The following is a 57,671-nucleotide window of genomic DNA, read 5'->3' on the forward strand; positions in this document are numbered from 1 at the left end:
CGGGGCATGACCGTGGCCCGCGACGTGATCCTCTGCACCACCATCCTGTGCGTGGGGGCGCTGCTGGTTGTTGCCTGGGCCGCCGGGTAGGGAGCGGGCATTCTTATTGCCCCCACCTAACGTCACACAACGCTGCGGCATCCGGATCCGGATAAGCAACGACCTACCCTTGACTGGTGACTTTGACTAAGATCCGCACCGCCGCCGCGAGCTCCCTCGCCGCCGCAGGCCTCCTGTTTGCCCTCGCCGCCTGTTCCACACCGGCCGCCACCCAGCCATCCACCTCTGCGCCGGCTTCCCCGGCAACGGCTTCATCCAGCGCCGCCTCCGAGCCCTGCGCCGGTGTGAAGGTCGTCGTCGATTCGGGCGCCCTGAAGCAGGCCGCCGCAGATGGTTCCGTTTGCGTCCCTGTGGATGCGCCGACTCTCGCTTCCAAGGTGCTCGACGAGGCAAAGGTGAAAACCGAGGGCACTGACGCCTATCCCAAGGAACTGGTGTGCCGTGTGAACGGCGTGCCCGCCGCAGACTTCGACATCGCGCACAAGGGCGGCACGTACCGGGAAGAATGCAAGAAGATGCCCGCCGCCTTTGCCTACTGGTCGCTCTGGGTTAAGCCGGCCTCCGGCCCCTGGGCATACGCGCAGGAAGGCCTCGCCACCCTGAAGGTGAGCCCGGGACAGAGCCTGGAACTGCTCTACACGGTCGACGGCGCACCGGCCACACCCGCGGCGTGACCTTCCGACCCGCGCCGTTACGCGCAGCGGCGGCTCTCGCCGTCGTATTCATCGCGGCGCGGGTCATCTACCGCATCCTTTTCAACGGGGCGGGCACCGGTGGCCCGGTTCTGCTCAACATGCCGCCGGTGCTGTTGCCTGCCCCGTACGCCCATGTGGTACTCCTCGGTCCCGTAACGGCACCTGGCCTGTGGGAGGCGGTCCTGTCTGCTCTGCCGATTGCCGGGATGATCCTCGGTTTCGGCATGCTCAACGCCTGCGTGGATGTGGGCCGCGGCTTCGTGCGCCTGGCCCGCGGCGGCCCCATGCAGGGCATAGCCCGGATGCTTGTGGTGGCTTGGGCGGCGCTCCCGGCGCTCTCGGACGCCGTGAACTCCGTGCGCCTGGCTTTTCGATTGCGGGGCGAACGCTTCGGACCCCGCGCCCTTGTTCCCGTGCTCGAGCGCACTCTCGAGCACGCCGGCCGGGTTGCCGCGGCCCTGGAGCTTCGCGGCTTCGGGAGCCGGGCAGCACACCAACCCGGCCGTGGTATCGAAGCACCGGTTCTGGTCCGGGACGCACAATTCCGCATTGGTGACGCCCAGGTGCGCGTCGCCGGGTTCGCGCCGTCGAGCGGGTCAATCACGGTCATTACCGGGCCCACGGGCTCCGGCAAGTCCACGATCCTGCGAGGTATCGCGGGCCTCCTCTCACACGTTGACGGTGGAGAAGTTTCCGGCACGCTGCGCGTCGCCGGAACGGACCGTGCCACCACGCCGCCGCGCGATACCGCCCGCCTCATCGGCGTCGTATTGCAGAATCCCCGCGCCGCATTCGCCACCACCCGGGTCCGGGACGAAATCTCCCTCGCACTTGAGCTGCGCGGCATGACGGCCGGTACCGCCAAGGCCTGGGTGCTGGAGGTCGCCGAGCGTATCGGGGTGTCGGCGCTGCTGGACCGGAATCCCAGCACCCTCTCGGCGGGTGAGGCAACGCTCGTAGCCATCGCCGCCGCGGTGGTGGAGCATCCGGCCCTGCTCCTGGTTGACGAGCCGCTGGCCGACCTCGACACCGCAGCACGCGGACGCGTCATCGCCGCGCTCAACGCCCTCGCCCGCGAAGCGGGTGTCTGCGTCATCGTGGCAGAGCACCGGGCGGAATCGCTTGTACCGGTTGCCGACTCGTGGTGGACCATCGACGACGGCACCCTGGTGCCCGATGTTGCGCCATCCGCGCCTTCGCGCCCGGTCGTTGCCCGCCCGACGCCGCCACAGCCAACGGAGCACGTGCCCGTGCTGACTGCCACAAAGCTCGCGGTGCGCCGAGAGGGCAAGCCGCTCGTGCGCAGCGCATCCCTGACCCTGCACCGCGGTGAAGTGGTCGCCCTGGTGGGCCCGAACGGTGCCGGGAAGTCCTCCCTCCTTGTGGCACTCGCCCTCGGTGAAGGCATACTCGGTGAAAGTACTGTCGACGGCGGCCGAGTCGCCCTTGTGCCGGACGCCTCGGACGACCTCTTCACCAGGGATACCGTCGCAGCAGAGCTCCGCGCGGCGGATCGTCGGCAGGCGCGTGCTTGGCGGCGCGCAGAAAAGAACAACGCAGGCCGGCACAGCCCGGGCAGTGACCGGAACCCCCCAGCGCCCGCGGTTTCACGCCTTGCCCGTTTGCGGGGCGGCGTCCGGATGCCCAGTGGACACGAACATCCCCGGGACCTCTCTGCAGGGGAGCGCAGGATCCTTGCCATCGCGCTGCAGACCATGGACCACCCTCAGGTACTCCTTATCGATGAGCCCACCCGCGGACTCGATCCGGCGGCGCGCACGGCAGTCGCAGCGGCGCTGCAGGCAGCGGCGGACGACGGCGCCGCTGTCCTGTTTGCCACCCACGACCTCGACTTTGCGCACGGCCTCGGCGCCAGGATCCTCCCAATGCGCGACGGTGTCGCGCCCTATATGGGGACAGAAGCCGCCGCCCCTGCCACTGCCCCCGCAGCGCAGCCCATCGAAACAGCGCTACCTGTTAAAGCCCCACCGTTCATGGACCGGCGGCCGGACATGCCAGCTGCCGAGAAGGCCCGGCGCGTCCGGATGCCACGGGCTGCGGAGCTCACAGTTCTCGGAGCTGCAAACCTTCTCGCCCTCGCCGCATTCTGCTGGCCCTTGCTTGCGGCAGCTCTCCCGGAGGATGCCGCCGCCGCACTCCCGTACGCGGCGCTGGCCATTGCACCCCTAGCCGTCGTTGCCATCATCGTGTCCCTGGACGGCTCGGTCCGCTCCGCACACACGGTGGCGTTGCTCGGCGTCCTGGCAGCCGTCGGCTCGGCGGTGCGGGTGGCCAGCACCGGCGTCGGGGGTGTGGAGGCAGTCTTTATCCTGCTGATCCTGGCCGGCCGGGCCTTTGGTGCGCGTTTCGGCATGCTCCTCGGCGCAGCCACCATCGCCGTCTCAAGCGCCCTGTGGAGTGGCATCGGCCCGTGGTCACCGTTCCAAATTTTCGCCTGTGCGTGGGTGGGTGCCGGGGCAGGCCTGCTCCCCCGCCGGGTGCGCGGGCGGGCTGAATTATGGATGCTGTGCGGCTACGGCGTCGTGGCGTCCTACGTGTTCGGCCTGCTGACCAATCTGTGGTTCTGGCCCTTTGCGGTAGGGGCCGGCACCGGCATCTCCTATGTGCCCGGAGCACCGCTGGCCACCAATCTCTCCAGCTTCCTGCTCTACTCGCTTTTGACGTCGACGGCGGGCTGGGACACCCTGCGTGCCGTCACCACGATCGTCGGAATCACTGTGGTGGGGCGGGCCATCCTCGCCGCGCTCCGGCGGGTGAAGCCGGTCTCCAGCCCGGGCGGAAGCGCCGGCGGTCAAGCCGCGCGCACTCAATCCTCCCGGGCCAGGGACCGGCGCCAACTCACACCTTGAAGTACTTCGCCTCCGGGTGGTGGAACACGAACGCGTCGGTGGACTGTTCGGGGTGCAACATCAGCTCATCGCTCAGGATCACGCCCATCCGCTCGGGGTGCAGCAGTTCCACCACCTTGCGGCGGTCCTCCATGTCGGGGCACGCGGGATACCCGAGCGAGAACCGCGCACCGCGGTAATCGAGCTTGAAGTAGCCTGCCTTGTCCTTCGGCTCCTCGGCTGCGAAGCCCAGCTCTGAGCGGATGCGCGCGTGCCAGAACTCCGCAAGAGCCTCGGTGAGCTGCATGACCAGGCCGTTGAGCTCGTAATAGTCGCGGTAGTGGTTCCCCTTGAACAGCTCGGAAGTCACCTCTTCGATCTTCGAGCCGGCGGTGACCAGCTGGACCGGCAGCACGTCGATCTGCCCCGACTCGCGCGAGCGCACGAAGTCGGCGAGGCACAGGTGCCGGTCCCGGCGCTGGCGCGGGAAGTCGAAACGCAGCCGCTCGGTGCCGATCGGACCGCCTGAGCCGCCATCGGGGGCGAGCAGTCCCGCGGTGCCGAGAACGCCGTCGTGATCCTCCCCGTGGTGCAGCACCACCACCTGTTCCCCCTCGGAGACCACCGGGAAATAGCCGTACGCGACGGACGCATCAAGCATTCCCTCGGCGAGGATGCGGTCCAGCCAGTACCGCAGGCGCGGCCGGCCCTCGACTTCCACCAGTTCCTCGTAGGAAGCGCCGTCATCACCGCGGCCGGGCTTAAGCCCCCACTGCCCCATGAACGTGGCGCGCTCGTCGAGCAACGCCGCGTAGTCGTGGAGTGCCACGCCGCGCACAATGCGCGTGCCCCAGAACGGCGGCGAAGGCACGGGGTTATCGGCGGCCACGTCGGAACGGCCGGGCATGGCTTCCGGCTCGGTCACCGTGAACTTCGGGCCTCCCTTATGGAGGCGCTTCTTCAGCGCGGGCAGGCCAACCTCTGCGGGGTCGGCGCCGCGGGCCACCTGCACCAGCGGTTCCATGAGCGACAGGCCCTCAAAGGCGTCCTTGGCATACCTGACGGTTCCCTCAAACTGCCCCGCCAGGTCCTGCTCCACATAGGCGCGGGTCAGGGCTGCGCCGCCGAGGATGATGGGCCACTTCTTCGCGAGCCCCCGGGACTGCAGTTCCGCGAGGTTCTCCTTCATCACCACGGTGGATTTCACCAACAGCCCGGACATGCCGATCACGTCGGCGTCGTGCTCCTCGGCCGCGGCGATGATGTCCGCGATCGGCTGCTTGATGCCGATGTTGATCACCTTGTAGCCGTTGTTGGTGAGGATGATGTCCACCAGGTTCTTGCCGATGTCGTGCACGTCGCCGCGCACGGTGGCGATCACCATGGTGCCCTTGCCCGACGCGTCCGACTTCTCCATGTGCGGCTCGAGCAGCGCGACCGCGTTCTTCATGACCTCGGCGGACTGCAGCACGAACGGCAGCTGCATCTCGCCGGCGCCGAAGCGCTCACCCACAACCTTCATGCCCTCGAGCAGCTGGTCGTTGATGATGGCCAGCGGGGTCATTCCCTCGCTGCGTGCGAGGTCGAGGTCCTCTTCGAGGCCCTTGCCCTCGCCGTCGATGATGCGCCGCTGCAGGCGTTCCCCGGTGGGCAGCGCGGCGAGTTCCGCGGCGCGCTGATCCTTGAGCGCCGCGGTGTCGACGCCGGCGAACATGTCCAGCATGCTCGCCAGCGGGTCGTACGTGACATTGCCGTCGTCGTCGTACTCGCGGCGGTCCCAGACGAGGTCCAGCGCCACCTGGCGCTGCTCCTCCGGCAGTGACGCGAGCGGCACGATCTTGGCGGCGTCGATGATGCCGCTGGACAGGCCTGCCTGCACGGCCTCGTGCAGGAACACCGAGTTCAGGGCGATGCGCGCTGCCGGGTTCAGGCCAAAGGACACGTTGGAGACGCCGAGCGTGGTGTGGATCCCGGGGTACTTAGTGGTGATCTGGCGGATGGCCTCGATAGTTTCGATGCCGTCCCGGCGGGTCTCTTCCTGGCCGGTGGCGATGGGGAAGGTCAGGCAGTCCACGATGATGTCTTCTACCCGCATCCCCCATTCACCCACCAGGGCCTCGACGAGGCGCGAGGCAATCGCCACCTTGCCATCGGTGGTGCGTGCCTGGCCGTGCTCGTCGATGGTCAGGGCGATCACGGCGGTGCCGTGTTCCTTCACGAGCGGCATGATGCGCGCGAAACGGCTGTCCGGGCCGTCGCCGTCCTCGTAATTGACGGAGTTGATGACGGGGCGCCCGCCGATGTGTTCGAGCCCGGCTTGCAGCACGGGCGGTTCGGTGGAGTCGATGACCAGCGGGAGCGTGGAGGCCGAAGCGAAACGCGAGACGACTTCCTTGATGTCGGCCACGCCGTCGCGCCCCACGTAGTCAATGCACACATCGAGCAGGTGCGCGCCGACGCGGATTTGCTCGCGGGCGATATCGACGCAGTCATCCCAGCGCTCTTCGAGCATCGCCTGGCGGAACGCCTTGGAACCGTTGGCGTTGGTGCGCTCACCGATGGCGAGGTACGAGGATTCCTGGTCGAAATTCACGTGCTGGTAGAGGGAGGCGATGCCGGCTTCCCGTTCGGTGGGAACGCGGCCGCCGTCTGCTCCACGCCCGCCGCTGGTGACGGCGGCGCTGCTGCGGAAGGGCGCAAGGCGTTCGACGACGGCGGCCATGTGTTCCGGCGTCGTACCGCAACATCCGCCCACGAGGCCCAGGCCGAATTCCCGCACAAACTGCTCGTGCGAGGTGGCGAGTTCGGAAGGCGACAGCGGGTAGTGCGCACCGTCGGCGGTGAGGACCGGCAGGCCTGCATTGGGCATGCAGGCGATCGCCACGGAGGACTGCTTGGACAGGTGCCGCAGGTGCTCGCTCATCTCATCCGGCCCGGTGGCACAGTTCAGGCCGATGGCGTCGACGCCGAGTGGCTCAAGCGCGGTGAGCGCCGCGCCGATCTCGGATCCCATCAGCATGGTTCCGGTGGTCTCGACAGTCACCTCGACGAAGATCGGGAGCCGGACGCCGCGGGCCACGATCGCCTGCTTGCAGCCGTTGACCGCGGCTTTGGTCTGCAGGAGGTCCTGGCTCGTCTCGATGAGGAAGGCATCCGCTCCGCCGGCGATGAGGCCCTCGGCCTGCAGGGCGAAGGTCTGCTTGAGGTAGTCGTAGCTGGTGTGCCCGAGGCTGGGGAGCTTGGTGCCAGGCCCCATCGAGCCCAGGACCCACCGCATCCGTCCGTCTGCGGCTTCCGCGGCCTCCGCACGCTCGCGGGCGATCTCTGCGCCCTTCCGGGCGAGCTCTTCAATGCGGTCGTCGATGCCGTAGTCGGAGAGATTTGACCAGTTCGCACCGAAGGTGTTGGTTTCGACGGCATCGATTCCCACCGCATAGTACGCGTCGTGGATGTCCCCGATGACATCCGGACGCGTGTCATTGAGGATCTCGTTGCAGCCTTCCAGCCCCTGGAAATCGCTCTCGAGCGACAGTTCCCGGTCCTGCAGCATGGTGCCCATCGCCCCATCGGCAATGACGACCCGGTGGTTCACTGCATCCAGAAGCGACTGGGAGCGAACGGGACGGGGGACGGAGTCTATATCAAGCGCAAAACGAGGCATGTAAACAGACTACGGCCGGGGCCCGTAACAGTGCGCCGTATTTCCATGTGCTACGACGGCGGGTGGACCCACTACTTGTAATACAAGTAGGCTACTTGTATCCTGAGTGTGCGGGCGATGTTGCCCCCATTTCCCAAGGAGAACCCATGAGTACCGTCGATCTCATCCGGCACATCAAATTGTCCACTGCACGCCTTCCGCTGGCCGTCCCGATCAGCGATGCCAAGGTGTTCACGGGCCGTCAGAAGCCCATGACTGAGGTCGTTTTCCTCTTCGCTGAGATCACCACGGAACAGGGCCACACCGGCCTCGGCTTCAGCTATTCCAAGCGAGCCGGCGGCCCCGCCCAGTACGCCCACGCGAAGGAAGTTGCCGAAGGGATCATCGGCGAGGACCCCAACGACATCGGCAAGCTCTACACCAAGCTGCTCTGGGCCGGCGCCTCCGTGGGCCGCTCGGGTGTCGCCACCCAGGCCCTCGCCGCCATCGACATTGCGCTGTACGACCTCAAGGCCAAGCGCGCCGGCCTGCCCCTGGCCAAGCTGCTGGGCTCCTACCGCGACTCCGTCCAGACCTACAACACCTCCGGCGGCTTCCTAAACGCCACCCTCGACGAGGTGAAGGCCCGCGCCACGCAGTCCGTCGAAGAGGGCATCGGCGGCATCAAGATCAAGGTCGGACTCCCGGACAGCAAGGAAGACCTGCGCCGCGTGGCGGGCATCCGCGAACACATCGGCTGGGACGTGCCCCTCATGGTTGACGCCAACCAGCAGTGGGACCGCGCCACCGCACTCCGTATGGGCCGCCAGCTCGAAGAATTCAACCTCATCTGGATCGAAGAGCCGCTGGACGCTTACGACTTCGAGGGCCACGCCCACCTCGCCCAGGTCCTGGACACCCCCATCGCCACCGGCGAAATGCTCGCCTCCGTGGCCGAGCACAAGGGCCTCATCGCCGCCAACGGCTGCGACATCATCCAGCCCGACGCCCCGCGCGTCGGCGGCATCACCCAGTTCCTCCGCCTGGCTGCCCTCGCGGACGAACGCGGCCTGGGCCTGGCACCGCACTTCGCGATGGAAATCCACCTGCACCTGGCCGCCGCCTACCCGCGCGAACCATGGGTGGAGCACTTCGACTGGCTGGACCCGCTGTTCAACGAGCGCCTCGAAACGAAGGACGGCCGCATGATCGTTCCGGACCGCCCGGGCCTCGGCGTCAGCCTCAGCGATCAGGCCCGCGCGTGGACCACCGAGACCGTGGAATTCGGCGCGTAACCTAGAATCCATGAGCCGGAACCTGACCGCGGACCTCGCCGCCGATCTTCGCACCCGCATCGTCGACGGCGTCATTCAGCCCGGTGAGAAGCTTCCGAGCGAGAACACCCTCATCGGCGAGTTCGGCGTCAGCCGGACCGTCGTCCGGTCCGCGCTCACGCGGCTCCAGGCAGAGGGTCTCGTGGAAACCGAACGTGGGCGGGGCAGCTTTGCGCTGACCCCGCCCCCGGCGGGTCCGACGTCGGGCCAGCCCACCAGGGCTGTGGTCACCGCCGAGGACCGGCTGCACCTGCTGGAATTCCGAATCGGAGTCGAAACCGAAGCGGCCGCGCTAGCGGCCGGAAACCGCACAGAGCGGCAGCTGAACGCCATGCGGCAGGCGCTGTCCGAGTTCACGGACAGCGGCGAGCACCCTGCCCACGCGATGAAGGCTGACTTTGAGTTTCACAAGGCCGTTGCGGCAGCGTCGGGAAACCCCTTCTATACGGACTGTCTTGCCTCCCTCGGCCAGACCATGATCGCCATGCCGCGCACCCGGCTGATGACCGGCGTTGAGCATTACATACGGGACCACTTCGAACAGGTTGTGCACGAACACGGGTCCATCTTTGCCGCCATAGCGGAAAGCGACGGAGCAGGGGCCTCCGCAGCGATGCGCAATCACCTGGCCAACTCGCGGCGCAGGCTCCGGGCCGGACGCGAATAGGCGCCCCGGATCACGGCCCGCTGGGCGCGAGCTAAGCAGGTCTAAGCAGGCGCCTCAATGAGATCTAGAAGCCTCAGAACCGCGGGGTTGGCCGTCTCCTCGTTCCATGCGAGCTCCAGTTCCACGCGGTTCAGCTCCTGCACGCCGTTCCGCCCGTCGATCTCGTGGAATTCCACGCCCGCCGGGGCAAAAGCCATGGCCGAGGCGGGAACAAGCGTCATTCCCAGGCCGGCCTGAACGAAGGCCAGGAGCGCCGGGACCTGGCTGGCGTACTGGGTGATGTTGGCGTGCGCGCCCGCGCTGGCGAACAGCCGGAGCACCAGGTCGTGGAAGTAGCGGGCCTCCTTGGTGGAGTACATGAGCAGCGGCAGCCTGTCCAGGTATCCGAGCGGCAGCGGCTCACCCTTGCGCCCCGCCATGTTGCCCAGCAGAGAACTGCCTTCGGGCAGCGCCACCACCAGACGGTCCTGCATCAGTGGCCGCGACACCACCCCGGGCCGGGCGACGATGGGGCGCAGCAGGCCGATATCCACGTTCCCCTTCACGAGCCCGTCCATCTGGTCCGTTGAAACCAGCTCCCGGAGCACAAAGGACACCCTCGGCATGTTCTCCGCTGCACGGCGCAGCATCAGCGGCAGCGCACTGTGCCCGGCTATCGCCGTGTAACCCACCGTGATGGTCCCGGCCTGGCCGGACGAGACGCGACGGACGTCCAGGTCCGTCTTGATACACAGGGCCGACATGGCCGGGACTGACCCTCGCCAACCTGCGTTCCTATGTCACCACAGGTTCTGTCCTGACGGCGGTGCAGGCATGAGCGTGGCCGTGGGATACGTTGCCACCCAGGAAGGCCGGGCGCAGCGGACCTGATGATGGACGCCTCGTACGAGGAGGACATCGAGCTGATTGTGATCGGGGTCCGGCGCCGCTACCAGGTGGGAAAGCTCGGGCAGTAGTTCCCTGCGGGTATCACGCCATGCAATATGCGTGTTGGACGGGCATGAAACCTACTGCTTACAGTTAATACGGTGCTGTGGCGAGGACCACAACGGCCTGCCCCGTAGTCCCCACAGCGTGATCTTGCTGCTCTATCAAAGAGGATTCCCCCATGCAGTCTGTAGACACCGCTGTCACGGATCTGGCTTCGGCCATGAAGAAGTTTTTCCGGCGCGTGCTGCCCATCATGCTGGTCATGCTCGTGTGCAACCAGCTGAACAGGTCCAACATCGGCTACGCCCAGGACCATCTGCAGGCTGACGTCGGTATCGGTGCAGCGGCCTACGGCTTCGGCGCCGGGCTGTTCTTCATCGCGTATGCCATATTCGAGCTTCCGAGCAACGTGATGATGGAGAAGTACGGCGCCAAGATCTGGCTGACCCGGATCATGATCAGCTGGGGCATTGTGTCCTTCCTGATGGCGTTCGTTCAGAACGAGACAATGTTCTACGTTCTGCGGTTCCTGCTGGGTGCCGCGGAAGCCGGCTTCTTCCCGGCCGTCATCTTCTACTTCGCACGCTGGGTGCCCGCCGGCCAGCGCGGCAAGGCGACCGCCGTTTTCATCGCCGGATCCTCGGTGGCAGCCGCCCTGTCCGGCCCCATCGCCGGCCTGCTCCTGAGCCTGCACGACGTCCTGGGCCTGCGCGGCTGGCAGTGGCTATTCGGGTTCGAGGGAGTGCTCTCGGTCGTCGTCGGCATCACCGTGTTCTTCTTCCTCGATGCAAAGATCCAGGACGCCAAGTGGCTCACCGCCGTCGAGAAGTCGGCTCTGACCGCAACGATCGCCCAGGAGGACGCCCAGCATGCCAAGGCCGACGGCGGCAAGGTCAACCGCTGGAAGATGCTCCTGAACCCGCAGATTCTCCTGCTGTGCGGCATCTACTTCTCGGTGCAGCTTTCCATCTACGCGAACACGTTCTGGCTGCCCACCATCGTCAAGCAGATCCCCGGCACCACGGACCTAAGCGTCGGCTTCCTCTCCTCCATCCCCTGGTTGTGCGCCGTTTTCGCCATGTACTTCGCGGCCAAGTGGCAGGACAAGGCAAAATCCAAGCGCCCGCTGCTGGTCGCCGCACTCCTCGTGGCCGCCGTCGGCACGCTCGCAGCAGCCCTCGCCTCCCCGGTCCTCGCCCTGGTGTTCCTCGCCGTCGCAGCCATGGGCTTCAAGAGCGCATCACCGCTGTTCTGGACCATCCCGCAGTCGACCCTGCACCCGCTGGTCCTGGCCCCCGCCATCGCCATCATCAACTCCCTGGGCAACCTCGGCGGTTTCGTGGCACCGTTCGGGTTCGGCATCATCAAGGAGCAGACCGGAAGCGTGGTCCCTGGCCTTTTCGCCCTGGCGGCGGCATCGACGGTGGCAGCAATTCTGGTGTACTTCCTCAAGGAGCGGAAACCAGCCTCAGACGTTGCTGAGAAGGCATCGGCGCCGGGCGCAGCAGGGCTGGAGCCGTCAACAGCGAGGTAGGCCGTCCAGCGTTACCAGTCAGTGTCCTGAGCCCTCGGGGCGGGTGTCGGAATTCCGGCACCCGCCCCGAGGCGTTTTAAGAGAGAGTAAGCTGCACTCGAAGACGGGGACCGCAAGCGCGGCATCGGAACTCGCCAAGCTCGTCAACGCCGCGCTGGCTGCCCGTTAACAGCCGCTGAAACAAGAAAGAACCCCGGGAAATCATTGATTTCCCGGGGTTCTGATGCGTGCGCGAGGGGGGATTTGAACCCCCACGCCCTTTCGGACACTGGCACCTGAAGCCAGCGCGTCTGCCGTTCCGCCACTCGCGCGCAACTTCTTCCACTCAGCCCAACCGGAATCCGGTTGTGCACCTCGTGAAAGCAGCGAGATCAAGCATAACGGACATTCCCCGCAAATTCCTAATCGGGGCTTCGCAGCCGCCTTGCAGCATGATTCTCCCGGCAGTGCCACGGTTGCGAAGGCCCCCAATGCCACCACGGAGGCAAGGTTCCAACCTGTGATCGCTCCCACATCCGCTGGGGAAACGTGAACGAATCGGGCTCCCGGCGCGTTGTGGATTAAGGTCTTTCGCAGACGTGGCAAGTAGTATCGGATACATAGGGGCCCGCTTCCGGCGGGCACGGTGTTTTGTTGTGACCGCATCGCCAGAATGAGTTCCACGGGACGTGCTGTCCCTCAGCAGCAAGGAAAGGAGAGGACCATGGGTTTGCTGGACAAGGTCGAACGCGGCATTGAAAAGGCCGTCCGCGGCGTCTTCTCCACCGGCTCCAAAGCCCAGGTTGAGCCCGTGGAAATCGCGAGCCGCCTCCGCCGCGAAGTGGACCACAAGGCCATCACCATCGCCGCCGGACGCACCTTGGTGCCCAACATCTTCGACGTGCTCCTGAGTGACGAGGATTTTCAGCGCGCCCAGGAATGGGGAACTCCCCTGGCCGAGGAACTCTGCGACGTCGTGATCAACCATGTCCGCAGCCAGGGCTACATCCTCCAGGGGCCCGTCCGCATTTCTTTCCGCCGGGACGAATCCCACCGGGCCGGCGACTTCGAGATAACCTCCAAAACCGAGAAGTCCTCCGGTTCAGCGCCGGCCGCGCCGGCTGCTCCGCGGGCTAACGTGCCGGCAGCGCCAAGCCGCCAGCCAGTCCGCCTGCAGCCTGTCCTGGATATCGACGGACAGCGCTATTCACTCAATGCGCCCTCAGTCGTCCTGGGCCGTTCATCAGAGGCTGACATCCTGGTGGACGACACCGGAGTCTCCCGCCGGCATCTGGAAATCCAGACCCACGGCGGCACCACCACCGCCGTCGACCTGGGCTCCACCAACGGCAGTTACGTCAATGGACACAAAGTGGCCGGCAGCATGGAGCTCACCGACGGCTCCACCATCACGATGGGACGGACCAAAATCATCTTCCGCCTCCTGCCCGCCAACAGTGGCGGCCGCCAATGAGCGAACTGACTATCACAGCCCTGCGCTTTGGGTTCCTGCTTCTTCTCTGGGTTCTCATCTTCAGCATCGTCTCCGCCATGCGGCGCGATCTCATGATTGGACGCAAGGCGGCCACCGGCGCCCCCACGGCACGACAGGTGCGGAAGAACCCGGAACTCGCCGAACCGGCCCCCGCGCCGGCAAAGCAGCAGGCCCGCCAGTTGCTCGTCACCGAAGGCCCGCTCAAGGGCCGCACGGTCCCACTGGCTGCCAGCCCCATCCTGCTGGGACGCGCGCAGGAGGCCACACTGGTACTCGAGGATGACTACGCTTCCGGCAGGCACGCCCGGCTCTTTCCGCAGGGAAGCCGCTGGTTCATCGAAGACCTCGGCTCCACCAACGGCACCTATCTGGCCGACCAGCAGCTCACCAGGGCCCTGCCCGTGGACCTTGGTGTACCCGTGAGAATCGGCAAGACGGTCATTGAATTGAGGCCGTAGACATGGCCGCTCCGGACATGCCCGCGGGCGAGGTGCCAGCCTCGCCTCGGCCCCTTATCCTGCGCTATGCGGCGCGTTCCGACGTCGGCCGCATCCGCGCGAAGAACGACGACTCCGCCTACGTGGGGCGGCACCTGGCCGTCGTGGCGGACGGCATGGGCGGCCACGCCGGCGGCGATGTTGCTTCCGCCGCCACTGTCCTGGACATGATCCACCTGGACACCGACGACTACGATGACGACGCCGGCACCGTGCTGGCCGACGAGATCCAGACCGCCAACTCGCTGCTCTCGGAACTCGTTCACATCAATCCCAAGCTGGCGGGCATGGGCACCACCGTGACCGCCCTGCTGCTGGCCGAGGGCAAGCTCCATTTCGCCCACATCGGCGACTCCCGCGCCTACCGCCTGCGCGACGGCGAGTTCGAACAGATCAGCATCGACCACACGTTCGTCCAGCGCCTCATCGACGAGGGCCGGCTGCGCCCCGAAGAAGCGGAAACCCATCCGCACAAGAACGTCCTGATGCGCGTCCTCGGTGACGTCGATGCGAGCCCCGAACTGGACCTCGCCACCATCGATGTGCAGCCCGGAGAGCGCTGGCTGCTCTGCTCCGACGGTTTGAATTACGTTGCGGGCCATGTCGTGGAGCGCACCGTGCGGGAAACGCCGGATCTGAGCGAATGCGTCGAGACGCTCGTTGACCTCACCCTGGAGGCGGGCGCGCCGGACAACGTCACCGTTGTCATGGTGGAAATCGTGGAGGAAACGCCCGACGACGTCAGCACGGCCGCCGTCGAAATCGTCCCTGACGCCGGACAACCGGAAGCGATTACCGGGACGAAGGCTGCGGCCCCGGCAGAGCCATCCGCTGCCCCGGGTTCCGTAGCCGCCGATTCGGGGCCAAGTGATTCGAAGCCTGGATCCACATTTCCTCCCGCCCCGCCGGCCGCGGTTCCCGCAGCAGATCCCGCGTCCGGCAGCTCCGGGCCTGATCGGACATCCGAGCCCGACGCCACGGGTGACGGCGCCGGCAACCCGCCGTCGAACGAGCCGTCCACCAGCACCGATCCCCACCTGGGTGAACACCTGTCCGCGGAGGTACTGCGCGAGGAGCTGTCCTCCCGGCCCCACATCCTCGTCGGCGCCGCCGTCGCTGCTGCCGAGACCGGTTCCATCCCCACCATTGCTGGCCGCACCGTCGCGCGCCGCGCGGCAACCGTCCTGACGCACAAGTCAGACCACGCCCGCGAGGTGGCCGAGGAATTCATGCCCGTGAGGCGTCCACGCCGCTGGCTCACCCTGGGAATTGCGGGCGCCGCACTCCTGGTCCTCGCCGTCGGGCTTTGGCTCGGTTACGCCTGGACCCAGACGCGCTACTACATCGGTGAATTCGATCAGCGGGTGGCCATCTTCAACGGCGTCTCCCAGCGCCTCGGCCCCGTCCAGCTCTCTACCCTGGAAGCGGTCACGGACATCCGGATGGATTCGCTGCCCCAGTTCTCGCAGCAGCGGGTCCGCCAGACCGTCCCCGCGCGGGATCTGTACGATGCCCAGCGGATCGTCAAGAACCTTGAGCGCACGGGAAGCACCGCACCCTCGGATGAGTGCCTGACTCCATCTCCGACTGCCACCGCCTCGGCCTCGGCCTCGGCCTCGCGGAAGGCTACGGCATCAGCCACGGCCAAGGCCTCCGCCACCCCGAAGCCATCAGCCACGCCCCCGAAGGCGAGCACAACCGCCAAGTCGACGGCAACGCCAACTGCAACAGCCGGAGCCTCGGCCGTACCCACCCCAACCGCAACCTGTGAGGGGGGCCAATGAGCCACGCCGACACCATGCCCAAACCCCGGCGCAACGTGGAACTGCTGTTGCTCGTACTCGCCCTGTCGGTCAGCATCGGCGCCAATGCACTGATCAGCATCGACGAACAGACCTCACTGGACACGGACTTCTGGTTCCAGTCCAGCCTGCTCGCTGTCGCGTCCCTGGTGTTCCATGTGGTCCTCCGGCTCCGGGCTAAGTATGCCGATCCGGTAATACTTCCGCTGGTCGTTACCCTGAACGGCCTCGGCTTGGCGATGATCCACCGGCTCGACGCTCCGGGGGAAGACACCGGCAACAATCAGCTGCGCTGGACCGTCATCGCCATGGCCGTTGCCATCGCCGTGATCTGGTTCCTCAAGGACCACCGTGTCCTGCGCCGCTTCACCTACATTTCCCTGGCCGTCAGCGCCCTGCTCCTGATACTTCCGCTGGTCCCCGGCATCTCCGCAGGCGAAATCCTCGGCGCCCGGGTCTGGATTCGCCTCGGTCCGATGACGTTTCAGCCTGGTGAGGTCGCCAAGATCACCCTCGCCATATTCTTTGCCGGGTATCTTTCCTCGAACCGCGACCTCATCATGCTGGCCGGCCGCAAGATCGGCCCCATGCAGTTCCCCCGGTTCAAGGACATGGGTCCCATGATCACGGCCTGGCTCGTGAGCATCGGCGTGCTGATCTTCCAGCGCGACCTCGGGTCGTCCGTGCTGTTCTTCGGCCTGTTCATCGTGATGATCTACGTGGCCACCAGCCGCATCAGCTGGGTGGTCATCGGCCTCACCCTGATCCTCGGCGGCGGCTTCGTGGCGTCCAAGGTCTTCTCGCACGTTGGCCTGCGCATCGACAGCTGGCTCAATGCCTTCACGGAGGAAGTTTTCGGCCGTTCCCCCGGCGGCAGCGGCCAGATCGTCGAAGGCCTGTTCGGCATGGCCAGCGGCGGACTCGTGGGCACCGGCCTCGGACAGGGCCGGCCCAATCTGGTGCCGTTCGCCAACAGCGACATGATCATCGCCTCCTTCGGCGAGGAGCTGGGCCTGATCGGCCTCTTCGCCATCGTGATGATGTACCTGCTGCTCTTCACCCGCGGTTTCCGTGCGGCCCTCGGCACCCGCGACGCCTTCGGCAAGCTCCTCGCCTGCGGCCTGTCCTTCGCGGTGGCCCTGCAGTGCTTCGTGGTGATCGGCGGCGTCACGCGGCTGATTCCGCTGACCGGCCTCACCACGCCGTTCCTGGCCGCTGGTGGCTCCTCGCTGCTGGCCAACTGGATCATCGTTGGCCTGCTGCTGATGATCTCGCACACGGCCCGCGGCCCGGTGGACACCTCACCAATGCAGCCCGGCCGCACACCTGAGGCGCAGAAGCCGGTGCCGGTGACAGCCGCAGGAAGCCGGCAGGACCGGAACACCACACAGACTCTCCCAGACGCTCCCACCGAGGCGGTGAAACACCTGTGAACCAGGCCATTCGACATTCATGGATCGCCGCGATCGCCATGTTCGCCCTGATTTTCGGTGCGATCAGCTACGTCCAGGTGGTGGGTGCGGACGAGCTCAAGGCCAATCCGTGGAACAGGCGAGCCATACTGCAGAACTACTGCAATGACCGGGGGGCGATCCTCGTGGGTGGCTCCGCCATCGCCGAATCCGTCCCGGGCAATGAATCCTGCAAGTTCCAGCGCCGGTACAACCAGCCTGACCTGTACGCGGGGCTGACGGGATACTTCTCCCGGAGCTACGGGGTCACCGGCCTCGAAAGCGCCATGGATGCCCAGCTGGCCGGAAGTTCGGACCAGCTGTTCTTCGACCGGATCGGGCAGCTCTTCCTGGGCAACCAGCCCAAGGGCGCGTCCGTCGAGCTGACCATTGACCCCAAGATCCAGAAGCTGGCGTACGACCTCATCCCGGACGGCCAGCGGGGGTCGATCGTCGTGACCGATCCCAAGACGGGCAACATCCTCGCCATGGTCAGCAAACCGTCCTATGATCCCAACCTCATCGCCACCCAGGACGTCGCCAAGGAGCAGGCCGCTTACAACGAGGCCATCAAGGTCCCGGGCGTCAATCTGAACCCCTCGGTCAGCGGCCCCACGGGCGCCCTGCTGGCACCGGGCTCGGTTTTCAAGCTGGTGGACACGGCAGCAGCCCTGAAGTCGGGCAAGTACAACGCCGACAGCGTGCTGCCCAACCCGGCCCAGATGAGCTTCCCGGGCATCCAGTACCAGCTGCCCAACTACGCCGGCGGCAACTGCTACACCCGGAACACAGCGAGCTTCGCGTTCGCGCTGCAGCAGTCATGCAACACGCCCTTCGCCAGTATTGCCCGCGATCTCGGGGAAAACGCGATAGCCCAGCAGGCCAGCAAGTTCGGCTTCAATTCAGACCTCGGCGACCAGCTCAAGCTGGATTACGCCCCCAGCGTCTTCCCCTCGGACCTCGACGACGCCGGATTGGCGCAGTCCGCCATCGGCCAGCGCGACGTCCGTGCGACGCCGCTCCAGATCGCGCTGATGACCTCGGCCATTGCCAACAGCGGAGTGCAGATGGCGCCGAACCTGATCAAGGCCGTACGTTCCCCGGACCTCCGTGTGATCGACGAACCGAAGCCGGCGGCTTTGCGAACCTCGACGACGCCGGAGATCGCCGGACAGATCACCGACTGGATGACCAGCGTGGTCAGCGAGGGCATCGGCTCCGGCGCCGCCGTCCCCGGCGTCGAGGTCGCCGGCAAGACCGGCACCGCCGAGCTCGGGAACGGCCTGAACAACTCTTGGTTTACGGGGTTCGCCCCGGCTAACGATCCGCAAGTGTCCGTCACCGTCGTCATGCAGGGTGTGGACATCAGCACCGGAGCACAGCTAACCAGTCCGAACGCAAAGAAGATTTTTGAGGCGGTGTTGAATAAGTGAGGCCTACATCGGGAATCACCCTCGGCGGCAGATTCCAGTTGACCACGCGTATCGCGATCGGCGGCATGGGTGAAGTCTGGAAGGCCAAGGACCAGATCCTGGGCCGGATCGTGGCCATCAAGGTGCTCAAAGAGGAGTACACGGGCGACCCCGGCTTCCTCCAGCGGTTCCGCGCCGAAGCCCGCCACACCGCGCTCCTCAACCACGTGGGCATCGCCAACGTCTTCGACTACGGCGAGGAGGAAGGCTCCGCCTACCTGGTGATGGAGCTGGTCCCCGGGCAGCCGCTGAGCAGCATCATCGAGCACGAGCAGGTGCTCTCACCGGACCGGACGCTGTCCATCATGGCGCAGACGGCGCGGGCACTGTCCGTGGCCCACGCCCAGGGCCTGGTGCACCGTGACATCAAGCCCGGAAACCTGCTCATCACCCCGGACGGGCGGGTCAAGGTCACCGACTTCGGCATCGCGCGCCTGGCGGACCAGGTGCCGCTGACCCAGACCGGCCAGGTCATGGGCACCGCCCAGTACCTCGCCCCCGAACAGGCCACCGGCCAGACCGCAACCGGCGCCTCGGACATCTACTCGCTCGGCGTCATCGGCTACGAGTGCCTCAGCGGGCACCGGCCGTTCTCCGGCGAATCCCAGATTGCCATCGCCCTGGCCCAGGTCAACGATGCGCCGCCGCCCCTGCCTGAGTCGCTGTCCAAGCCGGTCCGGGCGCTACTAATGTCCATGCTGGCCAAGGATCCGAAGAACCGCCCGGCCAACGCCATCAAACTGGCCGAGGCAGCCGAGGCCATCCGCAACGGTGACATCCCGGCAGCCCACGCCGCCGTCCCCGGCATGCTCCTGTACGAAGGGGGCACCGGCGCCATGACGGCCCCGGTGAATATCGCCACGGCACCAACCGGCGTGATCGGCTCGGAGAAGAGCCCGGCGGCGGCCACCTCCGCGCTGCCCGTGCTCGGCGCGGCAGCCGCGGGAGCTGCCGCTGGCGGAGCCGCGGCTGCGGCCGCCGGGAACCCCACCGATGCGGCCCCCACGCGGGCGGGGAGCACGCTGTCGCGTGCCGATGCCCTGGCCGCCGAGCGCAGTTGGGACCAAGAAGAGGACCAGTACGCAGCACCGTACGACGGCGAACCCGCCGATGAGCCCGAGCGGCGGAAGCGCAGCCCGTGGACCTGGCCGCTGATCGCCCTGATCCTGCTGGTGCTGTTCGTCGTCGCCGGCATCCTTCTGAGCCAGGGCGGCTTCCTGTTCCCGGGCCAGAGCCCTGCCGCCACCACGTCGAGCACACCCAGCCGCAGTGTGAGCACCAGTTCCACCCCCACGCCCACCCAGACGTCGGAGACGCCGACGCCCACACCGACACCGACGCCGAAGCCGACGCAGTCCACTCCCGCGGCCATCAACGTCATTCCGGACGCGTACCTCGGCAAGCAGTACAGCGAGGTCCGCGCCGAACTGATCGCGCTCGGGCTCAAGGTCAACGGCGATGAAGTCTTCAACGCCGCCACACCAGGCACTGTCACGGACCTCAACCCGTCCGGCCCGCTGCAGGCCGGCGACACCGTAAAGGTCACGTATTCCAAGGGACCGAAGCAGATCGCCGTCCCGGACATCAGCACGGGCAGCAGCGAGTCCGAAGTCCAGTCAGCCATCGAAAAAGCCGGTCTGCGCTGGCAAAAGGGTGCCGACGAGCCCGGCGATCCCGGCCAGGACGCCGGAACCTTCGTCCGTTCCGAGCCCCAAAGCGGCCGGGAGGTCGACGCCGGCACTGTCGTGACTTACCACCTGTCCGAGGCGCTGATCCCCACCCCCTCGTCCACGCCCACGCCAAGCGGCTCGCCGACCGGACCATAAGCCGTGACCACGCCGCGAACTCCGTCACACCGGGAAGACAACATCCCGGTGACCAGTCAGCGCGTCCTGAACGGACGCTATGAACTCGGGGAACTCATCGGCCGCGGGGGCATGGCCGATGTGCACCGTGGCCTGGACACCCGGCTGGGCCGGACGGTCGCCATCAAGCTGCTCCGCCCGGACCTGGCCCGGGACCCCCAGTTCCAGGCCAGGTTCAAGCGCGAGGCCCAGGCCGTCGCAGCCCTGAACCATCCGTCGATCGTGGCCATCTACGACACGGGCGAACACACCGTGCCGGGCGACGCGCATGACCAGGTCCGCGTTCCCTACATCGTCATGGAGTTCGTGGCGGGCAAGACTCTCCGGGACCTGATCAGGGCCGGTGACATCACCATTGACCAGGCCGTGGAGTACACCCTGGGTGTCCTGTCTGCACTGGAATACAGCCACAAGGCCGGCATCGTGCACCGGGACATTAAACCTGCGAATGTGATGTACTGCGCGAACTCGGACATGGTCAAGGTCATGGACTTCGGCATTGCCCGCGCGGTGGCCGATTCCTCCGCGACCATGACCCAGACCCAGGCGGTGGTGGGCACCGCCCAGTACCTGTCGCCGGAGCAGGCGCGCGGCGAAGCAGTGGACGCCCGCAGCGACCTGTATTCGGCAGGCTGCCTGCTGTACGAAACTATGACCGGCCGCCCGCCCTTCGTGGGTGAAAGCCCCGTATCTGTGGCGTACCAGCATGTCCGCGAGAAGCCGGAACCACCCAGCAACTTCAACCATCAGATCTCCGGAGCGCTGGACAGCGTGCTGGAAAAGGCGCTGCAGAAGAACCGTGCGGACCGTTTCCAGGACGCCGCGGCCTTCCGCCGTGCGCTGCGGGCCGCTAACAACGGGATCGCCGTTCCGGCATTGTCGCCAAGCGAAGCGCCGACGGACCCCAATGACATTCCTGAGCCGCACCGCACGCCGCCCACCGAAGCGTTTTCCATGACCGGAGCCAGCTTCCTCGACGACGCTCCCGTGGGCCGCCTGCGCCGTACCCGGGACATGGACGATGATGCGTCCGTGCTGCCGGCCGATGCCGCGGCGGTCTACGAGACGGCCGAGCACGATGAACTTCCGCTGGGCCTGCCCCGCGAACGGCAGCGATCGGGCTTACAGAAGTCCCGCCGTCGGGCCTGGATTACGACATTCGTGCTCTTCACGCTCCTGGTGCTGGCCGGCGGCGGCCTGTGGTTCTACAACTTCCTCAACCAGCCGCCTGCCGAACCGGCACGCGTCGCGATTCCCTCGGTCGAGAAGCTTTCCGAATCAGAGGCGCTGCAGACGCTCTACGACGCGAAGCTGCGGCCACAGATCAAGCGGGTGCAGCACGACGCGATCGCCAAGGGCACCGCCATTGGCACCGCGCCGCCGGCGGGATCGTCGCTGGAACCGGACTCGGAAATAGTCCTGAACATCTCTTCAGGCCCCAGTGCCGTCAAGATCCCGGAGACGCTGCCGGGACGGACGGAAGCGGCAGCCCGGGACATCCTGCGTCAGGCGGGACTGGTGGGCGCGCCGTCCACCACCATGGCCAACAGCGCCACTGTTCCGGCGGGCCTGGTGATCACCACCAAGCCGGCGCCGGGTCAGCAGGTGGCGGTGGGGAGCACCGTTGAGATCCTGGTGTCCACAGGCAAGGTGGTCATGCCGGAGCTTCGCGGCATGACCCGTGCCGAGGCCGAGGCAGCGCTCAAGGAGCTCGGCCTGGTTGCCGTCATCAGTGAGGCGGAGAACTCCCAGGTCCAGCCGGGCAAGGTGACCGGCCAGAGCGATCCGATCAACTCGCTCGTGGAGCAGGGCAAGGCCATCACCGTGACGGTGGCCAGGGCCCCGGCTCCGGCGCCCGCACCCACCCCGACGCCGACCCCGACGCCGAGCCCCACCAAGGGCAAGTAGAGCCCTCCGCGTGAATCAGTAAAGGACCAGACAGCCGCAAGCTGTCTGGTCCTTTACTTCGCTCTGGTGCCGGCCCCGGCTAGTGCTGGATAAGGGGGCTGAGCTTGGCTGCCCGTTCGGCCGCACCCTTCACGCCAAGCGACTCGAGCCAGTTGCCAAGCATCTGGTAGCCGCCCTCGGTCAGCACGGACTCGGGGTGGAACTGGACACCGCACAGCGGCGCGGTGCGGTGCTGCAGCCCCATGATGACGCCGCTGGCGGTTTCCGCCGTGATCTCCAGGATCTCCGGAATCGTGTCCCGGACGGCAGCCAGGGAGTGGTAGCGCGTGGCCGTCACGGGGGACGGCAGCCCGGCAAAAACGCTGGCCCCGTCGTGCTGGACCAGGGAGGTCTTGCCGTGCATGAGCTCCGGGGCATGGGTCACCGTTCCGCCGTACGCCTCCGCAAGTGCCTGGTGCCCGAGGCAGACGCCAAACATCGGCTTCGTTTTCTCCCCGCACCAACGGATCAGCTCGATGCAGACCCCCGCTTCGGACGGCGAACCCGGGCCGGGCGAGATGAGTATGCCGTCGCGCGTTTCCGCCATTTCGATCGCCTCGGCGAGGGTCACATCATCATTGCGGACCACTGTTGTCTCGGCGCCCAGCTCCTGGAGGTAGCCCACCAGGGTGTAGACGAAGCTGTCGTAGTTGTCCACGACGAGAATCTTTGCTGTACTCATGGGTTTCTTGGCGCACCAATCGTTGAGTCGGTGAATTGGGTGAACTGGGACATCCAGGGGAAAAGGAACTCGACCATCAGGAACACGGCGCCGGCAGCCAGCAGCACCGACGTGAGGACACGGAGCCAGAGCGGGCCGGGGAGATGACGGAAAATCCAGCCGTACATGCCTAGCCTTCTCCTCGTGCGCGTGCCACCTGGGCTGCGATCTCGGCGGGCGGCCCCGCCGACGCCGGCTGCCAGCGGTCCAGCACCGAGTAAGCGATGATCCGTTCCTCGGAGCCGAAGCGAGGATTGCAGCTGGTCATGGTGAGAAGGCTTTCGGTGGGGCGCACTCCGGGCTGGTTGGGCACCGGGAGGAGGACCTCGGCTTCGCTCGGCAGAACAATGCGGTTGTTGCGGAAGACATAGACGTAGTAACCGTCCCGCGTCTGGACATAAATCTTGTCCCCGGGAACCAGCGTGTGGATATTGTCCAGCACGGCGCCGTGCGTCTGCCGGTGGCCCGCCACGGCGAAGTTACCCACGGCGCCGGGCATGGAGGTGTTGCCGTAGTGGCCGAGGCCCAGGGTGTCCAGGACGTCCGCGCTGGTGCCCTCGACAATGGGCCGGGTGTAGTTCTCCCCGAACCGGGGGATGAACATAATCCCGATGGTTCCGCCGTGCCCGGGGGCTTCTCCCACCACTGGCGCTCCGTAGTCCTTCGGGCCGGAAGCGGCCGTGCCGCCCGTCGCGGCAGGTGTGGGCGCGGGGGCCACCGGACCACCCAGGTCCCTGGCAAAGTCCTTGACCGCGGCGGTTTGCTTGGCATCGGACTCCACGTTGGTCCACCAAAGCTGCCACGCGACAAACAGGAGCAGCACTATGCCGGCGGTGATGAGCAGCTCGCCGAAGATCTGGACGGCCTTCCGCAGGATTACGACGCCGGTCACCGGCTTGGCGGTTGCCGCCACCTTCTCCTGCAGTACCACGCGATCTCCTCCAAGGCGGTTGCGGGGCACCGGCGCGGACTGAACTACAGCTAGAATTGGCTGCTAGTAAGACTTCAGACCTGACCAAGAGTGTGCAGACCGCCGGCTATCCCCTTCCAGCAGGATATCAAGCCCCGGTCCATCCTCTTGATTCAGCCGCCAAGGAGGACATGTGCCCGAGTCAAAGCCACGTAAGAAGACTGCCCGCCCGGCCGAGCCCGTTTCCACCGAGGCTTACAAGCCGAACCCCGTCTGGTTCAAGCCGGTCATGTTCGGCCTGATGATCATAGGGTTGCTCTGGATCATCACCTTCTACATCAGCGAGGGCCAGCTGCCTGTGCAGGCATGGGAGTCCTGGAACATCCTGGCCGGGTTTGGCATTGCGATCGTCGGCTTCCTGATGACCACGCGCTGGCGCTCCTGAACCGACGCCCATGACCGCAGAAGGCATCATCATCGGCGAGGATGGCCTGGCACGTCCGCTGTGGGCCTCCACGGATCCTCTTCTGCGCGAGTATTACGACACTGAGTGGGGCCTGCCCGTCCGGGACGAGCAGGGCCTTTACGAGCGCATCAGCCTCGAAGCTTTCCAGGCGGGCCTGTCCTGGGCCACGATCCTGCGCAAACGCCCCGCCTTCCGTGCGGCCTTCGACAACTTCCATCCCGAAACCGTGGCCGCCTTCACCGAGGCCGACGTCGAGCGCCTCCTTCAGGATCCCGGCATCGTGCGCAACCGTCTTAAGATCCGTGCCGCTATCACCAATGCCCGGGCCACCATCGCGCTGCGGGACGAGGGCGGCCTCGTTGACTTTGTCTGGACGTTCCAGCCAATCTCGACCCCTGCCCCCGTCACATACGCCGACGTGCCCACCACGTCCCCCGAGTCCATCGCCCTCTCCAAGGCGCTGCGGAAGAAGGGCTTCGCCTTCGTGGGGCCCACCACCATGTTCGCCCTGATGGAAGCCATCGGCATGGTGGACACGCACCTGGTGAACAGCCACCGCAGGGGAACCTCCGGCGTCTGGGCCTGACTGCTGCTGCGCTGCCAGCGCTGCCGGCTCAGGACCGCTGCAGGGCGCAGGACCGGCCCCTGAATCCGCCGGTCCACACATGTTGGTAAAGATATCCACAGTGTTGATAACTCCGCCGACCGCAGCCCAGGGAAAAGACACTGAGCGCCCGGCTGGCGGCGCCAAGATGGCCAAACTTGCATTTTCCAAGTTATTAACAGTTGTGGAAATGACTGTGGAAAACCCTGGTCTTCAGCCCTCTTGAGGCCGGACAGGATGCTGGCTGGTGATAGACACGCGGTTGAAGGCGTTCATCGCGATGGCCAGCCAGCTCACGGCTGAGTACTGCTCGTCGGTGAGGTGCTCCCGCGCGTAGGCGTCCTCCAGCTCGCGCGTGCGCGCGTCCGGGAGAACCGTGATGCTCTCGGCCAAGGCCAGCGCCGCACGCTCGTGGTCCTCAAACACCGCGGTGTCCCGCCAGGCGGGCAAGACGGCCAGGCCCTGCGTGGATTCACCGCCCTTGACGGCATCAGCGACGTGCATGTCGAGGCAATACGCGCAGCCGTTGATCTGCGATATGCGGACGTTGAGCAGTTCAACGAGCTTCGAGTCCATGCCAGCCTCCAGCATTGCTTCCTTGGCCTTCAGCCCCAAGCCGTTAAGCGCCCGCCACGCTGCCGGGTGGTGCTTGTCCAGAAAGATGTGGCTGTGGGTACTCACGTCAGTGCTCCTTGCGGTCGGACGGGTTCACCCCCGCGGCTGTCAGTCAGAGACTACAGGGGGCGTGCTGCGGGCAGGCGGAAGGTTATCCACTTAGCAACAGGCGACTACCCACAAGTTATCCACAGTTGGGGAAAACTTGTGGGCATCGTCAGCGTAATCGCCAGCATGTAGGCGTTGTGGAGCTTCTAAACCTATGACTTACACCTCTGCGCGTTATTAACAGTGTGAATAACCCTGTTGAAAGGACGCTTGCTAATTCCCTTCACGGACGTTCAGGTGCCTGTTTATGCCCAGGACACCCCACTGCGGCGAGGTTTGGGTGAAGTTGTCCACTTAACCACAGCAGTAGGCGTCCCAGTTATCCACAAGTGTGGAAGAAAACGTCCACGCGGACCAGAGGCAGGCCGGAAGGCCGGGATTCAGGGGGCTGGCCTGTGACTTACATCCGTGTAAGTTATTAACAGTGTGGATAACCGCTGTGGAAAACTCACCGGCTGTGTGTGTACCGAGCCGCGGCCAGCGGACACAAAAAATGCCCCCGCTTCGGAAAGCAGGGGCATTGCGGGGAGGAACCGTACCAGAAGGCCGTAAGAAGCGGTCAGGATGCCACGAGCACCCGGTACCAGGAAGCCACGGCCAGCAGGACCAGAGCCAGCGCCAGCCCTCCGGCCTGCAGGATGTTGCGCCGCGGGCCGCGGGGCGCGTAGGCAATGGCGGCTGCGCACAGGGCACCGGTGATAAGGCCGCCCAGGTGGGCCTGCCAGGCGATCTGCGGCACCATGAAGCCGATGACGCCGTTGATGGCGATGAGTACCCAGAGCTGTCTCGTCTCACCGCCCCGGTGGCGCTGCACCACGAGCATGGCGCCGAACAGCCCGAAGATCGCGCCGGAAGCACCGACCAGGCCCACGGGCCCGCCCTCAGGCAGGATCGGTGTCATAAGCAGGTATCCGACCGACCCGCCTATGGCGGACAGCAGGTACACAGCAAGAAAGCGGATGCGCCCCAGCAGCGGTTCCAGCGCCTGACCAAAAATCCACAGCGTGTACATGTTCAGGACGATGTGGAGCAGGAAGCCCTGGGAGTGCAGAAAAGCGGATGTGAGCATGCGCCATGGTTGGAACACCCCGTACTCAGGCGTTGCGTAAACCGACGCGTAGGCGAGCGTACGGAACACCGCGTTTCCGGGAAGCACCCACTGCAGAACAAACAGGAGGGCACACACCGCGATGATCGCGAACGTCACTACAGGCTTGCCGGACGCAACGGCGCCGCCGTAGACGGTCCGTGCTGTCGGCGTCGTACGTTTTGCTTCGTTGACGCAGTCAACGCATTGGAATCCGACGGCGGCCGCGCGCTGGCACTCGGGGCATGCCGGCCGCCCGCAACGCTGGCAGCTGACATACGAGGGCCGGTCAGGGTGCCGGGGGCACACCGGTGCCTGCGCTGACGGCTCCGCCGCCGGAGTTCCGTAGCTCATGTGGCTAGAGCTGCTCGATGTCGATGCTGTGGATGGTTACATCTTCAACCGGGCGGTCGCCCATGCCGGTGCGGACACCTTCAATGGCGTCCACAACCTTTTTGGATTCCTCATCGGCAACTTCGCCGAAGATGCTGTGCTTGCCCTGCAGCCAGTCGGTGGGGATGGTGGTGATGAAGAACTGTGAACCGTTGGTTCCCTGGCCCATCTGGATGCCGGCGTTGGCCATGGCCAGCTTGTACGGTGCGCTGAAGCTCAGCTCGGGGTGGATCTCGTCGTCGAAGCGGTAGCCCGGTCCGCCGGTGCCGCGGCCCAGCGGGTCGCCGGCCTGGATCATGAAATCCTTGATGATCCGGTGGAAGATGGTGCCGTCGTAGAGCGGCGTGCCGGTCTTGTCCTCGCCGGTCTCAGGGTGGGTCCAGGCCTGTTCGCCGGTGGCCAGTCCCACGAAGTTCTTAACGGTCTTGGGCGCGTGGTTGCCGAAGAGGTTCACAACGATGTCGCCGAGGCTGGTGTGGATGGTTGCTTTTGCAGTTGCTGAGGCAGTCATAGGGCCATTCTTTCACGGCGGGTCAACGCGAACCGGGGCTGTTAAGACAGTTCCGCGCTGGGTGAAATCCACCGTGAATCCGCCGGAACGATAGCAGCCCGGCTATTCGTGCACGTAGGCTAACAACAGAACCGTCACATTAATCGGGAGGTAGTTGTGAAGAAATCGGATCGTATTGCCCGCGAACTGGAGTTGTCGGTCAGTTCTGCAGTCGAGAACGCAAAGGACCGTGTGGAGGCAGCGGTGGACTGGGCAGTTCCCCGCCTGCAGCAAGGCCTCGATACCGCTTCCCCCAAGATCCAGGAGGGGCTCAAGGTGGCGGCCCACAACCTTGCCGACGGCGTCGCCACGGTGACGCCCCGGATCCAGGGCGGCCTGGCGACGCTCGCACCCAAGATCCACGACGTTGTGGAGGGTGCCACGCCGCGCATGCACGAGGCCCTGGACCGGGCAACGCCCGTCATCACCCAGGCCCGCGACCGCGTGGTGGTGGAATACCTTCCCCGGTTCTCCGATCAGATCGGAACCGCATCCGAGGCCGTCCACCGGACCCTTGAGGGCACACCGGCACGCATCGACGCGGTGGCCCAGCGACTCGGCGACGTTGGCATCATCCACACCATCCAGGAACAGGCGAATCTGGCTGGCGGGCACCTGAAGTCGGCCGCGTCCGAGGCAGGCCGGGCGGTGACCGGCAAGGCCGTGGTGGTGGAGCCGGAGAAGCCGAAGAAGCGCGGCCTCCTGATTGTCGGTGTAATCGCCGCGGCGGTGGCCGCCGGCGTTGCGGCGTGGAAGGCTTCGAAGCCGGTCGAGGACCCGTGGAAGACCCCCGCGCCCGTAACGCCCGCACCGTCGACCTCGGAGATCACCACCCCCGCGGCGTCCGCCACCGGTGTTGGATCGGCTGCCGGTGTTGGCTCGGCCGCGGAGACGCCGGCACCGGTTCCGGCCGCCCCGGCTGGCGGCTCTGCTTCCGCGCCGGCCGATACACCGCTCGATGCTGCCTTTGCACTGGCCGCCGAGGACGAAGCCGACGCTTCTGCCGACAAGGCAAAGCATGTTGCCGAGGACTCGGATTCCGACGCCGGTGACGTTGCCACCGATGCCAAGGCCGCGGTGAAGAACATCGAATCCAACATCGAGAACGGTGCAGACAAGAAGGCTTAGCCATTGCCCCTAGGAGGGCAGTAACAGGAGGGGTTCCGCAACCGCGGGACCCCTCCTGCTGTCTGCGGGATTATCTGTACGCCTCGTCGTGCCTAAAAGACAGGTGCCGCCGTCATGGAAAGCATCGGTGCTAAGTTTGAGGGGATGTCACCCGATAGATCCGCAGAAGATGCCTTGACTGACACTGAGCCGCGCGTATCGATTGTTATCCCGGCCTACAACGAGGAAAGTGTCATCCGGCAGTGCCTCATCGCCGCGGTATACCAGTCGGTTCCGGCGCACGAGATCATTGTGGTGGACAACATGTCCAAGGACCGCACAGCGTCGATCGTCACGCAGATGCAGCAGGAGTACCCGGAGAGTCCCATCATCCTGCTCCGCCAGGACAGGGAGCAGGGACTTATCCCCACCCGCAATTTCGGGCTGGACAACGCCACCGGGGACATCTTGGGCCGGATCGACGCCGACTCGGTGGTGGAGCCTGACTGGGTGGAGCAGGTGCAGAAGGCCTTCGAGGACCTGTCCACATCGGCCGCCACCGGGCCCGTGGTCTATTACGACATGCCGATGCGCCGCTTCGGCCTCAAAGCCGACGACAAGATGCGCCAGCTGATGCTGAAGCTGGCCAAGCACCAGTACCACTTCCTGTTCGGGTCCAACATGGCCCTCCGCCGTTCTGCCTGGGAGACCATCCGCGACGAAGCCTGCCGGGACGAAAGGGACGAGATGCACGAGGACATCGACCTGTCCCTGCATCTGGCTGATCACGATCTCAAGGTCCAGTACTGGCCGCAGATGGTCTCCGGGATGTCGGCCCGCCGGCTCGAGGATTCACCCCGCGACTACCGGTACTACGTGACGCGCTTCGACCGCACCTACAAGGCACATAACGTGAAGAAGATGGCCCTCAAGGCGCCGATGGTGGTGTTCTTCTCCGTGTATTTCCCCGCCAAGCTCCTGCGCGCCATCCACACCGTCAACACCAGCCAGCCTGTCCGCCGCGGCGGCCAGTAGCGCCCTGAAAACCAGCCGGAAAGGGCCGTCCTTAGTCAGCCCCTAGTTCGGCCAGTGGGCGTTCCTCCGGCGGCTTGCCCCGTCCGGCTTTCCCGTTCCACTGTCCGGCCACCACGACGGCGAGGCCCACGAGGATGAGCGCCAGCCCGGCGTAGGTGCCCGCAGGCAGCGTCTCATCCAGGAACACGGCGGCCAGCAGGGCCGCGCCGGGTATTTCAAGCAGGATGATCATGGACACCAGCAGCGGGCTCATGGTGGCCAGCAAATGGTTGAATGCCGTATGCCCCACGAGCTGGGCGCACACCGTGATCGCCAAAATGCCCAGCCAGCCGCCCGCGTCGAACCCGGAGAGGGGCTGGTTGGTGAAGATCGCCAGCACCGCCACCAGGACTGCGCACATGCCGTAGCAGAGGGCTGTGTAGGTTCCAGTGGTCATGCTCTGGCGTGCCCGTCCGCCGGCCAGCGTGTAGATTCCTGCGAGAAGTCCGCCGGCCATGGCCAGGAGGTCGCCCAGCAGGGCGTCCGGGGAGGTCCCCAAGTCAAAACCCGTGATGGCCACTACGCCGCCGAAGGAGATGCCCAGGCCCACCAGGACCTGCCAGCGGTGCCGCACGCCGCGGAAGAGCTGAATGATGGCGATCCAGGCGGACTGGAGGCAGACGAGCGCCGTAGCGGCAGCCACGGAGGTCAGCTGCAGGGACGTAATGAAGCAGGCGAAGTGAAGAGCCAGGGCCACAGCCGCAACGAGCGACCAGCGGAACTCATATGGTGTGATGCGGCCGAACTGGCGCGGTTCCCGGACCAACGTAGGAGTGGCCATGATGGCTGCCGCGATGGCATTGCGCCAGAAGGCGATGGCGAGGGCCGTGACTGTGGTGGCGCCGAGCGTGGCGGCGATGAGCGGTCCTGACGAAGCCACGCCCAGGACGCCCAAGGCCGCAATGAAAAGATTCACTGTTCCACAGTAGTGTGCCCCGACTGGTTGAGCCCGTCGAACCCCGGGACAGACCTCTAGCAGGGCAAAGCAAAAGGTCCCGGCCGTTTCCGACCGGGACCTTTCTTATGGTGGAGGCACGGGGACTCGAACCCCGAACCCCCTGCTTGCAAAGCAGGTGCGCTACCAATTGCGCCATGCCCCCATAAGAAGCAACCCGTCAATCATACCCTAGTTCCGGAGCCTGGCTGACCAGCCTCCGAACCGGGATCCGGGCTATTCAACCTTGTCGGTTGAATCGCTCCAGACTGTTTTCCGGGCTTCGGATTCCTGCACCTTTTTCTTGTAGAGGAGGGCGCCTGCGATTGCAGCTGCAATAACCAGCAACTTCTTCACATGCACCCCGTTCCGGCTTGATTCCTACGGAATCCGGCCTAAACCTCGACTTGAACCTGTGCAGGTTCCGTGGGCGTACCAGGACTTGAACCTGGGACCTCTTCGTTATCAGCGAAGCGCTCTAACCGCCTGAGCTATACGCCCCGATGCCTCATCGGGCCGAGACATGACTCTACAGCACATCCCGGCCCGATCTCAAATCGAGGCATTTCAACGGGGTTTTTCCGCGGAAATACGGGGTTTTTAGTCGTCGGTGAGGGTCACGCCGATGCCGCCGACAAGCGTCGCCGAGATGTTGTACAGCACGGCCGACAGCATGGACAGGGCGGTCAGCAGCACCACATTCACGACGGCGATGATCGTCGCGAAGGACGCCACCTGGCCGAGCGACGCGACCTTCTTCAGTTCGAAGCCGCCGCCCTCGGAACCGGCGAGGGTTCCGAGCAGGCTGTCCACCTGGTCGAAGATGCCGGTCAGGTCCAGCACGGTCCACAGCACGATGGCGGCCACTACCGTGACGATACCGAGCGCGACGGACAGCAGGAATGCCATTTTCAGAACGGACCAGGGGTCAACTTTGCTGACCAGCAGCCGGGCGCGGCGCACCTTGGCCTTCGGAGCCGGCTTGATCAGCCCTTGCGCACCGGGCGCACCCTGCGGGGCCTGGGGCCGCTGTCCGGGGGCTGCCGGGCGCTGTGCCGGCGCGGCCGGCCTCTGGCCCTGTCCTGCGGGTGCCGGGCGCTGCCCCGCACCTGCCGGGCGCTGCCCCGGAAGGCCCGACGGCGTGGCCGGGCTCTGCTGGGGACGCACCGGGGCATTCACCCGGGGAGCGGACCCCGGCTGACGCATCCCGCCGGGACCGTTACTGCTCGGCTTGGGAAATGAGTCGGAATTGCTCACTCGTTACCTCCGGTGTTGTCTTCGTTCGCCTCAGCATCGCCGGACGTTCCTTCTGCTTCATCGGCCAGGGCTGAGCCCGCCTCTGCGGATTCCTCGTCTGGTCCGGCATCTTCAGCCAACGTTACGTCATCAGCGGCGATAGCCAAGATTTCTGACGCGCTCGGTTCATCGGTGTGGTCGGCTTCGGACTCCCGCTCGGCGCTGGCTTCAACTTCCGCTTCGAGGCCGCGTTCGGTGTTGCGGGCCACCTCGATGATGCGGTCGTTCTTGTCCGGCTTTGCGAAGATGACGCCCATCGTGTCGCGGCCCTTTGCAGGGACGCCGGTCACGGATGAACGGACAACCTTGCCGCCGCCCATGACCACGAGGACTTCGTCTTCCTCCTGGACCACCAGGGCGCCCACCAGATCGCCGCGTTCCTCAGCAAGCTTGGCCACCTTGATGCCCAGGCCGCCGCGGCCCTGCAGTCGGTATTCCTCGACGGCGGTGCGCTTGGCGTAGCCGCCTTCGGTCACCACGAAAACGTAGGAGCCCTCGGCCACCACATTCATGGCGAGCAGTTCGTCATCCTCGCGGAACTTCATGCCCGTCACACCCGACGTGGCGCGGCCCATGGGGCGGAGCGCGTCGTCGGTGGCCGTGAAGCGGATTGACTGGCCCTTGCGGGAAACCAGCATGAGGTCGTCCGTCTCGGAGACCAGCTGTGCGGAGACCAGTTCGTCCTCATCCCGGAGGTTGATGGCGATGACACCGGCGGACCGGTTCGTGTCGTAGTCCTCCAGCCGGGTCTTCTTGACCAGGCCGCGCTTGGTGGCGAGCACCAGGTACGGCGCGTGCTGGTAGTCCTTCAGGTCCAGCACCTGGGCGATGTGCTCGTCCGGCTGGAAGGCCAGCAAATTCGCTACGTGCTGGCCCTTGGTATCGCGGCCGCCCTCGGCAAGTTCGTAGGCCTTGGCCCGGTACACACGGCCGAAGTTGGTGAAGAAGAGCAGCCAGTGGTGGGTGGTGGTCACGAAGAAGTGTTCCACCACGTCGTCGCCGCGCAGCTGGGCACCCTTAATGCCCTTGCCGCCGCGCTGCTGCGAACGGTAGTTGTCGCTCCGCGTGCGCTTGACGTAGCCGCCGCGGGTGATTGTGACCACCACTTCCTCTTCGGGAATGAGGTCTTCCATGGACATGTCGCCGTCGTAACCCATGAGGATCTGGGTGCGGCGGTCGTCGCCGTGCTTGGCCACGATCTCGGCGAGTTCCTCGCTGATGATCGAGCGCTGGCGTTCCTCCGAGGCGAGAATCGCGTTGAATTCGGCGATCATTGCTTCGAGTTCGGTGTGCCGGTCCTGGATCTTCTGGCGTTCCAGGGCAGCGAGCCGGCGGAGCTGCATGTCGAGGATGGCACGCGCCTGGACCTCGTCGATGTCCAGCAGCTCCATCAGTCCGTCGCGCGCGGCTTCCGTGGTGTTGGAGGCGCGGATCAGGGCGATGACCTCATCCAGCATGTCCAGCGCCTTGAGGAGGGCACGCAGGATGTGTGCTTCTTCCTCAGCCTTGCGCAGGCGGTAGCGCGTGCGCCGGGCGATGACGTCCATCTGGTGGGTAACCCAGTGGCGGATGAAGGCATCGAGGCTGAGAGTGCGCGGCACCCCGTCCACGATGGCCAGCATGTTCGCGCCGAAGTTCTCCTGCAGCTGGGTGTGCTTGTAAAGGTTGTTCAGCACCACCTTGGCGACGGCGTCGCGCTTCAGGACGATGACCAGTCGCTGGCCGGTCCGGCCGGACGTCTCATCGCGGAGGTCGGCGATGCCCTGGACCTTGCCGTCCTTGACCAGTTCGGCGATCTTGATGGCCAAATTGTCCGGGTTGGCCTGGTAGGGCAGCTCGGTGACGACGAGGCAGGTCCGGCCCTGCAGCTCCTCGACGTTCACCACCGCGCGCATGGTGACGGAACCACGCCCGGTGCGGTAAGCGTCCTCGATGCCCTTGTGGCCCAGGATGGTGGCGCCGGTGGGGAAATCCGGTCCCTTGATCCGCTTCAGCAGCTCTTCGAGGAGCTGCTCACGGCTGGCGGTCGGGTTGGCCAGGTACCACTGGACGCCGTCGGCTACTTCACGGAGGTTGTGCGGCGGGATGTTGGTGGCCATGCCGACGGCGATGCCCGAGGATCCGTTGACCAGCAGGTTGGGGAACCGCGCCGGGAGGATGGTGGGTTCCTGGTTCTTGCCGTCGTAGTTGTCCTGGAAGTCGACGGTCTCCTCGTCGATGTCTCGGACCATCTCCATGGCGAGCGGCGCCATCTTGGTTTCGGTGTACCTCGGGGCCGCGGCGCCGTCGTTGCCGGGTGAGCCGAAGTTGCCCTGGCCCAGCGCCAGCGGGTAGCGCATTGTCCAGTCCTGGATCAGGCGCACCAGCGCATCGTAAATCGCCGTGTCACCGTGCGGGTGGTACTGGCCCATGACCTCGCCCACCACACGGGCACACTTGTTGAAGGCGCGGTCCGGGCGGTACCCGCCGTCGAACATCGCGTACAGCACGCGGCGGTGAACCGGCTTCAAGCCGTCCCGTACGTCCGGCAGCGCACGTCCGACGATAACGGCCATCGCGTAGTCGAGGTAGGAGCGCTGCATCTCCGTCTGGAGGTCCACCTGCTCCACGCGGTCGACCAGCACGTCGCCCTCCAGCACCGGCTCGGTGGCGTCCGGAGACTCGGCCGGGACCTCAGGTGTTTCGTCACTCATAGTCTGTATTTTCCGTTTCAGGTATATGTCGGTTCTGGAATATCAGGCGGAGCAGCCGCTAGATATCGAGGAACCTGACGTCCTTTGCGTTCTGCTGGATGAAATTACGGCGGGACTCGACGTCCTCGCCCATCAGCACGGCGAAAATCTGGTCGGCGGCGGCTGCGTCGTCCATGGTCACCTGCAGGAGGGTGCGCCGGTCCGGGTCCATGGTGGTATCCCAGAGTTCGGTGTAGTCCATCTCGCCGAGACCCTTGTAGCGCTGGATGCCGTTTTCCTTCGGAATGCGGCGGCCTGCGGCCTGGCCGGAGACCAGAACGGCGTCGCGCTCACGGTCGCTGTAGACGTAGTCGTGCGGAGCATTGGACCACTTAATCCGGTATAGCGGCGGCTGCGCGAGATACACGTAGCCGTTCTCGATCAGCGGCCGCATATAGCGGAACAAAAGGGTCATCAGCAGCGTGGTGATGTGCTGGCCGTCTACGTCGGCATCAGCCATCAGCACGATCTTGTGGTATCGCAGCTTGCTCAGGTCGAAGTCCTCGCCGATGCCCGTGCCGAACGCGGTGATCATGGACTGGACCTCGTTGTTGCCAAGTGCCTTGTCCAAACGTGCCCGCTCCACATTGAGGATCTTGCCGCGGAGCGGAAGGATGGCCTGCGTTTCGGGGTTGCGCCCGCGCTTGGCCGAACCTCCAGCCGAGTCACCCTCCACGAGATAGACCTCGCACTTCGAGGGATCCTTCGAGGAGCAGTCGGAGAGTTTACCCGGCATGCCGAAGGACTCCAGGGGGCTCTTTCGGCGCGCATTGTCCCGGGCTTTGCGCGCGGCCATGCGGGCCTGCGCCGCGGAAATGGCCTTGCGGATCACGTCGCGCGCGGGGCCGGGGTTGCGCTCCAGCCAGTCGCCGAGCTGATCGGTGACCACGCGCTGAACGAAGCCCTTGACCTCGGAGTTGCCCAGCTTGGTTTTGGTTTGGCCCTCGAACTGGGGCTCGGACAGCTTCACGGAGATGACGGCCGTCAGGCCTTCGCGGATGTCGTCGCCGGTGAGGTTCTCCTCTTTTTCCTTGATGATGCTCTTCTCCCGCGCGTAGCGGTTGATAAGTGAAGTCATCGCGGCGCGGAACCCTTCTTCGTGGGTACCGCCTTCATGCGTGTTGATGGTGTTGGCGTACGTGTGCACGCTTTCGGAGTACGCCGTGGTCCACTGCATCGCCATTTCGACGGCGATGTGCCGCTCACCGTCCTCGGTCTCGAAGGCGATGACGTCCTCGTGGACAACATCCACCTTCTTGCTCGAGTTCAGGTGCTTGACGTAGTCAAGGAGACCGTCGTTGTACTGGTAAACCACCGTGCGGTGCTCGGCGAGGACCTCACCCTCGGTGAGGACGCCGTCCAGGTCCAGGTCGCCGGCCTCGTCAGTGCCGGTTGCTGCCTGGCGCTCGTCCGTGAGCGTGATGCGCAGCCCCTTGTTGAGGAAAGCCATCTGCTGGAACCGGGCACGGAGTGTTTCGAAGTCGAATTCCACGGATTCGAAAATGCTTGAATCCGGGTAGAAGGTCTGGGTGGTTCCGGTCTCGTTGGTCTCCTCGCCCTTGACCAGGGCGCCCTGGGGCTTTCCACCGTCGGCAAAGGCCATCCGCCAGACGTGGCCCTGCCGGCGGACCTCGGTGTTAACGCGGGAGGAGAGCGCGTTGACCACGGAGATACCCACGCCATGCAGGCCGCCGGATACGGCGTAGCCGCCGCCGCCGAACTTTCCGCCGGCGTGCAGGATGGTCATGACCACCTCAACGGTGGGTTTGCCCTCGGTCGGGTGAATGTCCACCGGGATGCCGCGACCGTCGTCGGTTACCTTGACGCCGCCGTCCGCCTGCAGAACAATCTCGATGTGCGTGCAGTAACCTGCGAGGGCCTCATCCACCGAGTTGTCCACCACTTCGTACACCAGGTGGTGCAGGCCGCGCAGACCGGTGGAGCCGATGTACATGCCAGGCCGTTTGCGTACGGCCTCGAGGCCCTCAAGAACGGTGATGTCGCTGGCGCCGTACTCCCGCGGCGTGACAGTCTCAGCCGGGTCACCGGTGGTTGGGGCATCCTCCGTCACGGGCTCCACTGCCTCGATATCTGCATTGTCGTTAGCCACAGGCGCTTTCGACTCCTCTACGTTCGATGATGGCCGGCCTCCGCCGTCCGCCGAATCAAAGGGCGGCCGCCAAAAGGCACGTCACTGTAGCGCCAGCTACTTGGTCGATCTGCGGAACCGCTCCCGCCCATGAAAAAGCGCGGGAAAACGGACTCAGTCAACGTTTCACCCGCGCCCAGTTATCTAGGGGAATTCTATCGTGAAACGCCGCTGTTTCCCGCATTGGCGGGGCGCGGACGCGCCCCAATGTGCCCCTCGCAGGCCATTGGCTCCGCCTGCAAGGCTCCAGCAGGCCACGTTTTGGGCTCCTATACGGCCGACGGCGGTTTGAGCGCCCTGTACGCCGTTTGCGGTTTGTTCACGGAAGGCACAACCGGCGGGAGCTGCACCGGCCGGTTCGGCCAGCGCTGTCCGTTGCCGTACCGGCTGGTTTGGCCTCCCGGCTACCCGTAGGTGTCCCGCGGTCCGCGGCCGTTGACGGTACGTCCGCCCTTGCGCCAGCTCGGTGCCGCCGGGCCCAGCACCTGGATGCTGGTGACAACCCCGTCGCCGAGTTCGGTGCGGAACTTTTCGAGCAGGCTCATGCTGAGCAGCCGGAGCTGCGTCGCCCAGGCGGTGGAGTCGCACCGGACATGGAGGGTGGTGTCTGTGAAGCTTTCCGGGGTGCAGTGGGCAGCGATTTCCGGGCCCACAAGCGTCGCCCACTCGGCCATGACCGAGCCCACGGCTACCGGCGAGGTCCAGCCGCGCTCGGCGACCAGCCGGCCCACGACTTTTCCCAGCCCCAGGGGATCGCGTCCGGTGGAGTGGAACTGGCTGAAACCCCGCGTTCCCCCCGGCGCGGTTCGTGGCTTTTGACTGGCGCCTGCCCGCGGCGCCTTCCGGCGGACCTCTCCACGTGCGGCCGCTGCCTCACGCATCCTGTTCAGCGCCGCCTGGGCGGCATCGATTTCATCGGGATCGCGGCCGGGCTGCAGGCCGCCGTCCTTATCCCTGTTCATCGATTCCTCCCGGGATTACCTTCACCCGCCGGCCCGCAAGCTCGTCTGGAATATCGGCGTCGACGGCGGCGGTCACCAGCACCTGCTCGGCGCCGGCAACTATTGCGGCCAGTTTACGCCGCCGGTGGACATCAAGTTCGGCGAAGACGTCGTCCAGGATGAGGATCGGCGCAGAGCCTCCGGTGCGGGCGTCGTCGAGCATGACGTAGTAGGACGCCAGCCGCAGGGAAAGGCACATGGACCATGTTTCACCGTGCGAGGCGTAACCCTTGGCGGGCGCCTGCCCGAGTACGAGTTCCAGCTCGTCCCGGTGCGGACCCACCAGTGAGATGCCCCGTTCGCGTTCTTTGCGGCGGGACGCCGCAAAGGCCTGTACGTAGCGTTCCGCAAGCTCATCCACGGACAGCATGCGCAGATCCTCGGCCGGGTTTCCCGGCCCGGGTGGTGCCGTCGAAGCACTGGCCGGTTCGCCGTCGTCGTCCATCATGGTCTGGAGTGTGGAGCGGTAGACCGCGTCCGCGGTCTTGGAACCGTCGGTGAGCTGGGCGTAGGCGCTGTTGAGGTGGGGCCGGAGCCGCTCGACGAGTTCCAGCCTCGCGTAGAGCAGTTCCGCCCCGGCGCGTGCCATGTGTTGGTCCCAGACATCGAGGGTGGCTTCGTGGCCGGCTGTGAATTTTCCGGCCCGTGCCGACTTCAGCAGTGCGTTGCGCTGTTTGAGCACGCGGTCGTAATCGCTGCGGGTGGCGGCGTGCCGGGGAATCAGGCTCACCAGGAGCTCATCCAGGAAGCGGCGCCGGTTCGACGGATCGCCCTTCACGAGCGCCAGGTCCTCCGGAGCGAACAGGACGGTGTGGCAGATGCCCAGCAGGTCGCGCGCACGGACCGGGTTGCTGCGGTTGATGCGTCCCCGGTTGGCCCTGCCGCCGTTGATTTCCAGCTCCAGGATGGTGGACTGTTCCCCCCGTACCAACTTGGCTCGGATCAGGGCGCGGTCGGTTCCGAAACGGAGCAAGGGGCCGTCGGCACTGACCCGGTGCGAACTGAGGGTGGCCAGGTAGCCGATGGCTTCCATCAGGTTGGTCTTGCCGATTCCGTTGGAGCCGACCAGGACCGTGACGCCCGGGTCAAACCGGAGATCCACTTGGGCGTAACTGCGGAAGTCAGTCAGGGACAGGTGTTCTAGGTACACGCGATCTTCAAATTCTCGGGAACCGTCGGTCCGGAAGCCGCACGGAGCCCGGACACGGAGTTACTTGGCCGGACGGGTCGCATGGCCGCCGAACTGGTGCCGCAGCGCGGACACCATCTTCATGGCCGGCGAGTTGTCCTCGCGCGAGGCGAAGCGGGCAAACAGCGCGGCGGTAATGGCGGGGGCCGGAACCGCATTGGCAATGGCCTCTTCCACGGTCCAGCGGCCCTCACCGGAGTCCTCGACGTAGTCGTCGATGGAGGCGAGTCCGGGATCCTCGTCCAGCGCCTTCACCATGAGGTCCAGCAGCCAGGACCGGACAACCGTTCCCTTTTGCCACGCGCGGAACGTTCCGGGGAGATCGGTGACGATGTCCTTGGCCGCGAGGAGTTCATAGCCTTCGGCGTAGGCCTGCATCAGGCCGTATTCGATGCCGTTGTGCACCATCTTCGCGTAGTGGCCCGCGCCGACGCCGCCCACATGGACAAAGCTGTCCGCGCGGTCGCCTTCCGGGCGGAGGGCGTCGAAGACCGGCAAGGCGAGTTCAATGTCTTCTGCCTCTCCGCCGGCCATGAGGCCGTAACCGTTCTGCAGGCCCCAGACTCCGCCGGATACGCCGCAGTCGGCGAAGCGGATACCCTTTTCGGCCAGGGCCGCGGCGTGCTTCTGGTCCTCGCTGAAGCGGGAGTTGCCGCCGTCGATCACCATGTCACCGGGCTGCAGCTTCGCACCGAGCTCGGTTATGACAGCATCGGTGATTTCACCGGACGGAACCATGACCCAGATCAGGCGCGGCGCAGGAAGTGCGGCGATGAGCTCGTCCGTGGAGGCGACATCGGTAACCTCGGGGTTGCGGTCGAAGCCAGTGACATCGATCCCGCCCTTGCGCAGCCGTTCGCGCATGTTGAAACCCATTTTTCCAAGGCCGATCAGTCCGATATGCACGGTGTGAACTCTTTTCTGCGCGGATGGGTAGGGATTCAGGATCACCAACTAGGTAGCAGCTCGGGGCGTTCTGCGGGTTCAGAGGCCCCTCAGCTGCTACTCAGTTGGGCGAGTGGCTTAGTTGGGCAGGCGCACCGGCATCACGAGGTAGCGGTAGTCGTCCTGGTCCTCACCGTCGATGTCGTTCTGCGCGGTGATCATGGCGGGCTTCGGCGCCGTGGTGAAGGAGAAGCGCACAAACTTGGTTTCGATCACGCTGAGGCCTTCAACCAGGTAGTGCGGGTTGAACGCCACCGTGATGTCCTCGCCGGACAGCTGAGCTTCAAGCTCTTCAGATGCCTGCGCGTCCTCGCCGGTGCCGGCGTCTAGGTGCAGTTGGCCCTGCGTAAACGCGAGCCGGACCGGAGTGTTGCGTTCCGCAACCAGGGAGACGCGGCGGACGGCCTCCACAAGCTCCTGGGTCTGCACGGTGGCGTGAATCGGCGTGGAATCCGGGAACAGCGAGCGGATTTTGGGGTAATCGCCGTCGACCAGCAGGGACGTGGTGGTGCGGCCGCCGCTTTCAAAGCCGATGAGCCGGCTGTCGTCCTCGGCGATGGCCAGGTTGATGTCACCGCTGCCACCCAAAGTCTTGGCAACCTCGTTCAGGGTCTTGGCCTTGACCAGGGCGCTGGTGGAGATGCCAGGCGTGACGGGCTTCCACGGAACCTCACGCATGGCGAGCCGGTAGCGGTCCGTGGCCAGGAGGGTGATGAGGTCATCCTCGATCTCCATCCGCACGCCGGTGAGGATGGGAAGAGTGTCATCCTTGCTGGCCGCGATGATCACCTGGGACACAGCCTGGGCGAAGGCATCGCCGGCAACAGTGCCAGTGATGGTGGGTAGCGCAGGCAGCGGCGGGTATTCGGCCTCGGGCATGGTTGCCAGATGGAAGCTGCTTCGCCGGCAGGTGAGTGTGACCTTGTTGCCGTCGGTTTCGATGTCCACCGGTGCCGACGGAAGGCTGCGGCAGATGTCCGCGAGTAGGCGGCCGGAAACCAGGATGGTGCCTTCGTCCCTGATGTCGGCAGGAATCTCAAGCCTCGCTGAGGTCTCGTAATCGAAGCTGGACAGGCTTACGGTCCCGGATTCAGCCTTGAGCAGGAGGCCGGAGAGCACGGGCACTGGCGGCCGCGGAGACAACGACCGGGCTGTCCATGTGACGGCTTCTGCCAGGACGTCCCGTTCGACTCTGAACTTCACGGAAGGGTGCCGCCTTTCATTGCTGCTGCCATTTTCTGAACGGGAACTCGCAAGGAGCCCACAAGACCGGTGCCCCCAAAGTCCCTGAACCTGCATGGTCCGTGCATGGCCGACCGCAAACAGACCCAGGGATGGGAGCGCTGCAGACAGCTTAGCCGGAACAACAGGGATTTCCCCATCCCCGCCAGTGCTGCCGGCTCAGCCGGCTGCCCGCGGCCGATGCTTTGGCCGGTGCGGTGGAGGTCCCTGAACGAGATTGTTATTTGAGGGATTTCAATTTTTTGGGATTAGTAGTGTTAATAACTGCTGTGGAAACTGTGGATAACCCGGTTTCACGGCTCGGATCCGCGGTTGAGCCCTGTTCATGGACTGTGGGTTCGGCACGTTTTAAACAGGGTGTGGATGGGGACAACTTATTTGGCCTGTTTGGTGATCCACAGGCGCCTTAAGGGTTTTAAGCCCATTAACCGCGGTTGTCCCCTTAACTGTCCACAGGGTTATCCACACGCCCCTGTTAATAAGGTTAAGAACCTTGGATCAGGAGTCGCGCTGCTGCTGCTTGATCCGGTTGGTGAGCTCGGTGACCTGGTTGTAAATCACACGCCGCTCGGCCATAAGTTCACGGATCTTGCGGTCGGCGTGGATCACGGTGGTGTGGTCCCGGCCGCCGAGCTCCTGGCCGATCTTGGGCAGCGACATGTCAGTCAGCTCGCGGCACAGGTACATGGCGATCTGGCGTGCGGTCACCAGGGTCCGGGTCCGCGACTTGCTGCACAGCTCCTCCATGCTGAGCTTGAAGTATTCAGCCGTCTGCTGCAGGATCTGGCCCGACGTGATTTCCTGGGCGCCATCGTCGGTGATGAGGTCCTTGAGCACCATCTCCGCGAGGGCCACGTCCACCGGCTGGCGGTTGAGGCTGGCGAACGCCGTCACACGGATGAGGGCGCCTTCGAGTTCGCGGATGTTGCTGGCGATCTTCGAAGCGATGTACTCCAGGGCGTCGTCCGGGGCGGACAGGCCTTCGCTGAGGGCCTTCTTCCGGAGGATGGCGATGCGTGTTTCCAGTTCGGGTGGCTGGATGTCCGTCAGCAAGCCCCATTCGAAGCGGGACTTCATCCGGTCCTCGAAGCCTGCAAGCAGCTTGGGTGGCTGGTCAGAGGTGATGACCACCTGCTTGTTGTTGTTGTGCAGCGAGTTGAACGTGTGGAAGAACTCCTCCAGCGTCCGGTCCTTGCCGGCCAGGAACTGGATGTCGTCGATCAACAGGACGTCGACGTTGCGGTACGTCGTCTTGAAGCTGGCGCCTTCATCGTCACGGATCGAGTTGATGAAGTCGTTGGTGAATTCCTCGGAGTTGACGTACCGGACGCGGATGCCGCTGTAGAGGCGCCGGGCGTAATGGCCGATGGCATGCAGCAGGTGGGTCTTGCCCAGGCCCGAGTCGCCGTAGATGAACAGCGGGTTGTAGGCCTTGGCCGGGGCTTCGGCCACGGCGACGGCCGCAGCATGGGCAAACCTGTTGGAGGAACCGATGACGAAGGTGTCGAAAACGTACTTGGGGTTAAGCCTGCCGAACTCGTGTGAAGTGCTCGGCAGCATTGGCTGCGGCTTCTGCTCCACCGAGGGATCGTTTGCGAGGGAAAGCTCGACGGCGGGTTCGGGCTCCACGTGGATGGGCACCAGATCGGTGTCGACGTCGATCGCGCAGCGGATGTCGTCAGAGAAGACGTTGCGGAGCGCGTCATCGAGAGCGTCCTTGACCTGGGTCTGGAGCACTTCCCTCGTCAGTTCGTTGGGCACGGCAACGAGAAGGGTGGAACCGATGAGGCCCTGGGCCTGCGCGAGGATGACAAAGCCGCGTTGCCGGGGCGAGACGCGGTCGTCCTGTTCGAGAAGATTCACCACGCGCCGCCAGGAACTTCCGACAGTGTTGGCGTGGTTGGCTTCGTCTACTGTCATCAAATTCGGTTCCTCAAAGCTTGCTGCCTGCATTACATGCAGCCGCAAGCCCGAAAACCAGGGTGCTGGCCCGGCTTAATCCACAGGGTTATGCACAGTCCGTGGATAATCGGCTACTGAGACACTCTAGGGGATGAAAAGCCTAGAAGATAGCTGGGAAGTCCCTTGTGGATAATTACACCGTTGTGGTTCGAAAACGGCGATTGTGGGCCGCTTCATCCACAGGTTCGGCACACGGTTAGCCACAGCTGGGGAAACACGCCGGATGCCCTGCTGGTTTGACTCCCGGCGGCGTTTTGCCCTACCGTTGTGGAGTCCTTTGTGCCTGCTTTCTGAACCCATTTTGGACTTCCGGACGCTTCGCGTGTTCCGGGAAATCCAGGGGAAGCAGACACATACAAAACTTAGCGTCGGCCAGTTCTTCCCCTTACTGATCGGGTGGGCGCACCTTTGATCCACTGGAGTAACTAACGTGAGCAAGCGGACTTTTCAGCCGAATAACCGCCGTCGGGCCAAGAAGCACGGCTTCCGCCTTCGTATGCGCACCCGTGCCGGCCGTGCCATTCTGGCCGCCCGTCGTGGCAAGGGCCGCACCGAACTGTCGGCCTAAATACTGACTTGTCGGTCTTCTTCCTTCTGCGAGATTAGCGGTGCTTGCCACCCGGAACCGCCTGAGGACTTCAACCGATTTTTCAACAACTGTACGTTCCGGCGTCCGCAATGGACGCCGGAACGTAGTGTTATATACGGCAACTATTGGAGCCGACGAACCAAGCCGCATCGGCTTCATTGTTTCCAAAGCTGTCGGGAACGCTGTTGCCAGGAACCTCGTTAAGAGGAGACTTAGAGAAGCCGGCGCTGTCTCGCTGCACGAGTACGGCACCGGGTTCGCTATTGTGGTGCGTGCTTTGCCTGCCTCCGCAACAGCCAGCTGGGATGAACTCCTGGCTGATTACAACGCTGCCTTGGCTAACACCATGAGGCGGCTGGCTGGCCGCCACCCGGGGGTGACCGGAACGAGGCCGGCCGGAACGCGACCGGACGGAACAACACAGGAGGGGACACAGCGTGCTTGACCCGAGTGCCGCCGTCGTCCGTTCCCCCAAGTCCGCAGCAGCGGCTGCGGGCAGCTTCATCTGGAACCTGCCCCGCAATATCCTCATTCTTCTGCTCCTGGCCTACCGCAAGGTGATTTCTCCCTTGTACGGCCAGGTTTGCCGCTTTTTTCCCTCCTGCTCGGCTTATGCGCTTGAAGCAGTCACCGTCCACGGTGCCGTCAAGGGCAGCTGGCTCGCGGCCAGGCGTCTGGCACGCTGCCACCCGTGGAACGCCGGTGGCGTGGACCATGTCCCCGCCGGCCACCGGGAATGGCCTGAAAACCAGACCCCCACAATTGTTGTGCTGAACAACCCGGACAAGTACCTGGATGCTCAGACTGATGAAGAAGGCCGCGCTGCGGCCTGACGAATAGGGATATCGTATGGACTTCTTTGAAACAATCATGTTTCCGTTCAAGTGGCTTGTGTCCATCATCATGGTGGGTTTCCACGAGGGCCTGACTGCCATCGGGCTGCCTGCGGCCTCCGGCTGGACCTGGACACTGTCCATCATCGGCCTGGTGCTGGTGATCCGTGCCGCACTGATTCCCGTGTTCGTGAAGCAGATCAAGGCTCAGCGCGGCATGCAGCTACTGCAGCCGGACCTGAAGAAGCTGCAGGAAAAGTACAAGGGCAAGACCGACCAGCTCTCCCGCCAGGCCATGGCGCAGGAGCAGATGGCCATGTACAAGAAGCACGGCACCAACCCGTTCTCGGCCTGCCTGCCCATGCTGATCCAGATGCCGTTCTTCTTCGCGCTGTTCCAGGTGCTGTCCGGCGTCGCGAACGCCAGCTCCAGCGGCCAGGGCATTGGCGCCATGAGCGCGAACCAGGTCCAGCAGTTCGACAAGTCCAGCATCTTCGGCGCTCCGCTGTCCGCGACCCTGCTCCACGGCACGCCCCCGGGCGGCAACGAGGTCGCTGTGTGGATCCTCTCGATCATCATGATCCTGGCCATGACGGCCTCGCAGTTCATCACGCAGAAGCAGATCATGGCGAAGAACATGTCCGAAGAGGCCATGGCCAGCCCGTTCATGCGCCAGCAGAAGATGATGCTCTACATCCTGCCGATCGTGTTCGGTGTGGGCGGCATCAACTTCCCCATCGGTGTCCTCATCTACTGGACCACCACCAACCTGTGGACCATGGGCCAGCAGTTCTTTGTCATCCGCCGCATGCCGACGCCGGGATCCCCCGCCGCCAAGGCTCTCGCCGAGCGCCGTGCCGCCAAGGGCCTTCCAGCCCTTCCTATCCTGGGCGGCAAGAAGGCCGACGTCGAAGGTGAAGCAGCTGCCGCCGCCGCGGTTGCGCAGGCCCGGGCGCAGCGCATTCAGCCACAACGTAAGAACAGGAAGAAGAAGTAATGTCTGTTGAGAGCTCTGAACACGCACTTTCCGCTGAAGCCGGCGAAGACCAGGACTCCGTTGCCTCTACCGCAAACGCGGGCAAGGGCACGACGGCAAGCCGCCTGGAAGAAGAGGGCGATGTAGCCGCCGACTACCTTGAGGAACTGCTCGACATCGCCGACATCGACGGCGACATTGACATCGAGGTCCGCAACGGACGCACCTACATCTCGATCGTGGCCGAGGAAGAGTCCGCGGGGCTGGAAAGCCTCGTTGGTCAGGACGGCGAGGTCCTGGAAGCCCTTCAGGAACTGACCCGTCTGTCCGTTCTTTCCGCGACGGAAAACCGCTCACGCCTGGTGCTTGACATCAACGGCTACCGGAAGGAACGGGCAGGTCACCTGCAGAAGATCGCTGAGGACGCCGTTGCCAGCGTCAAGGAAACAGGCGAGCCCGTAGCGCTGGAGCCCATGAGCGCCTACGAGCGGAAGATCGTCCACGACGCCGTCGCCGACCTTGGATTCGTCAGCGAGTCCGAGGGCGAGGGTGCAGGCCGGCACATCGTCGTTTCCGCCGACTGAATCGTTGGCTGACTTACTGATGGTTGCAATTACGGCAGCGGAGCGCCAGGCTGCGGAGAAGATCTTCGGCGACCGCTTCGGCCTGGCGGAACGGTATGTCGAACACCTGGCGACGTCAGGCACCGAGCGCGGGCTTATCGGACCGCGGGAAATCCCCAGGCTCTGGGGACGCCACGTCCTGAACTGCGCGGTGATCGAGAGTGAAATTCCCCGGGGCAGCCACGTGGCCGACGTCGGGAGTGGCGCCGGACTCCCGGGCCTTTGCCTTGCTATCGCCCGCCCTGACCTTGAACTGACGCTCATCGAACCGCTGGAGCGCCGGGTGATCTGGCTTCAGGAAGTGGTTGACGATCTCGGTTTGAGTAATGTCACCGTCATGCGCACGCGTGCCGAACTTGCCGTTGGGATGGTGACGGCCGACGTCGTGACCGCCCGGGCAGTGTCCGCACTGAGCAATCTTGCAGGCCTCACCATTCCGCTGCTCGGCGGCGAGGGTGAAGTCGTGGCCATCAAGGGTCGCAGTGCCGCCGATGAGATCGACAAGGCGGCTAAGGTCATTCGCAAGCTTGGCGGCGTGGAGACGTCGGTGGTCACAGTAGGCCAAGACCTGCTCGAGGAGCCCACCACGGTGGTGCGCATCGTAGTTAAGAAGACCCAAAAGAGGGCCTAGCCCCGCAAGGTGCCGCGGGTCCTTGGGGTGTAGCGGTTAGGCTAGAGAACGGCAGTGAAAGCCGAACGAGAGTGAGTGTGTCCCAGTGACCAGTAGCGAAACCTCCACGCAGCGGATTCCCCCGTTCGTGTCTCTGGGGTCGGCGCGTGCCTTTGGCGCATCACCGGTCGCTACGACAGTAAATCAGTCCAATCCGGTTGCAGGCACGAGCGCGGCCAAGGTTTCACGTGAAACTGCCGCCCGGGGCAACGTCTTGGACACGCTGGATGATTCGAGCCCCATCGCCCGGGAACTCGCGCACGAGAACAGGAGGCGGGAACGCCTCCTCGGCCGCAACCTGCCGAAGCCGGAGAAGACACGGATCTTCACGGTTTCAAACCAAAAGGGTGGAGTGGGAAAGACCACAACCACCGTCAACATCGCTGCAGCGCTGGCGGCGGCGGGCTTGAACGTCCTGGTCATCGACATCGACCCGCAGGGCAACGCGTCCACGGCACTGGGCATTGAGCACCATGCCGACGTCGACAGCATCTACGATGTCCTGATCAACGATCTGCCTCTGGAAGACGTAGTCGCACCGTGCCCGGACATCAGCAACCTCATCTGCGCCCCGGCCACCATCCACTTGGCCGGCGCCGAGATCGAACTCGTTTCCCTGGTGGCACGGGAGCAGCGCCTCCGCCGCGCCATCGACGTCTATGCCAAGTCCCGGCAGAAGAAGGGCGAGCAGCGGCTCGACTACATCTTCATTGACTGCCCGCCCAGCCTGGGCCTGCTGACGGTCAATGCCTTCTGTGCGGCCGGCGAAGTACTCATCCCCATTCAGTGCGAATACTACGCACTCGAGGGACTGAGCCAGCTGCTGAAGAACATTGAGATGATCCAGAAGCACTTGAATGCAGAACTGGAAGTTTCCACGATCCTCCTCACCATGTACGACGGGCGCACCAACCTGGCCGCCCAGGTGGCAGCTGAAGTCAGGCAGCACTTTCCGGAGCAGGTCCTTGGCGCCGTCGTTCCGCGCTCTGTGCGGATCTCCGAAGCGCCGAGTTACCAGCAGACCGTCATGACCTACGATCCATCCTCCAGCGGCGCGTTGTCCTACCTGGAAGCCGCAGCGGAAATCGCTGAGCGTTAGAATTTTCCAAACACAGCAACAGCCGGAGCCCGGCATAGCCGGGCTCTTCCGATGGAGGGAATCATCCATGAGCGATAAGCGACGCGGGCTCGGTCGCGGTCTTGGCGCACTCATTCCAAGTTCCGCGTCCGCAAGCGCTTCGGGTAACGGAGCAGCTCCGTCGCGCCCTGTGGATCTCTTCTTCCCGGAGGCGCGCAAGACGGCTGAACCCGTCCCGGCCGTTGAGCCGGACAAGTCTGACCTCGACGAAACGGCTGCACGCCGCTCCGGTCGGAAGGCTTCGGCGGAGTCTCCGGCTGAAGCGGAGGCTGCCGCAGGCAGCGAGGGTGCTTCGGATGCGGTAAAGCCCTCCCCTGCCAAGTCCACGGCGAAGACTGCTGCTTCCCGGAGCGGTGCTTCGGAAGCCCGCGCGGGTTCCGCCAAGAATGCTGAGGAGTCCGAAGCCGTTCGCCCGGACACGTCTGCGGCGGATGAGCCTAAGAACGGTTCCGCTTCTGCCCAGTCTGCCGCTGCCGGGGGCAACGCAGAATCCGCTACTGTCGCGGACAACGGCGTTGACCTCGTCGAGGTTCCAGGCGTGCGTTTTGCCGAGATTCCTGTCACGGACATCCATCCAAACCGCAAACAGCCCCGTTCCGTCTTCGATGAGGACGACATGGCGGAGCTTGTTCACTCTGTTCGTGAAATAGGCGTCCTCCAGCCAATTGTGGTGCGTACTTCAACCGAAAAAGGTGGAGAACCGTACGAGCTGGTGATGGGTGAGCGCCGGTGGCGTGCCGTACAGGCTGCTGGACTCTCCACGATTCCGGCGATTGTTCGTGATACGACGGATGATGACCTGCTCCGTGACGCGCTGCTGGAGAACCTGCACCGCAGTCAGCTCAATCCGCTCGAAGAAGCTGCCGCGTACCAGCAGCTGCTTGAGGACTTTGGCACGACGCACGAGCAGCTGGCTGACCGCATCGGTCGCTCCCGCCCTCAGGTGTCCAACACCCTGCGGCTCCTGAAGCTTCCGCCGCTGGTGCAGCGTCGTGTCGCAGCAAATGTGCTCTCGGCCGGCCACGCCAGGGCTCTCCTCTCGCTGCCGGATGCGGCGTCCATGGAACGCCTGGCGCAGAAGATTGTGGCTGAGGGCATGTCGGTACGCGCCACCGAGGAAGCAGTCACGCTGCACCGTGAACCCGCGACGCCAGCGAAGAACAACATTCCTCGCCCGGGCGCACGTCACGAACGGCTGGATTACTTGGCGTCCTCGCTCTCGGACAGGCTCGACACCAACGTGAAGATCTCGCTTGGCGCTCGTAAGGGACGTGTGAGTATCGAGTTTGCGAGCGTTGAGGACCTGAACCGCATAATGGATGTCTTAGCGCCGGGCGCCGAAAACTAAAGAATAAGCCAACGATCAGGGCCCGTTCTTAAGAACGGGCCCTTTGCTGTTCCTGCGCGCGATGGATGCCGACAGTCAATTTACGGCTTCCAAGTGATCGTGCCGTTACTGTGATGACGGCACAGCAGGGTGGCTGTGAGCAGGGCGCGGCGCTACTGAGGGTGCTGCAATCCGTACTCGCTTGGATACTTTTGACTCCTGGGGCTCTAGACGGAGCCGGCTCACTGGTTGCGGAGTCTTGCCTGGCAGCAGCGTCCAGCGCTTCCCATGGCCGTGGAGCGACGCATGCGGGGCAGTCAGACCCGGGCTTGAGCGTCCGCAGCTGCAAACTTCGGCGAGGAAAATCACTCCAGACCTTGTGCCTACCGGCAAATACCCCTGGTCCCTTATCTCGGGTGGGCCGGGCGGGACGCGCCTATGACGATAGTTTGCGTGGCGGAGCGTGCTGCAGGGCAAGGTCGGGTGGGGCGGCCATTCTTCGCGTGCTGTGGCGCGCGGTTCGACAGTCAGTGACCATTTCTGACAGTGACGGACGTGTTTGATGACCCGCATATGTAGACCTGAAGCGCGTATTGGACTTGCAGATCGCCTGGGCCCCGCCCACCATGACTCTGACCCAAGCTCGGGACGTTCACTACGCGATTGGACCAGCGCAACCCTCGCGATCCGGGGCTGTTTCACGTGAAACAGGCGAGTTGTCCGATGCAGATCCGACCAGGCTCACATCAGCTACCGCTGGGTTGTACGGGCTTTGTTCTGTTCTGTTATCTTCCCTCAATATTCTCGGCGCTTCCCGTGACTCGCGCGCCGAAGGCTAAGTCGGCAGGGGCCGGTCTGTTCCATGCCTCGCGCTTCGGTGGAACGGTAACTGCTTTCGCCCCTGCGCGCCCGCAGCCTCGGCTCACTGGGTAGTCGCGGCTGCAGTATCCCGACATCCGCTCCCGGGGCGTTTGGACTTGGAGCGACCGGTGTGGCCGCAGGCTGCACCGGCCGTGTTCTGGCCAGTGGGGCGGACCCGGCCTTCAGCAGCATACTCTTTGACGCGCCGTTCTTGATGGCCCATATGGACGAGGCCCCCATTGGACGCGTCTCGAGGCTGTCGGCAGCTGGGTGCTCCTTGCGTTTCACGTGAAACATACCGCTGACCGGTACGTTTCGCGTGTGCCAAGATGTTGGGGCGGATGATTCGTTCTGTCCACGGGGATGTAGAGATGGCTGTCGGCTGCTCCGTCCGCGGGTTCGGGACGTTCTAGCGCTTTCTGCTCTGGTGCGGTACCCTACTGCGGCGGAAGCGTGGCGCGGCACGCTATGTAAGCACCCGCTGGGCCACGGTGTCTACCTCAGAATGAGCGCACCGCATGCGTTCCCCGGGCGCTTCGGCGGCTCATGGCCAAGCCAGGCAGGTATGGACTACAGGAGTTCGGCAGGTGGAATAGACCTGGACATCACGTACGCCTCGAGACAAAACATGACAGCGTGCTGTGCAGAGGACTTCTTGAAGAGACAGTAGCGGACCTGCGGCCTGGGCGGCGGACACGACTCACCGCGCGGACTGTCATCCTATGTTCAGCGGGACCAAGGCGCAGGTGACGACGGAGGCCGCGCGGGCACGAGCTATCAGTTCAGGGGCCAACGGTCGCAGACCCCGATATGGTCGGTTCCAACTCCCCTGCGGCTGGGAGTGGGGTGCGTGGAGCTATCGCATCCGGCGGCACCTCGATGCGGCGCCTCTCCTGCAAGAAGTTCCTAGCCGCGTGAGGGGCATCGCATGTCGAACACTGGGTGTTGGACTAGCTCTGCGGTGGCGCCGTTTCACGTGAACATGACCCCCTCTGCGTCGACGTGAGGTGGTCCAACGCGTCTCGCCCTGGGATTGAGTGTGGGAGCCCTTTCCAACGTGCCATTGATGCTTCCGAAAGCCGCAGTACCGAGCCGCGCGGGCAGACTAGATGCCGGTGCCGAAGCGGCGCCGGTGCGATTGGCTTGGGGTCTTCGCCGCGATCTTCAACGTCGGAGGACGGGGGCGCCGCCCGGAACGACACACACCACTAGGTAAAACTCCGCGATCGCACGCTAGCGGTGATCCGGAATGCAATGCGTGTAAGCGCCGCCGCCTCTTATGCAGCAGGCGGCTCAAAGCCGGGTGGCACAAATTAGGAATCACCTGGTCGCATCCACATGCGAGCCGGGCCTGACGACCAACCGACGACGGCAGTATTGGTGCTGCACATCCTGTCTGCGAGGTGGTGATAGACCGGTGGATAACCCTGTGGATAACCCTGTGGGTAACGCTGGGGATATGGGGCTGCGGAAGTGGCGAGGGACCACCCGTTCGGCGGCCCTGTGATGGCCTTAGTGTTCTGTGCGGTCGGGCTTCCCGTATTTGTTTCACGTGAAACGCCACGTTGCCAGACGGCGGCTGTCACGGTGCAGTCAGGTGCCTCAGTTGCGGCACGCCTTGGAGCATTAAAAAGGTTTCCTAAAAGGTGATTCTCGGCACAATTACCAAGGAACCTTGAAGGTTGCATCGCGTCACGCCGGGAGGCTACGCCGACTCGCCCGCCGAACGGCGCGGGCGTGAGGTGTGAGATCGCTCATGGAGCTGACCGTATGCCCACAGTGCGGCCGAGATGCCTGTGGATAAGCATGTGGATTCACCTGTGGATAAGACTGTGAATAAAGTCACCGTGAGGCCCAGTGAATACACATATGACAGGGGGCCCAATCGCTTTGCGCGGAGTCACCGTCCCCTATCGCGACAGCGATCAGAATGGATAGTGAAGTTGGGCCACGGCTCGAGCTGGGCGACCTTGGTCCCGCGACTGTGCCTACCCGGATGACGCCAAGGTTCGTCGGACCTGACCCATCACCTGGGAGGGCACGAATGGAAAATCATCGCTGCATCGGAGAGCAGGAGTTGGCCTCATGACTGACGCCTCTCGATCCGCGGGCGCCAGATAATGGCCTGAGGCTCTCGACGCATAGACATCCGTACAGCACGTGTTGCCGCGAGGACCAGGGTGCGATTGCGATGCGTTCGATGCGCGTCTCCACGGAGGCCGCGCCTGCGCGTTATCTTTGCACTCCTAGGACAGTGGTGTTGTGCGCCCCGCCGAAGGTTTTGTGGTTCTAGGCCAGCGTCGGTTTGTTGTGATGATGGCTAGGGCCGGATCGTGAAATGGGTCCTCGGCGAAGCTGGCGCCGCGCGGCGGAATCCCTTAGACCGGGTGGGAAGCTGGTGCGGACCTAACGTTTCGGCGGGGCCGTGGGCCGTATTCCCTCCGCCTCGTAAGGTGCTTCATCACCGGGCAATGACCCGACGTCGCAATCTCCGACTTCCATCGGGCTGAGCACGGCGTCGACTCCGCATACCGCATTCCCCTCTGAGAGGGAAGGCCGAGGACCGGGAGGAGCTGAGACCGCCCTGGGTTCGCGAGGGAGCTGTCGATAGACCAGGAGCAGTGGACCAGAAACTGGAGTGGAAGCTACGAGGAGGCCGGAAGGGTACCGAGGCGAATAGCTCAAACGGGTTACACGACAAGACCTCGTCTCGTATGGAGACGCCGCCCAGTCTAGTGACGTATTCCGCACTGCTCGTCCCCCCATTCCCCCACTGGTCCGGAAACGAAGGCCGTTGGGACATGGGGCGGTCCCATCTTGTGTTGGGTCTACTTGGCGGATCCAGCTGTGGCTGGCGGTATCCGGGCAGCCGGGCTTGGACTATGCCATCATGTGGCGCGGACAGAGCCCTGGTCGCATGAAGCCCGATGGTGGCACCTGGCCCGCAGCATTGGCCTTCTGGCACTCGGGCTGGCTGTCCTGGCTTCGTCGGAACGGCCGTCCGTGACGCGCCAAAAGGAGATCTCGCGCTACGGTGCGCCAGACTTCCGCTCATGTGATTGGTGCTCAAAGGGGGGTCCGCTTGTCGTCTTGCGATCCGATCGCCGGCGATCCCCCGGCTCGATCGGACACTGCGGTCATGATGCGCCACACTACTCAGGGATTGTTGCCAGGCAGTGGCGCTTCCCTGCGGCGGCCAATCTGAACTGGTGCGCGCGGTGTTTCACGTGAAACTATTGGGGTTGCTCCCCTGCCGAGGCTAGCGGGATCAGTGTCGTTTCACGTGAAACATTGGCTTCGGCTTCTCGCAGAAGGTTTTTCCAGGGTGCCTCATATTGCGCAGCGTCAGGCATGGAGCCGTCGGGAGGCGACTGTCAGTTCCTGGGGCGCTGATGTAGAGCAACGCTTTGATGGGAATCTGCCTCTCGAACGCCCTGATTTGGGCTTGCAGCTGCCGTGGGCCGAGTGATAGGAGAAGGCACACGCGGAGTACACCCAAACCCTGCGGCTACAGGGTCCGCGCCCGGCCACCTTTACAAGTGTGCAGCAGGGAAATCAGGGTCGTGATGTGAGTCCCCATTTGTACCTACTCGCTGAGAACGCACGGAAAGCCACGGCTAACACCTCTTAAACTGTGTCCGCCACTCGGGGATAAGATCAGGCCTGGAGTTGCTCTAGGTTTCAGGTCTTTGCAGCTTGAATCGAGAAGAACAACCTTCCCATTCTCAGTGCGGGGGCGGCGCCGCTCAGCGCTGGTATCGGCAATCGGCGATCGGCGTCCGAGACATGCGACCGCAGCCAGTGGCTGGCCCCGCGTTTGGGTCCGCTTGCGGGAACCTCGGAACTGGTGCCGTCTGGGTCTGCTTTGTATCAGGCCGTGGGTCTGTCTGCAACCGCAGCCGTACTCATAAGGTATATATGGGTGCTCCCGTCCACAGCCCGCGTCGTGGGTTCGGGGTGCTCATAGGCTGGCTCACCGGAGGGCTAGAAGTGCTTGTATGTGTGGATTCGGTGAGCACGTAGTGCTGGCACCCATCTGGGCCAGTAGTTCGTCGTGCGGTGCGGGGCCGCGAGATGCTGCAAAAGCGGGGAGCCCCCACGGTACGACATCCATGTCGTCATATGTCTGCTCGACCTCCAGTGGCGCAAGACCCTGAGGGAGGGGTACGCGGTGGAGTGGGCTCGCCGTTGGCGAGGCGATTGAGCTAGTCCAGGGGTAGTTTTCGTAGCAGGCCGTCTCGTTTTTCGGTGATCTCGGTTCTGCGCATCCAGATGCCTCGACTGGTTAGGGTCGTTCATGTTTCACGTGAAACGTATCCGGCTCAGAGCGCTCCCAACACCACCCTGCCCTCCAGGCACCAGTTTCTGCGGTTGGGTGCAAAAATATGTCCAGGGGCTCCTTGCTTCATTTGTTAAACCACCCCTAACCATTTCGATACGCGAAGCGCAACGACGGCGACCTGCTCGCTCGTCGGAATCCGCACAACGTTGCCTAGCAACTATTCCCCTACATGAACAGTGCGCCAGCATCCAGGTGGCGACTGACCATGACCTTGAGTATTGAACGGGCCGCTGCGGGGCCCTACGTTCCAGGCTTACATCTACCGCTTCGGCAAAGGTGGCAGTTCCCTTTGGTGGCTACTTCCGCGACCTTCAAGCTTGTAGCGAACCAGGCCACCACACTGGGCGTGGTGGTGAAGCGGTCAAAAGTCGTCCGCTGATCGTGCGCCAAAGCGGAATTGGAGTGTCCCGTTCGTCGGCAATGCTAGAGGACGACGGGCGAAGAGCCATGATCACCGGCTCGCGACCCGGTTCCGCATTGTCCGATGGCTGGGTCCACTGATCGTTTCACGTGAAACATCCTTGTCTGCGGTCCACAGCTCCCACAACCGCAGCCCAAAAGGGTCCGGGCCGGATTCTCGCATCTTGCCCGAGGCGACGTGCGTATCCTCAATTCGAAGGCGCTGTCCGCGATGCGTCACGCTTGCTGGCGGTGCTCCGCCCATACGGCCCCTATGCCCCACCCCCGTGTGTGACTGGACGATTCTGGGAGAGTAGACCGAGCATTCGCATCCCAATCGAGTTTCCTTCGGCACCACGGCCCCCGGGTGGGGGTGAGTGGGCTATGTGGCAAGGTGGAGTAACGCTGGAATGACAGAGAAAGAGGACGAATCGGCATTCCACGCAGCATATGAGTCACGGTTCGTCCCAGCTGCCGCTCGCTCACATCGAGCCTGTGTGCATTATCCCAGCGGATGTCGTCCGGACCGTTAAGTACGTGCCGTCGTCGCTGAGGTTTACCCGCAGAACGAAAGGTGACCATCACTCCTCTCGGAGTGATGGCCACCTTTCTGGCGCCTGTTGCCGGCGTTGCCTGTCAGGATTCCCGTCCAGGCATGCTGGGACTAGGACAGAACGTCCGCGAATTCCTTCTCGAAGAACTGCTTCGGCTTGGCACCAATGACCGTGCTCTTCACTTCGCCGCCCTGGAACAGGTACACGGCAGGAATGGAGGTGATGCCGTACTCGGCGGCGATGGCAGGGTTGTCATCAACATTCACCTTAACGACGTTGACCTTCTCGCCGTACTCCACCGAGATCTCATCCAGGATGGGACCCAGCTTCCGGCACGGACCGCACCATTCGGCCCAGAAGTCAACGATTACCGGCTTGTCAGCTGCGAGTACGTCGCTGCTGAAACTTGCGTCTGTTACGTCTTTTGCGTTGCTCATAACCCTTGTCTCTCTCTTTCGATGCTTTTCAGCGCCGGTCAGGCGTGAAGGTCTGCGAGGTAGTGCTCGACGTCGATCGCTGCGACACAGCCGGAGCCGGATGCGGTGATCGCCTGGCGGTAGGTCGGGTCCACGACGTCGCCGGCGGCGAAGACGCCCTTGATGCTGGTGCGGGAGCTGCGGCCCTCGACGGCAATGGTCCCGGCGTCCGTGATCTCCAGGCTCTCCTTGACGAGCTCGGTGCGAGGATCGTTGCCGATTGCCACAAAGACGCCGGTCACGGCAAGTTCGGACTCGGTGCCGTCGACCAGGTTCTTCAGTTTCAGGCCGGTGACCTTGCCTTCGCCGAGGACGTCCTCGACGGCGGTGTTCCACACGAAGTTAATCTTCTCGTGGGCCTGTGCGCGGTCACCCATGATCTTGGAGGCCTTCAGGGTGTCGCGGCGGTGGACCACTGTTACGGACTTGGCGAACTTGGTGAGGAAGAGCGCTTCTTCCATGGCCGAGTCGCCGCCACCGATCACTGCGATGTCCTGGTCCTTGAAGAAGAAACCGTCGCAGGTTGCACACCAGCTCACACCATGGCCGGAGAGCCTCTTTTCATTGGCCAGGCCGAGCTCGCGGTACGCCGAGCCGGTGGACAGAATGATGGCACGGGCGCGGAAGGTCTCCCCCGTTGCGATGGTGACAGTTTTGATGTCACCGTCGAGATCCAAGGCGGTGACGTCCTCGAACTGGATTTCGGTGCCGAAGCGCGCAGCCTGCTTTTCAAAGTTTTCCATGAGATCCGGGCCCATGATGCCCTCGGGGAAGCCAGGGTAGTTCTCGACATCGGTGGTGTTCATGAGCTCACCGCCCGCGGTGACGGAGCCAGCCAGAAGCAGCGGCTTCAGGTTGGCGCGGGCCGTGTACACGGCGGCTGTGTAGCCTGCGGGGCCGGAGCCGACGATGATGACATCACGTACTTCTGACGCGCTGTTTTCTGCGGTGCTCACTGAACGGTGAACCTCTTCCTTTGTCGATGCGCCAGCCTTCCGGCCGGCCACATGGCACAACTGATTGGCAGTGTGGAATATTCCAAACGTGTGTGGAGGCAGGCGGGAACGCCCGTGCCTGCACGGAAACACCGCCACGGGACTTTCCACAAGGGTACCGCCTCCGGCTACCCAAGGCATGCCGGTTACGCCCCGGAGGAACGTCACCGCTGAAAGGTAGTGTCCCTATTGGGCAGGTGCTCTACTGGACCTTGATCTCCGCGAGCCGCAGGCCGTAGCCAAAGCGGGTCTTCGGGGCTGCGAGCTTGGGCAGGTTCTTGATCGAGACGATGACGTACTGGGCAGTCACCGGTTCGGCCAGAGGCATGGTGAGGTCAGGCGAGGTGAAGCTGTTGGTGCCCACCTGCTTTGCACCGTCCAGCGAGGGGCGGTCGTTGGTGTAGACCGTGATGCTTCCGCCAGACGCACCCAACTGGTTCAGGGTGATCGAGGAGACCTTGGAAGGGCTCTTGAGCTTGACCACCAGCGGGACACCCTCGGGAGCAAGACCGCCCCAGTCCTCGGTGGCAAACTCCATGTCTGACCAGTAGCTCGCCGCGTTTCCGTCGGACGCCTTGCCGAGGTC

At 64.4% G+C, this 57,671-nt stretch carries 46 protein-coding genes and 3 tRNA genes (2 of these 49 running past the window's edge); 25 read left to right on the forward strand and 24 right to left on the reverse strand.

All coding sequences use genetic code 11. From position 1 onward, the window contains the following. The 3 genes from J7I85_RS07895 to J7I85_RS07905 all read left to right on the forward strand — a co-directional run. A protein-coding gene (locus J7I85_RS07895; RefSeq protein ID WP_214849314.1) for an AEC family transporter crosses the window boundary here: on the forward strand, window positions 1-90 show its end. It extends 831 nt beyond the left edge of the window; the window shows 90 of its 921 coding nt (coding positions 832-921); its start codon lies beyond the left edge, outside the window; it ends in the stop codon at window positions 88-90. A gap of 86 nt (window positions 91-176) precedes the next feature. Next, complete coding sequence (locus tag J7I85_RS07900) at window positions 177-734, forward strand: hypothetical protein (RefSeq protein WP_214849713.1); 558 nt, start codon at window positions 177-179, stop codon at window positions 732-734. After that, a complete protein-coding gene (locus J7I85_RS07905; RefSeq protein WP_214849323.1) occupies window positions 731-3,625 on the forward strand; it encodes an ATP-binding cassette domain-containing protein in 2,895 nt (964 codons plus the stop codon). The genes J7I85_RS07900 and J7I85_RS07905 overlap by 4 nt, the downstream gene beginning before the upstream one ends. On the opposite strand, the gene metH is transcribed toward J7I85_RS07905, so the two are convergent. Then, the gene (metH, locus tag J7I85_RS07910; RefSeq protein ID WP_214849331.1) at window positions 3,615-7,265 is read right to left on the reverse strand and encodes a methionine synthase; all 3,651 of its coding nucleotides are present in this window, start codon (window positions 7,263-7,265) and stop codon (window positions 3,615-3,617) included. The two genes, J7I85_RS07905 and metH, sit on opposite strands and share 11 nt — an antisense overlap. A gap of 146 nt (window positions 7,266-7,411) precedes the next feature. Between metH and J7I85_RS07915 the strand changes: the two genes are divergently transcribed. Beyond that, a complete protein-coding gene (locus J7I85_RS07915; protein ID WP_214849334.1) occupies window positions 7,412-8,539 on the forward strand; it encodes a mandelate racemase/muconate lactonizing enzyme family protein in 1,128 nt (375 codons plus the stop codon). Window positions 8,540-8,549: 10 nt separating this feature from the next. Further along, on the forward strand, window positions 8,550-9,245 hold the full coding sequence (locus J7I85_RS07920; RefSeq protein ID WP_214849337.1) for a FadR/GntR family transcriptional regulator: 696 nt from the start codon (window positions 8,550-8,552) through the stop codon (window positions 9,243-9,245). Between the two features lie 41 nt (window positions 9,246-9,286). Here the strand turns inward: J7I85_RS07920 and J7I85_RS07925 are convergent, their stop codons facing one another. Continuing rightward, window positions 9,287-9,988 carry a LysR substrate-binding domain-containing protein gene (locus J7I85_RS07925; RefSeq protein ID WP_251024062.1) on the reverse strand — a complete coding sequence of 234 codons (702 nt, stop codon included), beginning with the start codon at window positions 9,986-9,988 and terminating at the stop codon, window positions 9,287-9,289. Window positions 9,989-10,353: 365 nt separating this feature from the next. Here J7I85_RS07925 and J7I85_RS07930 point away from each other — a divergent pair, with 365 nt between their 5' ends. After that, window positions 10,354-11,709: an MFS transporter gene (locus tag J7I85_RS07930; protein WP_214849340.1), complete on the forward strand. Its 1,356-nt coding sequence runs from the start codon at window positions 10,354-10,356 to the stop codon at window positions 11,707-11,709. Between the two features lie 228 nt (window positions 11,710-11,937). On the opposite strand, the gene J7I85_RS07935 is transcribed toward J7I85_RS07930, so the two are convergent. Beyond that, window positions 11,938-12,020, reverse strand: a tRNA-Leu gene (locus tag J7I85_RS07935). A gap of 392 nt (window positions 12,021-12,412) precedes the next feature. On the opposite strand from J7I85_RS07935, the gene J7I85_RS07940 reads away from it, so the two are divergent. From J7I85_RS07940 to pknB, 7 genes are read left to right on the forward strand one after another with little or no spacing between them, the layout of a single operon-like run. Next, complete coding sequence (locus J7I85_RS07940; RefSeq protein ID WP_214849343.1) at window positions 12,413-13,162, forward strand: DUF3662 and FHA domain-containing protein; 750 nt, start codon at window positions 12,413-12,415, stop codon at window positions 13,160-13,162. Next, window positions 13,159-13,641: an FHA domain-containing protein gene (locus tag J7I85_RS07945; protein WP_214849346.1), complete on the forward strand. Its 483-nt coding sequence runs from the start codon at window positions 13,159-13,161 to the stop codon at window positions 13,639-13,641. Before J7I85_RS07940 ends, J7I85_RS07945 begins: the two co-directional genes overlap by 4 nt. A 2-nt stretch (window positions 13,642-13,643) precedes the next feature. Continuing rightward, window positions 13,644-15,464 (forward strand): PP2C family serine/threonine-protein phosphatase, encoded by a 1,821-nt coding sequence (locus tag J7I85_RS07950; protein ID WP_214849353.1) that lies wholly within the window; start codon window positions 13,644-13,646, stop codon window positions 15,462-15,464. Continuing rightward, window positions 15,461-16,915, forward strand: a complete 1,455-nt coding sequence (locus J7I85_RS07955) for an FtsW/RodA/SpoVE family cell cycle protein (protein ID WP_214849356.1) — start codon at window positions 15,461-15,463, stop codon at window positions 16,913-16,915. The genes J7I85_RS07950 and J7I85_RS07955 overlap by 4 nt, the downstream gene beginning before the upstream one ends. Continuing rightward, window positions 16,912-18,366: a penicillin-binding protein 2 gene (locus J7I85_RS07960; RefSeq protein WP_214849359.1), complete on the forward strand. Its 1,455-nt coding sequence runs from the start codon at window positions 16,912-16,914 to the stop codon at window positions 18,364-18,366. The genes J7I85_RS07955 and J7I85_RS07960 overlap by 4 nt, the downstream gene beginning before the upstream one ends. Next, on the forward strand, window positions 18,363-20,231 hold the full coding sequence (locus tag J7I85_RS07965) for a protein kinase (RefSeq protein ID WP_214849373.1): 1,869 nt from the start codon (window positions 18,363-18,365) through the stop codon (window positions 20,229-20,231). The genes J7I85_RS07960 and J7I85_RS07965 overlap by 4 nt, the downstream gene beginning before the upstream one ends. Window positions 20,232-20,279: 48 nt before the next feature. Further along, complete coding sequence (pknB, locus tag J7I85_RS07970; RefSeq protein WP_308159424.1) at window positions 20,280-22,178, forward strand: Stk1 family PASTA domain-containing Ser/Thr kinase; 1,899 nt, start codon at window positions 20,280-20,282, stop codon at window positions 22,176-22,178. Window positions 22,179-22,257: 79 nt separating this feature from the next. Here the strand turns inward: pknB and J7I85_RS07975 are convergent, their stop codons facing one another. From J7I85_RS07975 to J7I85_RS07985, 3 genes are read right to left on the reverse strand one after another with little or no spacing between them, the layout of a single operon-like run. Next, window positions 22,258-22,899, reverse strand: a complete 642-nt coding sequence (locus J7I85_RS07975) for an aminodeoxychorismate/anthranilate synthase component II (protein ID WP_214849380.1) — start codon at window positions 22,897-22,899, stop codon at window positions 22,258-22,260. Then, window positions 22,896-23,066, reverse strand: a complete 171-nt coding sequence (locus J7I85_RS07980; protein WP_214849382.1) for a hypothetical protein — start codon at window positions 23,064-23,066, stop codon at window positions 22,896-22,898. The genes J7I85_RS07975 and J7I85_RS07980 overlap by 4 nt, the downstream gene beginning before the upstream one ends. Window positions 23,067-23,068: 2 nt before the next feature. Further along, window positions 23,069-23,869: a class E sortase gene (locus J7I85_RS07985; RefSeq protein WP_214849391.1), complete on the reverse strand. Its 801-nt coding sequence runs from the start codon at window positions 23,867-23,869 to the stop codon at window positions 23,069-23,071. 172 nt (window positions 23,870-24,041) lie between these two features. Between J7I85_RS07985 and J7I85_RS07990 the strand changes: the two genes are divergently transcribed. Both J7I85_RS07990 and J7I85_RS07995 read left to right on the forward strand, forming a co-directional pair. Continuing rightward, on the forward strand, window positions 24,042-24,293 hold the full coding sequence (locus J7I85_RS07990; RefSeq protein WP_102972605.1) for a cell division protein CrgA: 252 nt from the start codon (window positions 24,042-24,044) through the stop codon (window positions 24,291-24,293). A gap of 10 nt (window positions 24,294-24,303) precedes the next feature. After that, window positions 24,304-24,900: a DNA-3-methyladenine glycosylase I gene (locus J7I85_RS07995; RefSeq protein ID WP_214849394.1), complete on the forward strand. Its 597-nt coding sequence runs from the start codon at window positions 24,304-24,306 to the stop codon at window positions 24,898-24,900. A 231-nt stretch (window positions 24,901-25,131) separates the two neighbouring features. Here J7I85_RS07995 and J7I85_RS08000 read toward each other — a convergent pair whose 3' ends face one another. From J7I85_RS08000 to J7I85_RS08010, 3 genes are all read right to left on the reverse strand, one after another. Further along, on the reverse strand, window positions 25,132-25,599 hold the full coding sequence (locus tag J7I85_RS08000; RefSeq protein ID WP_214849409.1) for a carboxymuconolactone decarboxylase family protein: 468 nt from the start codon (window positions 25,597-25,599) through the stop codon (window positions 25,132-25,134). 601 nt (window positions 25,600-26,200) lie between these two features. Then, window positions 26,201-27,082 carry a rhomboid family intramembrane serine protease gene (locus J7I85_RS08005; protein ID WP_214849411.1) on the reverse strand — a complete coding sequence of 294 codons (882 nt, stop codon included), beginning with the start codon at window positions 27,080-27,082 and terminating at the stop codon, window positions 26,201-26,203. Window positions 27,083-27,086: 4 nt separating this feature from the next. Next, window positions 27,087-27,632, reverse strand: a complete 546-nt coding sequence (locus J7I85_RS08010) for a peptidylprolyl isomerase (RefSeq protein WP_214849414.1) — start codon at window positions 27,630-27,632, stop codon at window positions 27,087-27,089. A 156-nt stretch (window positions 27,633-27,788) separates the two neighbouring features. Between J7I85_RS08010 and J7I85_RS08015 the strand changes: the two genes are divergently transcribed. Further along, entirely contained in the window at window positions 27,789-28,799 is a 1,011-nt protein-coding gene (locus J7I85_RS08015; RefSeq protein WP_214849417.1) for an apolipoprotein A1/A4/E family protein, read from the forward strand. Window positions 28,800-28,943: 144 nt separating this feature from the next. After that, entirely contained in the window at window positions 28,944-29,813 is an 870-nt protein-coding gene (locus J7I85_RS08020; RefSeq protein ID WP_214849420.1) for a glycosyltransferase family 2 protein, read from the forward strand. A gap of 31 nt (window positions 29,814-29,844) precedes the next feature. On the opposite strand, the gene J7I85_RS08025 is transcribed toward J7I85_RS08020, so the two are convergent. From J7I85_RS08025 to dnaA, 12 genes are all read right to left on the reverse strand, one after another. After that, window positions 29,845-30,768, reverse strand: a complete 924-nt coding sequence (locus tag J7I85_RS08025) for a DMT family transporter (protein WP_214849423.1) — start codon at window positions 30,766-30,768, stop codon at window positions 29,845-29,847. A gap of 108 nt (window positions 30,769-30,876) precedes the next feature. Then, a tRNA-Ala gene (locus J7I85_RS08030) sits at window positions 30,877-30,952 on the reverse strand. 71 nt (window positions 30,953-31,023) lie between these two features. After that, window positions 31,024-31,149, reverse strand: coding sequence for a DLW-39 family protein (locus tag J7I85_RS08035; RefSeq protein ID WP_308159425.1), 126 nt, complete (start codon window positions 31,147-31,149; stop codon window positions 31,024-31,026). 64 nt (window positions 31,150-31,213) lie between these two features. Further along, window positions 31,214-31,287 (reverse strand) — tRNA-Ile (locus J7I85_RS08040). Between the two features lie 99 nt (window positions 31,288-31,386). Then, window positions 31,387-32,043 (reverse strand): DUF3566 domain-containing protein, encoded by a 657-nt coding sequence (locus tag J7I85_RS08045; RefSeq protein ID WP_214849429.1) that lies wholly within the window; start codon window positions 32,041-32,043, stop codon window positions 31,387-31,389. Beyond that, on the reverse strand, window positions 32,040-34,775 hold the full coding sequence (gyrA, locus tag J7I85_RS08050) for a DNA gyrase subunit A (protein WP_214849433.1): 2,736 nt from the start codon (window positions 34,773-34,775) through the stop codon (window positions 32,040-32,042). The genes J7I85_RS08045 and gyrA overlap by 4 nt, the downstream gene beginning before the upstream one ends. 58 nt (window positions 34,776-34,833) lie before the next feature. Next, entirely contained in the window at window positions 34,834-36,924 is a 2,091-nt protein-coding gene (gene gyrB, locus J7I85_RS08055; protein ID WP_214849435.1) for a DNA topoisomerase (ATP-hydrolyzing) subunit B, read from the reverse strand. 443 nt (window positions 36,925-37,367) lie between these two features. Continuing rightward, entirely contained in the window at window positions 37,368-37,925 is a 558-nt protein-coding gene (locus J7I85_RS08060; protein ID WP_214849439.1) for a DUF721 domain-containing protein, read from the reverse strand. Beyond that, a complete protein-coding gene (gene recF / locus J7I85_RS08065) occupies window positions 37,912-39,114 on the reverse strand; it encodes a DNA replication/repair protein RecF (protein WP_214849441.1) in 1,203 nt (400 codons plus the stop codon). Before recF ends, J7I85_RS08060 begins: the two co-directional genes overlap by 14 nt. A gap of 60 nt (window positions 39,115-39,174) precedes the next feature. Beyond that, window positions 39,175-40,098: a phosphogluconate dehydrogenase (NAD(+)-dependent, decarboxylating) gene (gnd, locus tag J7I85_RS08070; RefSeq protein ID WP_214849707.1), complete on the reverse strand. Its 924-nt coding sequence runs from the start codon at window positions 40,096-40,098 to the stop codon at window positions 39,175-39,177. Window positions 40,099-40,176: 78 nt separating this feature from the next. Then, on the reverse strand, window positions 40,177-41,301 hold the full coding sequence (dnaN, locus tag J7I85_RS08075; protein ID WP_190606294.1) for a DNA polymerase III subunit beta: 1,125 nt from the start codon (window positions 41,299-41,301) through the stop codon (window positions 40,177-40,179). A 537-nt stretch (window positions 41,302-41,838) separates the two neighbouring features. Continuing rightward, window positions 41,839-43,260, reverse strand: a complete 1,422-nt coding sequence (gene dnaA / locus J7I85_RS08080; protein ID WP_214849447.1) for a chromosomal replication initiator protein DnaA — start codon at window positions 43,258-43,260, stop codon at window positions 41,839-41,841. 472 nt (window positions 43,261-43,732) lie between these two features. Between dnaA and rpmH the strand changes: the two genes are divergently transcribed. The 8 genes from rpmH to J7I85_RS08120 all read left to right on the forward strand — a co-directional run bounded on the left by rpmH (window position 43,733) and on the right by J7I85_RS08120 (window position 49,479). Further along, entirely contained in the window at window positions 43,733-43,870 is a 138-nt protein-coding gene (gene rpmH, locus J7I85_RS08085) for a 50S ribosomal protein L34 (RefSeq protein ID WP_003800212.1), read from the forward strand. A 40-nt stretch (window positions 43,871-43,910) separates the two neighbouring features. Further along, on the forward strand, window positions 43,911-44,336 hold the full coding sequence (gene rnpA / locus J7I85_RS08090; protein ID WP_214849453.1) for a ribonuclease P protein component: 426 nt from the start codon (window positions 43,911-43,913) through the stop codon (window positions 44,334-44,336). After that, window positions 44,329-44,724, forward strand: coding sequence for a membrane protein insertion efficiency factor YidD (yidD, locus tag J7I85_RS08095; protein ID WP_214849460.1), 396 nt, complete (start codon window positions 44,329-44,331; stop codon window positions 44,722-44,724). Before rnpA ends, yidD begins: the two co-directional genes overlap by 8 nt. Before the next feature lie 16 nt (window positions 44,725-44,740). After that, window positions 44,741-45,721 carry a membrane protein insertase YidC gene (gene yidC / locus J7I85_RS08100; RefSeq protein WP_214849462.1) on the forward strand — a complete coding sequence of 327 codons (981 nt, stop codon included), beginning with the start codon at window positions 44,741-44,743 and terminating at the stop codon, window positions 45,719-45,721. After that, complete coding sequence (locus tag J7I85_RS08105) at window positions 45,721-46,284, forward strand: R3H domain-containing nucleic acid-binding protein (RefSeq protein WP_214849464.1); 564 nt, start codon at window positions 45,721-45,723, stop codon at window positions 46,282-46,284. Before yidC ends, J7I85_RS08105 begins: the two co-directional genes overlap by 1 nt. A 19-nt stretch (window positions 46,285-46,303) precedes the next feature. Further along, window positions 46,304-46,954 (forward strand): 16S rRNA (guanine(527)-N(7))-methyltransferase RsmG, encoded by a 651-nt coding sequence (gene rsmG, locus J7I85_RS08110; RefSeq protein ID WP_214849472.1) that lies wholly within the window; start codon window positions 46,304-46,306, stop codon window positions 46,952-46,954. 85 nt (window positions 46,955-47,039) lie between these two features. After that, window positions 47,040-48,092: a ParA family protein gene (locus J7I85_RS08115; RefSeq protein WP_308159427.1), complete on the forward strand. Its 1,053-nt coding sequence runs from the start codon at window positions 47,040-47,042 to the stop codon at window positions 48,090-48,092. Between the two features lie 67 nt (window positions 48,093-48,159). Then, window positions 48,160-49,479 (forward strand): ParB/RepB/Spo0J family partition protein, encoded by a 1,320-nt coding sequence (locus tag J7I85_RS08120; RefSeq protein ID WP_214849489.1) that lies wholly within the window; start codon window positions 48,160-48,162, stop codon window positions 49,477-49,479. Between the two features lie 6,245 nt (window positions 49,480-55,724). Here J7I85_RS08120 and trxA read toward each other — a convergent pair. From trxA to J7I85_RS08135, 3 genes are all read right to left on the reverse strand, one after another. Further along, the gene (trxA, locus tag J7I85_RS08125) at window positions 55,725-56,051 is read right to left on the reverse strand and encodes a thioredoxin (protein WP_111903149.1); all 327 of its coding nucleotides are present in this window, start codon (window positions 56,049-56,051) and stop codon (window positions 55,725-55,727) included. 38 nt (window positions 56,052-56,089) lie between these two features. Continuing rightward, window positions 56,090-57,046, reverse strand: coding sequence for a thioredoxin-disulfide reductase (trxB, locus tag J7I85_RS08130; RefSeq protein WP_214849492.1), 957 nt, complete (start codon window positions 57,044-57,046; stop codon window positions 56,090-56,092). Window positions 57,047-57,287: 241 nt separating this feature from the next. Continuing rightward, a protein-coding gene (locus J7I85_RS08135) for an ABC transporter substrate-binding protein (RefSeq protein WP_214849495.1) crosses the window boundary here: on the reverse strand, window positions 57,288-57,671 show its 3' portion. It continues 1,356 nt past the right edge of the window; 384 of the gene's 1,740 nt are visible here — the last part of the coding sequence; its start codon lies beyond the right edge, outside the window — the gene reads right to left on this strand; the stop codon is at window positions 57,288-57,290.

The organism is Arthrobacter sp. ISL-65, assembly GCF_018613795.1.
Classification (GTDB): domain Bacteria; phylum Actinomycetota; class Actinomycetes; order Actinomycetales; family Micrococcaceae; genus Arthrobacter.

Excerpts from the sequence above, each read along its gene's own strand:
- metH (WP_214849331.1), bottom strand. The coding sequence starts at position 7,265 with ATGCCTCGTTTTGCGCTTGATATAGACTCCGTCCCCCGTCCCGTTCGC.
- J7I85_RS07915 (WP_214849334.1), top strand. The coding sequence starts at position 7,412 with ATGAGTACCGTCGATCTCATCCGGCACATCAAATTGTCCACTGCACGC.
- J7I85_RS07920 (WP_214849337.1), top strand. The coding sequence starts at position 8,550 with ATGAGCCGGAACCTGACCGCGGACCTCGCCGCCGATCTTCGCACCCGC.
- J7I85_RS07925 (WP_251024062.1), bottom strand. The coding sequence starts at position 9,988 with ATGTCGGCCCTGTGTATCAAGACGGACCTGGACGTCCGTCGCGTCTCG.
- J7I85_RS07930 (WP_214849340.1), top strand. The coding sequence starts at position 10,354 with ATGCAGTCTGTAGACACCGCTGTCACGGATCTGGCTTCGGCCATGAAG.
- J7I85_RS07940 (WP_214849343.1), top strand. The coding sequence starts at position 12,413 with ATGGGTTTGCTGGACAAGGTCGAACGCGGCATTGAAAAGGCCGTCCGC.
- J7I85_RS07945 (WP_214849346.1), top strand. The coding sequence starts at position 13,159 with ATGAGCGAACTGACTATCACAGCCCTGCGCTTTGGGTTCCTGCTTCTT.
- J7I85_RS07950 (WP_214849353.1), top strand. The coding sequence starts at position 13,644 with ATGGCCGCTCCGGACATGCCCGCGGGCGAGGTGCCAGCCTCGCCTCGG.
- J7I85_RS07955 (WP_214849356.1), top strand. The coding sequence starts at position 15,461 with ATGAGCCACGCCGACACCATGCCCAAACCCCGGCGCAACGTGGAACTG.
- J7I85_RS07975 (WP_214849380.1), bottom strand. The coding sequence starts at position 22,899 with ATGAGTACAGCAAAGATTCTCGTCGTGGACAACTACGACAGCTTCGTC.
- J7I85_RS07980 (WP_214849382.1), bottom strand. The coding sequence starts at position 23,066 with ATGTACGGCTGGATTTTCCGTCATCTCCCCGGCCCGCTCTGGCTCCGT.
- J7I85_RS07995 (WP_214849394.1), top strand. The coding sequence starts at position 24,304 with ATGACCGCAGAAGGCATCATCATCGGCGAGGATGGCCTGGCACGTCCG.
- J7I85_RS08005 (WP_214849411.1), bottom strand. The coding sequence starts at position 27,082 with ATGAGCTACGGAACTCCGGCGGCGGAGCCGTCAGCGCAGGCACCGGTG.
- J7I85_RS08010 (WP_214849414.1), bottom strand. The coding sequence starts at position 27,632 with ATGACTGCCTCAGCAACTGCAAAAGCAACCATCCACACCAGCCTCGGC.
- J7I85_RS08020 (WP_214849420.1), top strand. The coding sequence starts at position 28,944 with ATGTCACCCGATAGATCCGCAGAAGATGCCTTGACTGACACTGAGCCG.
- gyrA (WP_214849433.1), bottom strand. The coding sequence starts at position 34,775 with ATGAGTGACGAAACACCTGAGGTCCCGGCCGAGTCTCCGGACGCCACC.
- J7I85_RS08060 (WP_214849439.1), bottom strand. The coding sequence starts at position 37,925 with ATGAACAGGGATAAGGACGGCGGCCTGCAGCCCGGCCGCGATCCCGAT.
- dnaA (WP_214849447.1), bottom strand. The coding sequence starts at position 43,260 with ATGACAGTAGACGAAGCCAACCACGCCAACACTGTCGGAAGTTCCTGG.
- yidC (WP_214849462.1), top strand. The coding sequence starts at position 44,741 with ATGGACTTCTTTGAAACAATCATGTTTCCGTTCAAGTGGCTTGTGTCC.
- J7I85_RS08105 (WP_214849464.1), top strand. The coding sequence starts at position 45,721 with ATGTCTGTTGAGAGCTCTGAACACGCACTTTCCGCTGAAGCCGGCGAA.
- rsmG (WP_214849472.1), top strand. The coding sequence starts at position 46,304 with ATGGTTGCAATTACGGCAGCGGAGCGCCAGGCTGCGGAGAAGATCTTC.
- J7I85_RS08120 (WP_214849489.1), top strand. The coding sequence starts at position 48,160 with ATGAGCGATAAGCGACGCGGGCTCGGTCGCGGTCTTGGCGCACTCATT.
- trxA (WP_111903149.1), bottom strand. The coding sequence starts at position 56,051 with ATGAGCAACGCAAAAGACGTAACAGACGCAAGTTTCAGCAGCGACGTA.